The sequence below is a fragment of the Streptomyces sp. NPDC028289 genome, assembly GCF_055565975.1.
On the sequence record NZ_JBVHTI010000008.1, the window covers coordinates 227,001 to 282,895 of the forward strand.

General features: G+C 70.8%; 55 protein-coding genes and 4 pseudogenes (2 of these 59 cut by a window edge). 22 read left to right on the forward strand and 37 right to left on the reverse strand.

Going from position 1 to position 55,895, the window contains the following annotated elements:
• The 3 genes from ACZ4UV_RS37550 to ACZ4UV_RS37560 form a co-directional block, all read right to left on the reverse strand.
• Positions 1-9,170: the 5' portion of an amino acid adenylation domain-containing protein gene (locus tag ACZ4UV_RS37550; RefSeq protein WP_467844217.1), read on the reverse strand. It extends 2,935 nt beyond the left edge of the window; the window shows 9,170 of its 12,105 coding nt (coding positions 1-9,170); it begins with the start codon at positions 9,168-9,170; the stop codon falls past the left edge of the window.
• A gap of 10 nt (positions 9,171-9,180) precedes the next feature.
• Positions 9,181-9,366, reverse strand: a complete 186-nt coding sequence (locus tag ACZ4UV_RS37555) for an MbtH family protein (protein WP_350782525.1) — start codon at positions 9,364-9,366, stop codon at positions 9,181-9,183.
• A gap of 150 nt (positions 9,367-9,516) precedes the next feature.
• Entirely contained in the window at positions 9,517-9,777 is a 261-nt protein-coding gene (locus tag ACZ4UV_RS37560) for an acyl carrier protein (protein ID WP_350782523.1), read from the reverse strand.
• 487 nt (positions 9,778-10,264) lie between these two features.
• On the opposite strand from ACZ4UV_RS37560, the gene panD reads away from it, so the two are divergent.
• Complete coding sequence (panD, locus tag ACZ4UV_RS37565; RefSeq protein ID WP_451016139.1) at positions 10,265-10,684, forward strand: aspartate 1-decarboxylase; 420 nt, start codon at positions 10,265-10,267, stop codon at positions 10,682-10,684.
• A gap of 347 nt (positions 10,685-11,031) precedes the next feature.
• On the opposite strand, the gene mug is transcribed toward panD, so the two are convergent.
• Positions 11,032-11,520, reverse strand: a complete 489-nt coding sequence (gene mug / locus ACZ4UV_RS37570) for a G/U mismatch-specific DNA glycosylase (protein ID WP_390047199.1) — start codon at positions 11,518-11,520, stop codon at positions 11,032-11,034.
• 65 nt (positions 11,521-11,585) lie between these two features.
• A complete protein-coding gene (purB, locus tag ACZ4UV_RS37575; RefSeq protein ID WP_467844223.1) occupies positions 11,586-13,031 on the reverse strand; it encodes an adenylosuccinate lyase in 1,446 nt (481 codons plus the stop codon).
• A gap of 197 nt (positions 13,032-13,228) precedes the next feature.
• Between purB and ACZ4UV_RS37580 the strand changes: the two genes are divergently transcribed.
• The 6 genes from ACZ4UV_RS37580 to ACZ4UV_RS37605 all read left to right on the forward strand — a co-directional run bounded on the left by ACZ4UV_RS37580 (position 13,229) and on the right by ACZ4UV_RS37605 (position 17,101).
• Positions 13,229-13,426 (forward strand): hypothetical protein, encoded by a 198-nt coding sequence (locus ACZ4UV_RS37580; protein WP_467844226.1) that lies wholly within the window; start codon positions 13,229-13,231, stop codon positions 13,424-13,426.
• The gene (locus tag ACZ4UV_RS37585; RefSeq protein ID WP_467844229.1) at positions 13,423-14,115 is read left to right on the forward strand and encodes a hypothetical protein; all 693 of its coding nucleotides are present in this window, start codon (positions 13,423-13,425) and stop codon (positions 14,113-14,115) included. The genes ACZ4UV_RS37580 and ACZ4UV_RS37585 overlap by 4 nt, the downstream gene beginning before the upstream one ends.
• Positions 14,112-14,429, forward strand: coding sequence for a hypothetical protein (locus ACZ4UV_RS37590; protein WP_467844232.1), 318 nt, complete (start codon positions 14,112-14,114; stop codon positions 14,427-14,429). The genes ACZ4UV_RS37585 and ACZ4UV_RS37590 overlap by 4 nt, the downstream gene beginning before the upstream one ends.
• A gap of 88 nt (positions 14,430-14,517) precedes the next feature.
• The gene (locus tag ACZ4UV_RS37595) at positions 14,518-14,721 is read left to right on the forward strand and encodes a hypothetical protein (protein WP_467844235.1); all 204 of its coding nucleotides are present in this window, start codon (positions 14,518-14,520) and stop codon (positions 14,719-14,721) included.
• Positions 14,721-14,912: a DUF6257 family protein gene (locus ACZ4UV_RS37600; RefSeq protein ID WP_467844238.1), complete on the forward strand. Its 192-nt coding sequence runs from the start codon at positions 14,721-14,723 to the stop codon at positions 14,910-14,912. Before ACZ4UV_RS37595 ends, ACZ4UV_RS37600 begins: the two co-directional genes overlap by 1 nt.
• A gap of 86 nt (positions 14,913-14,998) precedes the next feature.
• On the forward strand, positions 14,999-17,101 hold the full coding sequence (locus ACZ4UV_RS37605; RefSeq protein ID WP_467844241.1) for an FtsK/SpoIIIE domain-containing protein: 2,103 nt from the start codon (positions 14,999-15,001) through the stop codon (positions 17,099-17,101).
• 211 nt (positions 17,102-17,312) lie between these two features.
• Here the strand turns inward: ACZ4UV_RS37605 and ACZ4UV_RS37610 are convergent, their stop codons facing one another.
• The 4 genes from ACZ4UV_RS37610 to ACZ4UV_RS37625 all read right to left on the reverse strand — a co-directional run bounded on the left by ACZ4UV_RS37610 (position 17,313) and on the right by ACZ4UV_RS37625 (position 19,035).
• Positions 17,313-17,459, reverse strand: a complete 147-nt coding sequence (locus ACZ4UV_RS37610) for a hypothetical protein (protein WP_467844244.1) — start codon at positions 17,457-17,459, stop codon at positions 17,313-17,315.
• Positions 17,460-17,592: 133 nt separating this feature from the next.
• The gene (locus ACZ4UV_RS37615; protein ID WP_467844246.1) at positions 17,593-18,081 is read right to left on the reverse strand and encodes a hypothetical protein; all 489 of its coding nucleotides are present in this window, start codon (positions 18,079-18,081) and stop codon (positions 17,593-17,595) included.
• Positions 18,082-18,218: 137 nt separating this feature from the next.
• Positions 18,219-18,410, reverse strand: coding sequence for a hypothetical protein (locus ACZ4UV_RS37620; RefSeq protein ID WP_467844249.1), 192 nt, complete (start codon positions 18,408-18,410; stop codon positions 18,219-18,221).
• A gap of 73 nt (positions 18,411-18,483) precedes the next feature.
• Positions 18,484-19,035: a PH domain-containing protein gene (locus tag ACZ4UV_RS37625; protein ID WP_390644440.1), complete on the reverse strand. Its 552-nt coding sequence runs from the start codon at positions 19,033-19,035 to the stop codon at positions 18,484-18,486.
• A 266-nt stretch (positions 19,036-19,301) separates the two neighbouring features.
• On the opposite strand from ACZ4UV_RS37625, the gene ACZ4UV_RS37630 reads away from it, so the two are divergent.
• Positions 19,302-19,556 carry a hypothetical protein gene (locus tag ACZ4UV_RS37630; RefSeq protein ID WP_467844253.1) on the forward strand — a complete coding sequence of 85 codons (255 nt, stop codon included), beginning with the start codon at positions 19,302-19,304 and terminating at the stop codon, positions 19,554-19,556.
• Positions 19,557-19,630: 74 nt separating this feature from the next.
• Here the strand turns inward: ACZ4UV_RS37630 and ACZ4UV_RS37635 are convergent, their stop codons facing one another.
• The 9 genes from ACZ4UV_RS37635 to ACZ4UV_RS37675 form a co-directional block, all read right to left on the reverse strand.
• A complete protein-coding gene (locus ACZ4UV_RS37635; RefSeq protein WP_467844256.1) occupies positions 19,631-20,227 on the reverse strand; it encodes a hypothetical protein in 597 nt (198 codons plus the stop codon).
• A 10-nt stretch (positions 20,228-20,237) separates the two neighbouring features.
• The gene (locus ACZ4UV_RS37640) at positions 20,238-20,495 is read right to left on the reverse strand and encodes a hypothetical protein (RefSeq protein ID WP_467844258.1); all 258 of its coding nucleotides are present in this window, start codon (positions 20,493-20,495) and stop codon (positions 20,238-20,240) included.
• Between the two features lie 193 nt (positions 20,496-20,688).
• The gene (locus ACZ4UV_RS37645; protein ID WP_467844261.1) at positions 20,689-21,555 is read right to left on the reverse strand and encodes a glycine-rich domain-containing protein; all 867 of its coding nucleotides are present in this window, start codon (positions 21,553-21,555) and stop codon (positions 20,689-20,691) included.
• Positions 21,556-21,558: 3 nt separating this feature from the next.
• Complete coding sequence (locus ACZ4UV_RS37650; protein ID WP_467844264.1) at positions 21,559-21,801, reverse strand: hypothetical protein; 243 nt, start codon at positions 21,799-21,801, stop codon at positions 21,559-21,561.
• Between the two features lie 309 nt (positions 21,802-22,110).
• On the reverse strand, positions 22,111-23,010 hold the full coding sequence (locus ACZ4UV_RS37655) for a DUF485 domain-containing protein (RefSeq protein WP_467844267.1): 900 nt from the start codon (positions 23,008-23,010) through the stop codon (positions 22,111-22,113).
• A 102-nt stretch (positions 23,011-23,112) separates the two neighbouring features.
• On the reverse strand, positions 23,113-23,580 hold the full coding sequence (locus ACZ4UV_RS37660) for a hypothetical protein (RefSeq protein WP_467844269.1): 468 nt from the start codon (positions 23,578-23,580) through the stop codon (positions 23,113-23,115).
• A gap of 28 nt (positions 23,581-23,608) precedes the next feature.
• Positions 23,609-24,463, reverse strand: a complete 855-nt coding sequence (locus ACZ4UV_RS37665) for a helix-turn-helix domain-containing protein (RefSeq protein WP_467844272.1) — start codon at positions 24,461-24,463, stop codon at positions 23,609-23,611.
• 24 nt (positions 24,464-24,487) lie between these two features.
• Complete coding sequence (locus ACZ4UV_RS37670; RefSeq protein ID WP_390637837.1) at positions 24,488-25,015, reverse strand: DUF6879 family protein; 528 nt, start codon at positions 25,013-25,015, stop codon at positions 24,488-24,490.
• A complete protein-coding gene (locus ACZ4UV_RS37675; protein WP_467844274.1) occupies positions 24,987-25,247 on the reverse strand; it encodes a hypothetical protein in 261 nt (86 codons plus the stop codon). The genes ACZ4UV_RS37670 and ACZ4UV_RS37675 overlap by 29 nt, the downstream gene beginning before the upstream one ends.
• Before the next feature lie 302 nt (positions 25,248-25,549).
• Here ACZ4UV_RS37675 and ACZ4UV_RS37680 point away from each other — a divergent pair, with 302 nt between their 5' ends.
• The 4 genes from ACZ4UV_RS37680 to ACZ4UV_RS37695 all read left to right on the forward strand — a co-directional run bounded on the left by ACZ4UV_RS37680 (position 25,550) and on the right by ACZ4UV_RS37695 (position 27,880).
• On the forward strand, positions 25,550-25,858 hold the full coding sequence (locus ACZ4UV_RS37680; protein ID WP_467844276.1) for a DUF6415 family natural product biosynthesis protein: 309 nt from the start codon (positions 25,550-25,552) through the stop codon (positions 25,856-25,858).
• Between the two features lie 111 nt (positions 25,859-25,969).
• The gene (locus ACZ4UV_RS37685) at positions 25,970-26,470 is read left to right on the forward strand and encodes a glycine-rich domain-containing protein (protein ID WP_467844279.1); all 501 of its coding nucleotides are present in this window, start codon (positions 25,970-25,972) and stop codon (positions 26,468-26,470) included.
• A 78-nt stretch (positions 26,471-26,548) separates the two neighbouring features.
• On the forward strand, positions 26,549-27,202 hold the full coding sequence (locus tag ACZ4UV_RS37690; protein ID WP_467844281.1) for a class I SAM-dependent methyltransferase: 654 nt from the start codon (positions 26,549-26,551) through the stop codon (positions 27,200-27,202).
• A gap of 267 nt (positions 27,203-27,469) precedes the next feature.
• Entirely contained in the window at positions 27,470-27,880 is a 411-nt protein-coding gene (locus tag ACZ4UV_RS37695; protein WP_467844283.1) for a helix-turn-helix domain-containing protein, read from the forward strand.
• A gap of 438 nt (positions 27,881-28,318) precedes the next feature.
• On the opposite strand, the gene ACZ4UV_RS37700 is transcribed toward ACZ4UV_RS37695, so the two are convergent.
• Positions 28,319-28,591, reverse strand: coding sequence for a hypothetical protein (locus ACZ4UV_RS37700; RefSeq protein ID WP_467844286.1), 273 nt, complete (start codon positions 28,589-28,591; stop codon positions 28,319-28,321).
• A gap of 293 nt (positions 28,592-28,884) precedes the next feature.
• Here ACZ4UV_RS37700 and ACZ4UV_RS37705 point away from each other — a divergent pair, with 293 nt between their 5' ends.
• From ACZ4UV_RS37705 to ACZ4UV_RS37715, 3 genes are all read left to right on the forward strand, one after another.
• Entirely contained in the window at positions 28,885-29,835 is a 951-nt protein-coding gene (locus ACZ4UV_RS37705; RefSeq protein ID WP_467844288.1) for a hypothetical protein, read from the forward strand.
• A gap of 73 nt (positions 29,836-29,908) precedes the next feature.
• The gene (locus ACZ4UV_RS37710; protein WP_467844291.1) at positions 29,909-30,850 is read left to right on the forward strand and encodes a hypothetical protein; all 942 of its coding nucleotides are present in this window, start codon (positions 29,909-29,911) and stop codon (positions 30,848-30,850) included.
• Between the two features lie 54 nt (positions 30,851-30,904).
• Positions 30,905-31,417 (forward strand): recombinase family protein, encoded by a 513-nt coding sequence (locus ACZ4UV_RS37715; protein WP_467844790.1) that lies wholly within the window; start codon positions 30,905-30,907, stop codon positions 31,415-31,417.
• Positions 31,418-31,494: 77 nt separating this feature from the next.
• Here the strand turns inward: ACZ4UV_RS37715 and ACZ4UV_RS37720 are convergent, their stop codons facing one another.
• The 5 genes from ACZ4UV_RS37720 to ACZ4UV_RS37740 all read right to left on the reverse strand — a co-directional run bounded on the left by ACZ4UV_RS37720 (position 31,495) and on the right by ACZ4UV_RS37740 (position 36,238).
• The gene (locus ACZ4UV_RS37720) at positions 31,495-31,995 is read right to left on the reverse strand and encodes a hypothetical protein (protein WP_467844294.1); all 501 of its coding nucleotides are present in this window, start codon (positions 31,993-31,995) and stop codon (positions 31,495-31,497) included.
• Positions 31,996-32,460: 465 nt separating this feature from the next.
• Entirely contained in the window at positions 32,461-35,091 is a 2,631-nt protein-coding gene (locus ACZ4UV_RS37725) for a bifunctional DNA primase/polymerase (protein ID WP_467844296.1), read from the reverse strand.
• A gap of 211 nt (positions 35,092-35,302) precedes the next feature.
• Positions 35,303-35,719, reverse strand: a complete 417-nt coding sequence (locus ACZ4UV_RS37730) for a hypothetical protein (protein ID WP_467844299.1) — start codon at positions 35,717-35,719, stop codon at positions 35,303-35,305.
• Between the two features lie 97 nt (positions 35,720-35,816).
• Positions 35,817-36,020, reverse strand: a complete 204-nt coding sequence (locus ACZ4UV_RS37735) for a DNA-binding protein (RefSeq protein WP_467844302.1) — start codon at positions 36,018-36,020, stop codon at positions 35,817-35,819.
• Positions 36,017-36,238: a MerR family transcriptional regulator gene (locus ACZ4UV_RS37740; protein WP_467844304.1), complete on the reverse strand. Its 222-nt coding sequence runs from the start codon at positions 36,236-36,238 to the stop codon at positions 36,017-36,019. The genes ACZ4UV_RS37735 and ACZ4UV_RS37740 overlap by 4 nt, the downstream gene beginning before the upstream one ends.
• 107 nt (positions 36,239-36,345) lie before the next feature.
• Here ACZ4UV_RS37740 and ACZ4UV_RS37745 point away from each other — a divergent pair, with 107 nt between their 5' ends.
• Both ACZ4UV_RS37745 and ACZ4UV_RS37750 read left to right on the forward strand, forming a co-directional pair.
• Positions 36,346-36,837: a helix-turn-helix domain-containing protein gene (locus ACZ4UV_RS37745; protein WP_390637850.1), complete on the forward strand. Its 492-nt coding sequence runs from the start codon at positions 36,346-36,348 to the stop codon at positions 36,835-36,837.
• The gene (locus ACZ4UV_RS37750; protein WP_390637851.1) at positions 36,830-38,020 is read left to right on the forward strand and encodes a site-specific integrase; all 1,191 of its coding nucleotides are present in this window, start codon (positions 36,830-36,832) and stop codon (positions 38,018-38,020) included. Before ACZ4UV_RS37745 ends, ACZ4UV_RS37750 begins: the two co-directional genes overlap by 8 nt.
• A 150-nt stretch (positions 38,021-38,170) precedes the next feature.
• Here ACZ4UV_RS37750 and ACZ4UV_RS37755 read toward each other — a convergent pair whose 3' ends face one another.
• The 6 genes and pseudogenes from ACZ4UV_RS37755 to ACZ4UV_RS37780 all read right to left on the reverse strand — a co-directional run.
• Positions 38,171-38,515, reverse strand: coding sequence for a DUF4326 domain-containing protein (locus tag ACZ4UV_RS37755; protein WP_451017572.1), 345 nt, complete (start codon positions 38,513-38,515; stop codon positions 38,171-38,173).
• A 10-nt stretch (positions 38,516-38,525) separates the two neighbouring features.
• The gene (locus tag ACZ4UV_RS37760) at positions 38,526-39,308 is read right to left on the reverse strand and encodes an SGNH/GDSL hydrolase family protein (protein WP_451017571.1); all 783 of its coding nucleotides are present in this window, start codon (positions 39,306-39,308) and stop codon (positions 38,526-38,528) included.
• Between the two features lie 79 nt (positions 39,309-39,387).
• On the reverse strand, positions 39,388-40,401 hold the full coding sequence (locus tag ACZ4UV_RS37765) for a hemolysin family protein (protein WP_390047191.1): 1,014 nt from the start codon (positions 40,399-40,401) through the stop codon (positions 39,388-39,390).
• Positions 40,398-41,732: a hemolysin family protein gene (locus tag ACZ4UV_RS37770; protein WP_467844310.1), complete on the reverse strand. Its 1,335-nt coding sequence runs from the start codon at positions 41,730-41,732 to the stop codon at positions 40,398-40,400. Before ACZ4UV_RS37770 ends, ACZ4UV_RS37765 begins: the two co-directional genes overlap by 4 nt.
• A gap of 328 nt (positions 41,733-42,060) precedes the next feature.
• Positions 42,061-42,507, reverse strand: a complete 447-nt coding sequence (locus ACZ4UV_RS37775; protein ID WP_451017568.1) for a GNAT family N-acetyltransferase — start codon at positions 42,505-42,507, stop codon at positions 42,061-42,063.
• Positions 42,508-42,605: 98 nt separating this feature from the next.
• Positions 42,606-43,049, reverse strand: a pseudogene (locus tag ACZ4UV_RS37780) (NAD(P)H-binding protein); the annotation flags it as partial.
• Positions 43,050-43,193: 144 nt separating this feature from the next.
• Between ACZ4UV_RS37780 and ACZ4UV_RS37785 the strand changes: the two are divergent.
• From ACZ4UV_RS37785 to ACZ4UV_RS37800, 4 genes are all read left to right on the forward strand, one after another.
• Entirely contained in the window at positions 43,194-43,676 is a 483-nt protein-coding gene (locus tag ACZ4UV_RS37785) for a MarR family winged helix-turn-helix transcriptional regulator (protein WP_451017574.1), read from the forward strand.
• A gap of 150 nt (positions 43,677-43,826) precedes the next feature.
• Entirely contained in the window at positions 43,827-45,977 is a 2,151-nt protein-coding gene (locus tag ACZ4UV_RS37790; protein WP_467844314.1) for an MMPL family transporter, read from the forward strand.
• A 133-nt stretch (positions 45,978-46,110) separates the two neighbouring features.
• Positions 46,111-46,713, forward strand: a complete 603-nt coding sequence (locus ACZ4UV_RS37795) for an RNA polymerase sigma factor (protein ID WP_451017566.1) — start codon at positions 46,111-46,113, stop codon at positions 46,711-46,713.
• 78 nt (positions 46,714-46,791) lie between these two features.
• A complete protein-coding gene (locus tag ACZ4UV_RS37800) occupies positions 46,792-47,799 on the forward strand; it encodes a MerR family transcriptional regulator (protein ID WP_467844318.1) in 1,008 nt (335 codons plus the stop codon).
• An 81-nt stretch (positions 47,800-47,880) separates the two neighbouring features.
• Here ACZ4UV_RS37800 and ACZ4UV_RS37805 read toward each other — a convergent pair whose 3' ends face one another.
• Both ACZ4UV_RS37805 and ACZ4UV_RS37810 read right to left on the reverse strand, forming a co-directional pair.
• Complete coding sequence (locus ACZ4UV_RS37805) at positions 47,881-49,389, reverse strand: cryptochrome/photolyase family protein (protein ID WP_467844321.1); 1,509 nt, start codon at positions 49,387-49,389, stop codon at positions 47,881-47,883.
• 98 nt (positions 49,390-49,487) lie between these two features.
• On the reverse strand, positions 49,488-50,861 hold the full coding sequence (locus tag ACZ4UV_RS37810) for a cryptochrome/photolyase family protein (RefSeq protein WP_451017563.1): 1,374 nt from the start codon (positions 50,859-50,861) through the stop codon (positions 49,488-49,490).
• A 218-nt stretch (positions 50,862-51,079) separates the two neighbouring features.
• Here ACZ4UV_RS37810 and ACZ4UV_RS37815 point away from each other — a divergent pair.
• Positions 51,080-51,270: pseudogene (locus tag ACZ4UV_RS37815) on the forward strand (amine oxidase); the annotation flags it as partial.
• A gap of 80 nt (positions 51,271-51,350) precedes the next feature.
• Here ACZ4UV_RS37815 and ACZ4UV_RS37820 read toward each other — a convergent pair.
• The 5 genes and pseudogenes from ACZ4UV_RS37820 to ACZ4UV_RS37840 form a co-directional block, all read right to left on the reverse strand.
• Positions 51,351-51,698: pseudogene (locus ACZ4UV_RS37820) on the reverse strand (DUF4383 domain-containing protein); the annotation flags it as partial.
• A 163-nt stretch (positions 51,699-51,861) separates the two neighbouring features.
• Positions 51,862-52,866, reverse strand: a complete 1,005-nt coding sequence (locus ACZ4UV_RS37825) for a DUF5914 domain-containing protein (protein ID WP_451017562.1) — start codon at positions 52,864-52,866, stop codon at positions 51,862-51,864.
• The gene (locus ACZ4UV_RS37830) at positions 52,863-53,894 is read right to left on the reverse strand and encodes a phytoene/squalene synthase family protein (RefSeq protein ID WP_467844792.1); all 1,032 of its coding nucleotides are present in this window, start codon (positions 53,892-53,894) and stop codon (positions 52,863-52,865) included. The genes ACZ4UV_RS37825 and ACZ4UV_RS37830 overlap by 4 nt, the downstream gene beginning before the upstream one ends.
• Positions 53,895-54,140: 246 nt before the next feature.
• Positions 54,141-55,679 (reverse strand): annotated as a pseudogene (gene crtI, locus ACZ4UV_RS37835) (phytoene desaturase family protein); the annotation flags it as partial.
• A protein-coding gene (locus tag ACZ4UV_RS37840) for a polyprenyl synthetase family protein (protein ID WP_467844326.1) crosses the window boundary here: on the reverse strand, positions 55,676-55,895 show its final stretch. The gene runs 1,193 nt beyond the window's last position; only the last 220 of its 1,413 coding nucleotides appear in the window; its start codon lies beyond the right edge, outside the window — the gene reads right to left on this strand; it ends in the stop codon at positions 55,676-55,678. The pseudogene crtI and the gene ACZ4UV_RS37840, both read right to left, overlap by 4 nt.

Sequence of the window (55,895 nt, forward strand, 5' to 3'; positions counted from 1 at the left end):
CCCAGGTCGCCGGTGCGGTAGAGCCGGGAGCCGGGCGGCCCGAAGGGGTCCGGCACGAACCGTTCGGCGGTCAGCCGGAACCGGCCGTGGTAGCCGCGGGCCAGCCCGGGGCCGCCGATGAAGAGTTCGCCGGTGGCGCCGGTCGGCAGGGGTTCCATCGCCGCGTCGAGGACGTGGACGGTGTTGTTGTCGATGGGCAGTCCCAGGGCCACCGCGCCCGTGTCGGGGACGGCGTCCTCGGCGGTGCACACACGGCAGGTCGAGTCGATGGACACCTCGGTGGCACCCCAGGTGTTGTCGAGGCTCACCCGCTCCCCGAACACCTCCAGGAACCGGCGCACCAGGGCGGGTCGCAGTGCCTCACCACTGGTGAGGACGGATCGCAGCCGGGACATCGACCGGGCCCGCTCCGGGGTGAGGATGTCCAGGAACACCTCCAGCACACTGGGCACGAACTGCACGTGCACCACGTCGTGCCGGGCGACGGACTCGGCGATCGCGTGGGCGTCACGGTGCGCCCCCGGCGGCAGCAGCACGACCTGGCCCCCGGTGATCAGCGGCCACAGGATCTCCACCGCCGCGTCGTCGAAACCGAGGGTGGTCTTGTGCAGGACGCCCTCGCCGGGCCGCAGCCCGTGCCGGCGCTGCATCCACGTCATGCGGTTGACCCAGCCCGCGTGGTGCGAGGCCACCGCCTTGGGCGCGCCGGTCGATCCCGAGGTGTAGTACAGCGAGCACAGATCGGCGGGCAGCGCGTCCGGCCGGGGACCGGAACCGGGTTCCTCCGGCCAGGCCGTGGGGTCGTCCAGCGCCAGGACGAGGGCGGCCGTGTCCTCGGGCAGTGCCGGGAGCAGCCGGGTCTGGGTGAGCACCACCCGGGCCCCGGAGTCGGCGAGCAGGTACGCCTGGCGCCGGGCGGGGTGGTCGGGGTCGACGGGCACGAAGGCGGCACCCGCCTTCAGGATGCCGAGCAGGCCCACCACGTGCTCGAAGGAGCGTTCGGTGCACAGGGCGACCAGGTCGCCGGGACGGACACCCTCCCGGTACAGCCGTGCGGCCACCCGGTCGGCCCGCGCCCCGAGTTCGGCGTAGGTCCAGGTGTCGGAGCCGAGCCTGACGGCGACGGCGTCCGGGGTGTCGGCGGTCTGCGCCGCGACCAGGGAGTGCAGGGTGCGGTCGTCCGGGAAGGGGACGGCGGTGTCGTTCCAGGTGTGGACGATCCGCTCGCGCTCCTCCGCCGACAGCATCGGGACCTCGGCGACCAGCGTCGGTCCCTCGGCGACGCCGGGGCCGTCCTGCTCGTCCGGGCCGGGGCTGTCTTCGGTGAGGCCGGTCAGCAGCTGCACGACCTGGGCGAGCAGCCGGTCGGCGGTGACCTCGTCGTAGTGGGACCTCTCGCAGCTCAGGCTGAGGGTCAGCCGGTCGGCGCGGGTGGCCTCCAGGACCAGCGGGTAGCCGGTGTCGCGGGCCTCGCCCTCGGCGACCGGGACGACGCCCTGCGGCAGACCGCCGGGGCCGGTGTCGGTGTAGACGAGCAGGCTGTCGAACAGCCGCCGTCCCGGCGCCACCTCGCTCGCCCGCTGCACGGCCGGCAGCGCGACATGGGCGCGCCCCGCGACCTCGGTGACCCGCTGCTGGACGTCGCGCAGCAGCTCGGTGAGGGGTGCCCCGGGGTCCACGTCGACGCGCAGCGGCAGGGTGTTCATCAGCAGACCCACCATCCGCTCGATCCCCTCCACGTCGCCGAAGCGGCCGGAGACGGTCGTGCCGAAGACGACGTCCCGCTCCCCGCTCGTCCGGCTCAGCAGCAGGGACCACGCGGTGTGGACCAGGGTGCCGACGGTGACGTGGTGGTGGCGGGCGGCCCGCTCCAGCTCGTCGCAGAGCGCCGCCGGCAGGGTGCGCCGGGCGTGCCACAGCCCCGTGGCGGCCCCGGTGGGACGGCTGCCGGGCAGGGGAGTGGGCCGGGTGAAACCCGCCAGGCGGGACCGCCAGTGGGCGCTCTCGCGCTCGGCCTCCTCGGGGGTGTCGTGCTCGGCGACCCGGCGCAGGTACTCCCGGTACGGCGGCGGGTCCGCGAGGACGGGCAGCCGGCCCGTCTCGTGACGGCTGCGGTAGACGGCGAACGCCTCGGAGAGCAGGGCGTGCAGGCTCCAGCCGTCGAAGACGACATGGTGGGTGGTCCACACGAAGCGGTGCCGGCCCTCGGCGACCCGGACCAGCAGCAAGCGGGAGGGCGGAGCGGCGCCGAGGTCGAAGACGGTCTTCTCCTCCGCCGCGATCAGCTCGGCGAGCCGCCCGGCACGCCGGTCCTCCGGGAGAGCGGTGAGGTCGGCGTAGCGGAAGCGCGGCGGCGCGGCGCCGCGGACGACCTGGACCGGGCGGGGCAGGTGGGCCCAGTGGAAGGTGGACCGCAGGATCGCGTGGCGGTCGACCAGATGGGCCCAGGCGTCCTCGAAGGCGGCCTGGTCGAAGTCGCCCTCGATGTCGACGGCGAACACACGCACGTAGTCGCCGGTCTCCGCCAGCGTGTCGAGGAACAGCCCGGTCTGCAGGGGCGACAGGGGCAGCACGTCCTCGGTGCCCTCCCTGCCCACGGTGTGCAGGAGCCCGTCCAGGGTCTCGGCGTCGAGCCCGGTGAACGCGAACGGCCGGGTCTCCGCGGGCGGCGTCGAAGCCGGTGCCTCGCCGCCGAGGGCCGCGAGTTCCGCCACCGTGGGGTGGGCGAAGATCTGCCGGGTGGTGACGGTGAGTCCAGCCTCCCGGGCGAGTGCCGAGACCGTGACCGCCTTGAGGGAGTTGCCGCCCAGTGCGAAGAAGTCGTCGTCCACCCCGATGTCGCCGGTGCCCAGCACCCGGGCCCAGATGTCGGCGAGGGCCCGTTCGACGGGTCCGCGGGGCGCGGTCCGCGCGGACGGGGCCTCCGGGGCCGCCTCCGGGGCGGGAAGCGCGGCACGGTCGATCTTGCCCGCCGGGCTGAGCGGCATCCTCTCCAGGACGACGAGCCGGTCGGGCACCATCGCCCGGGACACCTCGCCCCGCAGGAACGTCCGAACCTCGGCGGGGTCGGGCGCGTCGCCGGCGACATGGCCGACGAGGAACTCCTCGCCCGCCGCGTCCCGGTGGACGGTGACGGCGGCCAGCCGCACGTCCGGGTGGCGGGTCAACGCCTCCTCGATCTCGCCCAGTTCGATGCGGTGGCCGCGGATCTTGACCTGGTGGTCGTCCCGGCCCAGGAAGCGGATACGGCCGTCCGCCCGCCGCGCGGCCAGGTCACCGGTGCGGTACAGCCGGGTGCCGGGGGCGCCGAACGGGTCGGGCACGAACTGCCGCGCGGTCAGCCCGGCGCGCCCCAGATATCCGCGGGCCACGCCCGCGCCCCCGAGGTAGAGCTCGCCCGGCACGCCGATCGGCACCGGGCGCATGGCCTCGTCGAGGACGTGGGCGGAGGTGTTGGGCAGGGGGAGCCCGATGGTCACCTCGTCCTGGGCGGGGTCGACGTCGTCCCAGGTGGACCAGACGGTGGCCTCGGTCGGGCCGTAGACGTTGACCAGCCGGGGCAGGCCCGTACGCAGCTCGCCGGCCAGGGCGTGCGGCAGCGCCTCGCCGCCGACGAGGCCGACCTCGACGCCGTCCGCCGCGCCGAACCCGGCGGCCAGCAGCAGCCGCCACCCGGACGGGGTGGCCTGCACATGGCTGACCCGGTGCGTGTGGATCAGGGCCCGCTGGGCGGCGGCGTCCCAGCGTCCCTCCTCCGGGACCACCACGACCCGGCCGCCCGTGGTGAGCGGCACGAACATCTCCACGGTGGAGATGTCGAAGGACAGGGCGGTCAGTCCCAGCCACGTCTGCGGGCCGGTGGGCTCCAGCACGTGCGTCATGGCGGCCGTCAGGTGGGCCAGCGCCGCATGGGTGACCTCGACGCCCTTGGGACGGCCGGTGGAGCCGGAGGTGTACAGGACGTAGGCCACGTCGTCGCGGCCGGGACCGTCGCCGGTGCTCCCCGCCGCTTCCGCGGACGAGGGCTCCGGATGTGCCGGGTCGTCAGCGGTACCGACGCGGACGACGGTCACCCCGTCCGGGACGGACGGCGCGGGGGGTTCCTCGCTCGCGAGGAGGACCCGTACCCCGGAGTCCGACAGCACGAAGGCGGCCCGGGCGTCGGGGTACTCGGGGTCCAGCGGGACGTAGGCGCCGCCGGCCCGCCACACCGCGAGCACCGCGGCGATCATCGTCGCCGAGCGGTCCAGCCGCAGGCCCACCCGGTCACCCGGCCGTACCCCGGCGGCCCGCAGTCGCCGCGCCAGCCGCGTGGCCTCCTCGTCCAGGCGGGTGTACGTCCACTCCCGCGCGTCGTACACCACCGCCGCCGCGTGCGGCGTGCGCGTGCGCTGCTCCTCGATCATCGCGGGCACGGTCGTGGCGGCGGGGAACGCGTGCGTGGTGTCGTTCCAGCGGCGTACGACGGTGTCGTGGGCGGCGTCCGGAAGGATCGCCAACTCGCCGACCCGGGTGCCCGGTCGCTCCACGAAGGCGTCGAGCAGGCGGCCGAACGACGCCAGCAGACGCTCCGCGTCACCGGAGTCGACCCGGAGGTCGTCGTGGAGGAGCTGGAGGACGGCCCCCGCCGGGCCGGTACGGATGGTCAGCATCAGCGGATAGCCGCTGCTCTGGTGCACGGGGCCCATGCGCAGCGACAGCCCGCCCATATCGGCGCGCTCGGCCACCGCCAGGTTCTGCAGGACCAGGATGCTGTCGAACAGCTTCTTGTCGCCCGGCACGTCCGACCAGTCGTGGATGTCGGTCAGCGCGGTGTGCTCGACGTCGCGCAGCCCGGCCGACTGCCCGGCCAGGCGGCCCAGCCAGTCGTCGAGCCGGTCGTCGTCCTCCCAGCGCACGCGCACCGGAAGGGTGTTGGAGAGCAGCCCCACGATCTGCTCCACCTGCGGAAGGTCGACCGAACGCCCGGAGACGGTCAGTCCGAAGAGCACGTCACGGCTCCGGCTCCAGCGGCCCAACAGCAGGGCCCAGGCACCCTGGAACACGGTCCCGAGGGTGCACCCCCGCTCACGGGCGAGCCGCGACAGCGCCTCCGTCAGCTCCGGGGTCAGGGGGAGTTCGACCGTGCGGGCCGCTCCGGCGGGTGTGTCCGGGGACGCCGGTCGCACCACCGGGAGCGAGGTGGGCTCGACGAAACCGGCCAGGGCGTCGCGCCAGTACCGCTCGACGGCACGCGGGTCCTGTTCCGCCAGCCACTCCACGTAGGCGCGATGGGACACCGGTGCGGGCAGCTCGCGTGCGGGGCGCCCCGCCGTGCGGCGCGCGGTGGCGGTCGCGAAGACCTCGTTGAGAAGCGGACCGACGCTCCAGCCGTCGGCCAGGATGTGATGGTTGTGCCACACGAGGTGGTGGCGGTCGGGTCCGGTGCGGATGAGATGGAACCGCTGGGGCGGAACCCGGAACAGGTCGAAACCCGCGTCGCGTTCCTCGGCGAGCAGTGCCTCCAGGCGCCCCGGGATCTCGTCCGCCGGGAGCTGGGACCAGTCCAGGACGGTGAAGTCGGCCCGCACCTGGCGGTGCACGATCTGGAGCGGGCGCTCCAGGCCCTCCCAGCGGAAGGAGCAGCGCAGCGCGTCGTGCCGGTCCAGGACGTGCTGCCAGGCGGCGATCAGGCCGTCCTGGTCGAGGTCGCCCTCGATCTCCCAGCGGTACTGGGTGAAGTAGGAGTCCCCGCCGCCGTCGTGGAGGCTGTGGAACAGCATGCCCGCCTGGAGCGGGGTGCAGGGATAGATGTCCTGGACGTCCTCGGCGGAGAGCCCGGACAGGACCCGCTCCAGTCCCTCCCGGTCGAGACCGGCCAGCGGGAAGTCGCCCGGGTCCACGCCGCCGGCCGCCGCCCCGTCGTCCGACGCGACGGCGACGGCCGCCAGTTCGGACAGGGTCTGATGGGCGAAGACCTGGCGCGCGGTGAACACGTACCCCGCCTCCCGGGCCCGCGACACGAGGAACACGGCGGTCACCGAGTCGCCGCCCAGGGTGAAGAAGTTGTCCTGCGCCGCCACCGACGGGACGTCGAGCAGCCGGCTCCAGATGCCGGCCAGGACCCGCTCGGCCCCGGCGGCGGGCGGCCTGCGCTCCGCGGGAGCCTCGTTGCGCGGGGCGGGCAGACGACGGCGGTCGACCTTGCCGTTCGGCGACAGCGGCAGGCTCTCCAGCGGCACGAAGACGGCGGGCACCATCGCCACGGGCAGGGCGGCCGTGAGGTGGCGCTTCAGCGCGTCCTCCGTGACGTCCCCGACGACGTAACCGACGAGCCGGTCCCCGGCGGGACTGCGGTCCACCACGACCACGGCGTGCGCCACGTCCGGGTGCGCGGTCAACCGGGCCTCGATCTCGCCGAGTTCGATGCGGTGGCCGCGGATCTTGACCTGGTGGTCGTCGCGGCCGAAGAAGCGGATACGGCCGTCGGGGCGTCGCGCGCCCACGTCGCCCGAGCGGTACAGGCGCGCCCCGGGCGGTCCGAACGGGTCCGGCACGAAGGCGCCCGCCGTCAGCCCCGGCCGCGCGTGGTAACCGCGTCCGACCCCGGGCCCGCCCACGTACAGCTCACCCGGGACGCCGACGGGCACCGGGCGCATCGCGGCGTCGAGGACATGGACGGCGACCTGGTCGACGCCGGTGCCGACGGTGATGTCCGCGGCCGGGTCGGTGACGTCGTCGTACGTGGCCCACACCGTGGACTCGGTGGGCCCGTAGCAGTTGAGGACGCGTCCGGCCGCCAGGCGGAGTTCCGCGGCGAGCGCGGGCGGCAGCGACTCACCGCCGGTCATGGCGACCGCCAGCCGCGGCAGCCGCTGGGTCGAGGCGAGCAGGACCCGCCAGCCCGACGGGGTCGCCTGCACATGGGTGATCCCGTGCTCCCGGGCCGTGGCGACCGCGGCGTCACCGTCCTGCGCGGCCCCCTCCGGAGCCAGGACCACCCGGCCGCCGGTGGTGAGCGGCAGGAACATCTCGACCAGCGCGATGTCGAACCCGATGCCGGTCAGGCCGAGCCACACGTCGTCCGCGCCGGCATCGAGCCGACGCGCGGTGCCGCGGAGGAAGTTGACGAGCCCCCGGTGCTCGATCGCCACGGCCTTGGGGCGGCCGGTGGAGCCCGAGGTGTACATCAGATAGGCGAGGTCGTCGGCGCGCGGCGCGTCGTGGTCCCGCGGCGCGGGCACGGTGCCGGTGGCGAGGTCCTCGGAGCCGGGGCCGACGTGCAGCGACGGAACCGCGCCGAACAGCGCGCCCCGCCCCGGTTCGGTGACCACGAGCGTGGCCCCCGCGTCCTCCACCATGGTCCGCAGGCGTTCCTCGGGGTGATCCAGAGGCAGGGGCAGGAAGGCGCAGCCGGCCTTCCACACCCCGAGCAGCGTGGCCACCAGCCGCTCGGAGCGGGGCAGATGGATCCCCACCAGCGCGCCGGGTCCCGGCACGGCCGCGCGGAGCCGTGCAGCGGTACGGTCCGACAGCTCGTCCAGTTCCCGGTAGGTGAGGCGGGTTCCGCCCGCGGTGACCGCGGTGGCGTCGGGCGTGGCGGCGGCGACGGCCGCGAAGAGGTCCAGCACGGTGCCGTCGGGCGTCGCGGCTCCGGAGCCCAGGGAGTCCTCGACCACACGGGCGAGCTCATCGTCGGCGAGCAGCTCCACCTGGCCGACGGTGGTGTCGGGCGCGGCCACCGCGCGGCTCAGCACCTCGACCAGCGAGTCCAGCATCCGTTCCACCGTCGCCGGCTCGAACAGCGTGCTCTCACCCACCAGGTCGAGCCGGACCCCCTCGTCGAGGTTCGCCGCGACCAACGACAGGTCCACCTTCGCGGACGCCATGCCGATGCGCTCGCGCTCGACCGTGACACCGGGCAGGTCCCACACGTGCTCACGCGACTCGATGCACTGGTACATGACCTGCGACAGCGGATTGCGGGAGGCGTCCCGGGGATGCCCGGAGTCCGCGACCAACTGCTCGAAGGTGACGTCCTGGTGTTCCAGGGCCCCGAGAACCACCGCGTTCATGCGCCGCACCAGCGTGGCGAAGCCGGGGTCGTCGCTGACGTCCACGGCCAGCGGCAGGGTGTTCGCCATCATGCCGATGAGCGGTTCGGTGTCACCGACGACCCGGCCCGAGACCGGCGTCAGCACCGAGAAGCGGTCCTGTCCACCGCTCCAGCGGTGCAGATAGCCCGCGAAGACCGACAGCAGGGCGGTGAAGAGGGTGACGTTGTGCCGCCGGGCGAAGTCCCGCAGCGCCGCACTGACCTCGGGGGACAGCAGCCGGCGGGCGCCGTGCCCCCAGAACGACGGGGTGGGGGGACGCACATGGTCGGTGGGCAGTTCCAGGACCGGCGGCACCCCGTCCAGCGCCGCACGCCAGTAGGCGAGCTGCCGCTCCAGCAGGTCACCGGAGAGCCGCTCCGACTGCCAGTGCGCGTAGTCCCGGTACGACACCGGAAGCTCCGGCAACACCTTCGCGAGGTCGGTGACCCCCCGCGCGGACGCCGCGTACAGGGCGCCGAACTCGCGGCCCAGCACACCGCACGACCATTCGTCGGCGACGCAGTGGTGCATGTTCAGCACCAGGACGTGAGTGCTGTCGTCGCAGGTGACCAGGACGGCCCGGAAGACGGGGCCGCGTTCCAGGTCGAAGGGCCCCGCGATCTCCTCCTCGGCCACCCGCACGGCCGCCGCCGACCGCGCGACCGGGGGAAGATGCGACAGGTCGACCGTGCGCAGCGCGGCCGGGGCGGGCGGCAGCGGGACCTGACGGGGCGGGCTGTCGTCCCGGAACACCATGCGCAGCGTCTCGTGCCGCTCCACCAGGGCGTCAAGCGCCCGGCGGACCGCGTCGCGGTCCAGCGCCCCGGTCAGGCGCAGGACGCGGTGGACGCTGAAGGTGGAGTTGTCGGACAACAGGCGGTCCGCGACCCACAGGTTGTGCTGGACGGGCGCCAACGGGGCGCCCTCGGTGCCAGGACGGCGCGGTACGGCGCTCGGGGCACCCACGGGCGCCGCAGCGGTTCGAGACCTCCCGAGCAGCCGCTGCTTGAGCAACTCACGCTTCTCGGCGGTCAGTTCCCTCTTCATCGCAGCCGGCTCTTCCACCCCGGCGGCTTCTCCGGTCCACGTCGTCATGGCAGTTCGGTCACCGCGCCTGGCGGAGGCTGAGCGGCCGCATGTCGGTCCAGACCCGCTCGACGTGGTCGAGGCAGTCCTCCTTGGTGCCGGAGGTGCCCTCGTCGAACCACCCGTCGGGCAGGTCCCGTCCCTCGGGCCAGATCGAATACTGCTCCTCGCCGTTCACCACCACGCGATACGTCTGAGCCACCATGTCCTCACCTCTCGAAAAGTCATTGCGGACGTACGATCGGACGACCGGCATCGTCACGGGCCGGCCCGGAGCCCGCCGTACCGGATCGGCCGGGCGGGTCCGCGTTGCAGAACGGGCTGGTCGAGCCGGAGCGGCCGACCGCCCGGGGCGCTACGAAGCCAGGCGGCGCACCGCCACGAGGGCGAGCGCGTCGGCGTTCCGCTCCCGGAACAGGTCGCGGACCGTGATCCGCACACCCAGCCGCGAGCTGATGAGGGACACCGCGCGGGCGGCCGTCAGCGAGTCACCACCGATGTCCAGGAACCCACTGCCGGTGTCGGGCACCTCCGTCGCGCCCAGCACCTCCTGGAAGACCACGGCGATCTTCCCGGCGATCTCCTGGGCCTCCTGTGTCGTGATTTCCACCGTCACCCTCTGCTCCCTTCAAGGCCGAATCATTCGGGATTCCGTGATTCTGCGATGCGGTGATTCCGCGATTCCGCGGTATTGCGACCGAGGCCATTTCCGTGCCCTCGACGCTTCCTCACTGTGACCGCGATACGGACGCCGGCTCCAGCCCCGCCCCCGCTCATCAACCTGCACGGCATGAAAGTGAGTGGGCGACATACGGCACCCGAGGAGCCGGTGGGAGACACCCTGACCAGCGACAAAAGGGCGTGAGGGTGCTTGCTCGGCCAGGTGGAGATCTTCCCGGAGTTGTCACGGAAATCCGCCTCTACCGAAACTGAATTTCTGCTGGAATGCTCGTTCACCGCCGCCCAGGATCCTCTGGAACGGGCTCACGTCGGTCATGCACGGGCCGATTCCCACGGCCGGTATCGAATTTCTCGTGCGCTCGCCCGGCGAGCCGCGGGAAAGCCGCGACAGCAGAAGGCGCCCACCCCGAAAGGCGACAGCCATGTTCCGAACCATGCTCAAGTCGAAGATCCACCGGGCCACGATCACCCAGTGCGATCTGAACTACGTCGGATCCCTGACCCTCGACGCCGACCTCATGGACGCCGCCGACCTGCTCCCCGGCGAGCTGATCCACCTCGTGGACATCAACAACGGCAGCCGGTTCGAGACCTACGTGATCGAGGGCCCCCGGGGCAGCGGCATCATCGGCGTCAACGGCGCCGCGGCCCGCCTCGTCCAGAACGGCGACCTCGTGATCATCATCGCCTACGCGGCGGTACCGGCCGCCGACGCGGCGAAGGTCGAGCCCAGGGTCGTCTTCGTCAACGAGCGCAACGAGATCATCGACGAGGGCACGGCCCTCAGCACAGCCCCTGGCGGCCGCGGCCTGCTCGACGGCAGCGAGACGCACGCGGTCTGACCGAAGGCGGACTCGGGTGACGGATGGTGAAGAGGTACGACCCGTACCTCTTCACCATCCGTCACCGCACACGCCACCGGCGTCGTCGGCTCGGCCAGGGCGGCTCGGCCGGCGCGCTCGCCGTCGGCGTGGCTACCGGTAAGCCGACCGGCGCCCCGGTGAGTAACTTCGCGGCCTTGAGGCTAAGGGCTGTCCCGTAATCCCCGGCGGGCGCACGACGACAGCTACGGCACCTCGCAGCGTTGTCGGGCTCGCCCGAATACGCCCAGTATGAGGACGACCCTCCGCCTTGCGATGCACCGCATCTGACGCCGCGCGCTGATCCACCAGGGATTACGGGACAGCCCTTAGTCCTCCGCCGCCACCCGCAGCCGCCCGAACTCCTCCGCCATCGTCGCCGCCGTCCAGTGCGCGTTCAGCCCGCTGGGGTTCGGCAGCACCCACACGCGCGTGTCCCCGATCGTCCGCTCCTGCGGACCGACTTGGGCCCCGCGGTCGGCGAAGGCGGCCCGGTAGGCCGTGACGCCCACCACCGCCAGCCACCTCGGCCGGACCCGCGTCACCTTGGCCGTCAGCAGGCGCCCGCCCTCGGCGTACTCCTCGGCCGTCAGCTCGTCGGCCCGCGCGGTCGCCCGCGCCACCACGTTCGTGATGCCCAGCCCGTACGACAGCAACTCGCCCTGTTCCGCGGGCTTCAGCAGCCTCGGGGTGAAGCCGGACAGGTGCAGGACCGGCCAGAAGCGGTTGCCGGGTCGGGCGAAGTGGTGACCGGTGGCCGCCGTCATCAGGCCGGGGTTGATCCCGCAGAACAGGACGTGGAGGCCGTCCGCGAGCACGTCGGGGACGAGACGGTCGCGGGCGGCCTCCAGTTCCGCCGCGGTGAAGCGGGGGGAACGGCCGGTCAGAGGATCGCTCCGGGGGTGTATCCGGCGGCCTCGGGGTGCTGCTTGACGATCTCCTCGATCCGGCCGACGACGACACCGACCTGGGCGGCGGCCGCGCCCGTGAAGGACAGCTTGTCGGCCATCAGGGCGGCGAGCTGCCCACGGTCCAGCGGCAGCCGTTCGTCGGCGGTGAGCTTGTCGAGCAGGTCGTTGCGCTCGGCACCCTGCTCACGCATCGCGAGCGCGGTGGCGACGGCGTTCTCCTTGATCGCCTCGTGGGCGACCTCACGGCCGACACCCGCGCGCACCGCGCCCATCAGCACCTTGGTGGTGGCCAGGAAGGGGAGGTAGCGGTCCAGTTCCCGGGCGATGACGGCCGGGAAGGCGCCGAACTCGTCGAGGACCGTCAGGAACGTCTCCAGCAGACCGTCGAGCGCGAAGAAGGCGTCCGGCAGGGCCACCCGGCGCACCACCGAGCAGGACACGTCGCCCTCGTTCCACTGGTCGCCCGCCAGCTCGCCGGTCATCGAGGCGTAGCCCCGCAGGATGACCATGAGGCCGTTGACGCGCTCGCAGGACCGCGTGTTCATCTTGTGCGGCATCGCCGAGGACCCGACCTGGCCGGGCTTGAAGCCCTCGGTGACCAGCTCGTGCCCGGCCATCAGCCGGATCGTCTTGGCGAGGGAGGACGGGGCGGCGGCCAGCTGGACGAGCGCGGTCACGACCTCGTAGTCCAGCGAGCGCGGGTACACCTGGCCGACCGATGTGAACGCCTGCGAGAAGCCGAGGTGCCCCGCGATCCGGTCCTCCAGCTCGGCCAGCTTGGCCGCGTCGCCGCCCAGCAGGTCCAGCATGTCCTGGGCCGTGCCCACCGGGCCCTTGATGCCGCGCAGCGGGTAACGGCCGAGGAGCTCCTCGACGCGGCCGTACGCCACCAGCAGCTCGTCGGCGGCGGTCGCGAAACGCTTGCCGAGGGTGGTGGCCTGTGCGGCCACGTTGTGCGAGCGGCCGGCCATGACCAGCTCGGCGTACTCGCCGGCCAGCCTGCCCAGGCGGGCCAGGACGGCCGTCGTACGGTCCCGCATCAGCTCGAGCGAGAGCCGGATCTGGAGCTGCTCGACGTTCTCCGTCAGGTCCCGGGACGTCATGCCCTTGTGCACGTGCTCGTGCCCGGCGAGGGCGTTGAACTCCTCGATCCGCGCCTTCACGTCGTGCCGGGTGACCTTCTCGCGCTCGGCGATGGAGGCCAGGTCGACGGTGTCGAGAACCCGCTCGTAGTCGGCGATCGCGGCGTCCGGCACCTCGATCCCGAGGTCCTTCTGGGCCCGCAGCACGGCGAGCCAGAGCTGCCGCTCCAGCTTCACCTTCTGCTCGGGCGACCAGAGCGTGGCGAGCTCGGCGGAGGCGTAGCGTCCGGCGAGGACGTTCGGAATGCGGGGCTTGGCGGGCGCGGCTGAAGTCACGTGTACGGAGTTTACCCACCGTCCGCGGTGCTCCGTCACCGTCTACACAGGGTGAGAACGTCCAGGTCAGGGGCTCCGAGTCCGTCGACCCTCGCACAGTCCGTGAGACAAGCGTGAGACGGCGGCGGCCCCGGACTGGTGAACCCATCACCAGCCTGGGCCTTGATCCAGACCCTTCTGATCAAGGAGCCAGACCCATGGAAAACGTACCCACCCCGCGCCAGGAACTCGACGAGACCGCCCGCCGCCACGTCGCCATTGCCCGTCAGCTGCTCGTCGAGACGGATGGGCTCGACTACACCGAACTCAGCGCGCAGGACCTGTGTCGTCTCGTCGGCCGACTGGAGGTCGTCGTCGCCATGCTGATCCTCACCGTCGAAGGCGGCGACCAGTGACCGACCAGGATCACGACCTCACGCGCACGTGGCTGCGCAGACTGTCCCTCGCCGCCGGGATCGCCTTCACCGCCACCGCCGAATACGACCTCGCCCGTACCCTCGGCGCGCACCCGGTCATCGCCGCCATGCTGCCCGTCGCCATCGACGCGTACGTGGTCGCCGCCCTGCGATGGTTCCGCGCACTCGACGTCACCCTGTCGCTCGGGCTGATGTGCGCCGCGCAGGTCGCGGCACACGCCCTGGAGGCGGGCGTCATCACGGTCACCTTCCGTCTCGTGGTGGTCGTCTCGCTGCTCGTCCCCGTGGCGCTGTGGCGTACCCATGCCCTCGCCCGGAGCGAGTCCGAGGTGACCACGCCCGAAGCGCCGCGCAGGCCCGCGCAGGTGGTCACTCCGCCGTCCGCTCTGCCCGACCCGCTGCCGTTCGCCTGGGCCGACGTCACTGCCACTCAGACGACCAGCAAGGTGACCACTTCCCTCCCCGCCGCCACCCCCCGGAGGGTGGTCACCGAGGTGGTCACCCTCACCCCCGCTGAGCTGCGGAAAAGGGCACTCAAGCTGAACCGGGAAGTGGTCACCGCGACCGGACGGAAGGTGACCATCGATCGCCTGCGTTCGGAGTTCGACCTGTCTCGCCGTGAAGCGGCCGAACTGCGGCGCGAGATCGTCGAGGGGAAGCGGTCATGAACACCCCCGACTACACGCCGTCGCGTGACCGCCTCCGGCCGATCGGTATGACCAGCACCGGCCAGCCGATCTACCCGTGGCCGACCACCCCGGCGCCGGTACCTCTGCCCCCGATCAAGGCGTACCCGGTCGGTACGTACGTCGGGCTCGGCTGCCTCGGCGTCGTCGCCCTGGCGATCGTCGGCGCGGTCATCATCGCCATCCTCATCGGCCTGTCCATCGCCTTGGTGGTGCTGGCCATCGCCGTCGTCGCCCTGACCATCTGCGTCCTGGTGCTGCGCTCGATGTGGCGCGACCACCTCGCGGGCCGCTGACGTCCGGCCCTCCTGTCCTGCACGGCCTCCATGACCGTGCAGGTGCGGAGGGGCCGGACAGCCCGGCCCGCCACCCGAGAGGAACCACATGGCCGAGATCACCGACCGGATGCGCCGCCAGGCCGACGCCAACCGGGAGGCCGCCGTCTGGGCCCGCGCCCACGGCAACGAGCAGCGGGCCAAGCAGTTGGAGGACCGGGCTGACGAATTGGAGTCCGGCCGGGTCACCGACGTCACCGACAAGGTCAGCGCCCTCATCAGGGCCCTCGGCCCCTCCGGTCGCCGCCGCTGATGGCCGACGACGACCTGAGCTTCTCCGACTTCACGGTGGGCGAACAGCTCCGTATCGGCGCCCTCACGGCGCGGATGGCGAAGCGCGGCCTGGCCGACGACGGCACCGGCAACGTCGACATCAGCGATTTGCAGCGCCGCATCGAGCGGATCGAGGACGGCGCCCGCCGTCGTAAGAAGACCCGCATGTAGCTACACCCCGGGTCGGCCGTCACCTTGGCCGGACGTCGGCCGACCCGGGCCTCCCAACCCCCAGCAAGAGGCAGGGAGCCCTCAGCATGACCGAGAACGTGACCCAGCTCCACAAGACCCCGCCGCCCGGCATGTCCACGGACACCCTCACCGAGACGGTCATCGACGTCATCCACGACGCCGAGCCACAGCCTGTCGACCCGCCCAGCCCGGCTCCTGAACCTGGTAGCTGGCTCGCCGAACGGAAGGCCTACCTTGCCGACGCCCCGCCCGTCGTACCCGCCGCCTTCCGCCGCTGGGACACCTTCAAGGACGCCACCCGCTGGACCGTCTCCTACTACGCCCACGTCAGCGCCTTCCACACCGTCAGGGCGCCCGCCTACCTCGCCCGCCTGCTGCTGCGCTCCCCCCGCGGTGCTGGCCGGCTGATCGTCCGCTGGGGAAAGTGGGTCGCCGACACCGAAGCCCGGCCCGTCGAGGCCAAGGCCGCCGCCATGGCGGACATCGAGGCGTGGATGGCCCTGTCCCGGGAGCACTCCCGCCGGGTCCGGCCCAGGCGCATCGCCTCCCTGGCCGTCGCCGCCACCACCAGCATCACCACCCTGACCGCCGCGTTCCTGGTGCCCGGCTGGACCCTCACGGCAGCCGTCGCCGCCGCAGCACTCGCCGGGCTGAACGGGAAGAAGGGCGGCGACAAGCCCCTGGTCACCCGCTACGTCGCCAAGAACGTGATGCGCCGCCTCGACTCCACCGAGGTGTTCGACGCGCTCGCCGCGATCGGTATCGAGGGCAAGAAGGGCCGCAAGGGTGTGGAGTTCGTCTCCGAGGTCATGCGCGACGGCCCCGGCTGGCGCGCCGAGATCGACCTCCCGCCCGGCGTCGAGGCCACCGCCGTCCTGGAGAAGCGGGCCGCGCTCGCCGCCGCCATGCGCCGCCCCATCAGCACGGTGTGGCCCGAAGCCGACCGCACCGCCCACCCCGGCCGCCTCGTCCTGTGGGTTGCCCAGCGGGACCCGGCGAAGACGGGCCGCAAGCTGTGGCCGCTCATGAAGTCCGGCCAGGCTGACGTGTACGAGCCGCTGCCCTTTGGGTTCGACCCTCGCGGCAACCTCATCACCATCACCCTGATGTACTCCAACCTGCTGGTCGGAGGCATCCCCGGCTCCGGTAAGACCTCGTGCGCCTTGGCGATCGTCCTCGGCGTCGCCCTCGACCTCACCGCGGAACTCTGGATCTACGAGCTCAAGGGGTCCGGAGACCTCGACTCCGTCAAGCCCATCTGCCACTGCTACGTATCTGGCGACGAAGACGAAGACCTGGAGGCCGCGCTCAACGGGATGCGCTCGGGGATCGCCGAGTACCAGCGGCGCGCCGCGTTCATCCGCTCCCTGCCCGCTTCCGAGGTCCCCGAAGGCCGCAAGGTCACCCGCGCGCTCGCCGAGAAGTACCCCGAGCAGAACCTCGGACCGCGTGTCATCGTCATCGACGAGGTGCAGGAACTGTTCACCCACGCCGAGTACAAGGAGGAAGCCGCCGCCCTGGCCACCCGCCTCATCAAGAAGGCCCGCGCCTACGGGATCATCCTCATCCTGCTCACCCAGAACCCCGACGCACCGTCCCTGCCCACCTCGGTCTCTTCGTCGGTCGGCACCCGCCTGTGCCTGGCGGTCATGGACTGGCGGGCCAACAACAACGTCCTGGGCACCAGCGCCTATGAGCGGGGCCTGCGCGCCACAGACATCAGCGTCGACGAGCAGGGCACCGGCATCCTCGCCCGTGGCCGCGAAGGCATCACCGTGCGCGCCGCGTTCATCAAGCAGACCGAGGCCGAGGACATCGCCAAGCGCGCCCTCGCGCTGCGTACGGCGACCGGCACCCTGTCCGGGCAGTCCGTCGGCCAGCAGATCGAGACACTGGACGTCGAGACGGTCGTCGATCACCTGCGCGCCGTGTGGCCGGACGGAGTCGAGACGGTCCACTCCCACCGCCTCGTCGAAGCCCTCGCCCGCCTTCGGCACGACCTGTACGGACCGTGGACGGATCTGGACACCGTCGCCTCGTCTACCGCACTCAGCGCCGCCCTGAAGCCCTTCAAGATCTCCACCAAGCAGATCACCATCAGGGAGTGCTGCGGTGGCGCCAAGGGCCTCCGCTACACCGACCTCCCGGACACCGAGGACGTTGAGTAGGGCCCCTCCAGCCGGTTTCGGGGAGGGGTTGAGGTTTCACCCCGGCCCGAAGCTGGTTTCGCCCTCGATATCGGGCCTGAGCTGGGAAGTTTCGGGTTTCGTAGGCATCCCTATAGGGCGGAAACCCTGCCCTATGGCGGCCTCGCCGTACCTGCCCAGCCCGAAGTCACACGGCCCCCGCCTTGCCGAGGCGGGGGCCTTTCGCGACTGCCTACTTCTGCTCGGGACACTCCGTCGGCTGGCCCGGCACGGTGATGTGGCGAGGGGCGACGCTCTCGCCACTCGCGTTCGCAGCGCCGAGGCTTACGGGGAGGCCGCAGTCCTTGCAGAAGGTGACGCCGTCGGGCTCCTTGACCATGATCTCTGCCTTCCTAGTTAAGCTTGCTCTCGTCCCATAGGCCAGCACAGGGCGCCTGGACAGGAGACTGCCCCAACTTTTCTCAGCGTGTCGTGGGCGGGGCCCTCTCGATCCGGCCAGGTGCGCTGACGACTCACGTTTCAGCGGGCTGCGGCCCCATCTTGTGGGCGAGTCGGGCGGCCGTCTCCGGGGACACCAACTCCACCTTGCGACGGAAGGCGCCCTTGACGACGAAGAAGCCAGAGAACTTTCCTTGTGCTCCGATCTCCCGACACTCGTAGAGGCCGTTTCCGGCGAGCGCCCATCCATAAGGGGGGCCGCTGCGGTCGAGGAAGGTGCGCGCGTACACGTACTTCTTGTTCGTTCCTCGGATCTTGGCGACCCAACCGATCGGACTGTCGCTGAAAACTCGTTGCGGCGTGATCGACACCATGGGAAACACCGTGGCGGGGTCCGCGGTGGCGATGTTGACGGGAATGTCCAGGGCCGCTGCGGATGCGGCCTTTTGCTCAGGGGTGGCGTGGCGCGCGCAGACTTCCGGGTGCGGGCCGATGCCGTGCCAGACCATGAGCGGGTGGCGGCAGCGGGTTCCCTTCTTCGTCGTGACCGTGCACTGACTCATGCTGTCCTCTGATTCTCACGTCGTACCTGATCAGCGACTGTTTCAGCAGGACAGTACATGGTGCCTCGGGAGGCCAGCAGCCCCTGTCAGCGGGCCGTGCTGGTCTCGGTTGCGTCTGGCATTGCATCAGACGCTGGCTAGTTCCCGGTGATCTCGTTAATCCCCTTCACCACAGTGTCCAGGTGATCGTTGCCGATGGACATCTCCGCGGACATCAGGTCGAACGACGCTTGGTCCTCGCTGGCCGCACCCACCGTGCACGCTGACGCGGACTTGCCGGGGTGGTCGAGCGCGAGCTTCCAACGCTTGGCCAGCGTCTCGTCTGGCATCGGTTCGTCTCCCTCCGCCTGCGCAAAGCCCCGGAGCACCGCTAGCCCGAGGCTTCGACGCCGCAGCGCCGGTCTACAGGCTGTCGAGGATCTGCGCGCGGCGCTGCGCGTACTCCTGCTCGGAGACGAGCCCTTGGCCGCGCAGCTGGTCGAGCGTCGCCAGACGGCTCGCCACATCCTGGCCGGCCGCCGGGGCCGGGGATACTGCCGGGGCCGCGGCCGGTGCGCCGGGGGCTGTGCCCTGTGCGATGTGGCGGCGGAGATCGTCGGCCAGTGCCTTGCCCTGGTCCTTGGGCATGTTCTTGATGTCCGCCCGGTTGCCCGAGGTGTACACCGTGAGCGTGCCCATCATGATGCCGCCCTGCCACTGCACCGAGGACACCTTGCCGTACGGGAAGTCCTCGACCTTCTGCGACATGATCCCGTTCTTGTAGAAGATCAGCCGCAGGTTGGTCATCGCGACCAGACCGGCGCCCCCGCCGTACTGCCCGGTCGCGAGCATCTCGACCGTCTCGCCCTCCCACAGCACCTCGGGCAGCCTCTGGATCTCTCGCTTCGACCCCAAGGTGCTGCTCAGCTTCGCAGCAGCCGCATCGATGTCCGGCCGAACATTGAACGTCGCCATGACGTCCCCCCTCCTGAAATGAATGTCCGGATCGTATCGACGCGTCCATAGCTGCGCAGCACCATCGACGAAGCCTGTCAGCACATGCTGGCGGTGCAGGCGGATTCGGGAAGTCGCGGACCAACCAGCAGCCGACACAGGTCCTGTGGAACCGGGAAGCCGGTGCGGCACCGTCCCCTTCGCAGTCTCACTACTGCTTGCCGACCTCCGGCCACGGTCGTACATTCCCGCTCCACGCCGTCCAATCGCACGGAAAGGGAGCGGGGATGAGCGAATCGTTCGAGGAACTGGAAGACCGGTACAGGACCGCGCTGAACCGGATGAGCAAGGCCTATCAGGTGTTGCATGAGGCGATGGGGGACCCCAAGCCGCTTGCTCCTGGAGAAGAGCCTCCGGTCCTGACGAAGGCGCATCGTGACGCACAGACCGAGGCAATGAAGGCGTTTCAGGAGTACGTGCCGGTACGGGATCTGTACTGGGCCACTCGGTGGGGGCGAGAGGGGAACCCGCCGAAGTCCTGACTACACCGAGCCCGTCGGGCATCTCGATCGGTAGGTACAGGAGGAGCGGCCCCCGGACGGGCCGCTCTCCTGCATCAGGCGGCCTTGAGAGGGTCGAAGCCCGAGCGCAGCAGGGTGTGAACCCGGGCGTCCCGCACCCGCGCCTCGGGGTGCTTGGGGCCGAAGGCGTTCGCCATGACCTGGGTCACGGCGTACATCGTGAGAGTGTCCGCCGGGAGCGGCGTCCACGCGGTGCCACTGATCCGCAGTACGCCGGCACTCCCGTAGCCGGAGTCATAGAGGTCGACCACCTCGTCCCCGGCGGGCAGGCCCAACTCCTCCATACGGGCGTACACCGCGCCGATGGAGCCGTTGTGGCGACGCACTGCGGAGATCAGCCTAGACAGCGCCTCGGCGGCATCCTGGCACGCCCTACCCACCATCTCCGCAGAGTCGGCCAGTTCACCGCTCAGCTTCTTCAGCTCCGGTAGGTGCGAACGCTCGGCAGCCTTGCGGGCCTTGAGTGCTTCGGCCTGCGCCGCCTTGCGTTCCTTCAGCTCGGTGAGGCGTCCGACCTCCAGCCGGATGGCGTCGGCGGTCTCCTCGCGGTTGGCCATCTTCAAGCGGTCGCCCCGCTCCCGCATCCCGGCCACGCGGGCCTCGGCCTGCTCGATGTCCTGATTGGTGATCACGTGTGCTCCTTCAGGCGATGGACCGGCGAGAGAACTCCTGCCGGGCTGCCGGGTCGGCGTGCAGTTGCTCCGCCAGCCCAGGGGCTGCGAGAGCGAGCAGTGAGCCTGCCTCGGCGATGGCACGGCGGGCGACAGGGTCGCCGGCAAGTGCAGCGTCCTGGTGCTCCGTGAGGACACGGAGGTAGGCGCGGGAAGCCCCGAGAGCAAGAGCATGAGGCGACGTCTCGTACTGTGCGCGGAAGTCCGGGCTGACGCTCGACTCGTTCACGGTCATTCCTCCGTTCCCTCGGGCGGCGGATAGGCGTACCCAGCCGTAAGGGAGTCCGCTTCGCGTAGCAGCTCGCCAGACACCGGCGGAGCCCACACGGACTCGCCGTCCCACAGATACGCTCCGCCAACAATCGTCTTGTTGCCCGGGTCGTTCGGCACGACGACCCATCGTTCAACTGCCATGGCGCTCCTCAGAAGTACGAGATGACGATCGCGATACCGTCGCCGCCGGTGCCCCCGGCACCGGAGTTATTGCCGTTCAGCGACGCGCCTCCCCCACCACCGGCTGCTCCGTACGAAGCCCCGTTGGCGCCAGCCTGAGCTGCAGTCGCAACGGAGGCGGCGCGACCTCCGCCGCCTCCACCCGGGAGACCAGAGTTCACGGCTTGGTTGGTCGGGGTGGTGGGGTTCGTGGTATCGACGACACCCGCGTTGCCGTTCTGATTGGCCTGGTTACCGCCGCCGGTACCGCCGTTGCCCGGGACGTCGGCACTGGTGATGCCGCCACCAGATCCGCCGCCGGCAGCTCCCGCTACGCCAGGGTTACCGGTGTTGCCGACACCGCCGGTCGTCGAGGCGGCGCCGCCGGTGCCGCCCGCCGAGGTGGCCACACCTGCCGCGCCACCCGTACCCGTGGAGGTCGTACCGCCGGACCCCGCACCGGCCGTTCCGACACGGGCGAACGCACCGAACCTCGAGACACCGCCCGCGACTCCGGCGCTTCCGTTCGTGTCGTTGGCGGTGACCGCCGCGCCGCCGGTACCGCCCGCGCCGATGGTGACGCTGACCGAGGACGTCAAGACGCTGGCCGGGAACGTCTTGTGGAAGTAGTTACCGCCAGCACCTCCGCCTCCGCCGCACCGAACAGAGCCTGCAGCGCCACGACGACCGGACCCGCCACCACCACCCATCATCAGGACGGTGACCGCCACAGCGCCGGTCGGCCTGTTCCAGGTTCCGGAAGCCGTGAAGGTCTGGATATCCAGGATCCTGGCGACGAGGTTGCCGCCGACCGTGGCACCGGCGGGTAGGTAACCAGGCGCGTTGCAGAGGGGCATGGGTCACCACTCCGTCACACGGGCGTTGCCCGTTGCCGATGCCCACACACCGGTCACGATTCCGGAGTACACGGGCTGCGGGAATTCGTAGTACGCACCCGCTGCCAACTGAATTGTGTGGCTCGTACTGCTGGCGCCACCTCCGTACTTCAGGTAGAGCACAGCAGTCGAATCGTTATAGACCGTCCACCCCTTGGCTTGACCGGCTGCATTGATCAGCGTCACGCTGCTCGCCGACGCGGCCACGTTTGCCAGCGTCGCCGACTGAGGACCCATAGCCGTCACATTCGCCTCGCTTCCGACGGGCCTACGGAGGGGATGGCGAATGTCCGAGGCAAGATGCTTTCGCCACGGAAATTCTAGCATTGCCGACGCTTCAGACAATGGGGTGCGTAGAACTCAACGCCCCCAAGGGGTTGACAAAGTTACCTCGAAAAGTTTTGACACTACGGGCGCAGGGTCGCAAAAAGTCCATACACCTGAAGACGCAATAGCGATTCCGACATTTCAGACAAATTTCACACCGCTAGCTTCCCAACTGGAGCGCACGAGCTGTTAAGTCTGTGGAGTCCCGTTCATGGTGGCCTGTTGCTTCGGCGCACGCTTCTTCGGTGCGGGTTTCTCGGACTGCTTCTTCTGTGAAATAGCCCTGCCGCTCATGCGGGCACTGTTTCCGAGGATCTCCCCGATGACCTGCTTCCGGATCTCATCCTGGTGATCTTGTCCGAGCTGCCCGACAAGCCGTTCAGCAGCCAGGTAGTAGCTGTTAAGGACCGGCTGGTCGAAGTACCGGTTCAGCTGACCGATCGCTTCCTTGTACAGGGTGAGGTAGGTCTTGCTGAGGTAGCCGGACAGCAGTGTGCTGAACGCGGCGAGAGCACCGATGAACCAGCGGACCTGTTCCAGGGGTACCCAGGCCCCTCCGACAGCTGCGGCGACCAAAAGAACCATGCCGACGCCCATCGCAATGCGGGAAGACTTGAAGGACTTGTCCGCTTGCTCGGTGACGATGTCGTGGTAGGTCTTGATCTGGTCCTGGTTCAGCTCCATGAGTGTGGTCAGCTCGCTGGCGAGTCTCAGCTTCTCCATGGCTTTCGCGTGAAGTTCACGCTCGTCCGCCATGCGTTGATCGAACGTTTTATTCTGGTTCTTCATGTATGCGCGCTGCGTGATGAACCACGGGATTGCGAAGATACCAATTCCCAAAAGGACGCCGACCGCCACAGTGAGCGCGACTCCTGGATCCGTCTTCGACTGATCAATAAAAGAGGGTTTAAATACAGTCAGCAGGGTTCCGGCGAGAACGATGAAGCCGAGCCCTCCCGACGCTGTACGCTTCATTACCCTCATGATAAGGGCGTATTGCGCTGCTTCTGTTTCCTTTGCTCGGGCGAGCATTGCCCGGTCCAGGATTGCTTGCACTCGTTCCACTTTGCGTTCGGCGTCATCCGCCATGGGTCCCCTCCTGGATCAGGGATGGCAGCGTAACCCCCGTTACTGCTGGTGGCAGGCGTTCTTCAGGTTCCGAATCCGAACCGTGTCCCGGCAGATCGGCGGTCAGAGGCTGGAGACGATGTTGCCCGCCAGGCCGACCACGACACCCACCGCCAGAACGACCGGCCCCCGGTACGAGATCCACCAGCGTTCCTCGGCACCCGCGATGTAGTCCCTCAGCCCGGCGAGCTTGTCATCGATGGTCCGTTCCGTGGCCTTTAGCGCGCCCCTGAAATCCCCTGTCAGGTGGTCGGTGATCCGCTTCTCCAGCGCTTTTAACTCGTCAGGGAGGTTTCGCTGCTGTGCCTCCAGATCGTCGACGCGCTCCTCAAGTGTCTGGTTCGCCCGGCGCAAGGTGAGCGCGACGGACGCCTCGGTGGCGACACCCAGTGATGCGTATACGTTGCCGGGCCGGCGGAGGTAGTCCGACAGGCGTCGGCGGGCACCACGGATGTCGTGAACGGTCCATACGAGTCCGCCGAGTTCGAGAAGGGCGGCGACAACGTTGAGGGTCACTGCGGCGACGGTCACGCCGGGGAGGGTAGACCCGGCACTTCCGTCAGCGCAGTGCCTCGATTGCCTTCACGATCAGGCCTCGTGCCTCGGTGCCATACACGGCCATTCCGCGGAGTTCCTCGAACGCTCTGACATACAGGTCGATCTCGGAAGGCTGGTTGATCCGCATCCGGGCAGACACCAGCTCGACCGAGACGAGCTTGTCGTCGTACACGTGGAACGTCTCCCGAGGCCACTGGGAGCGCATGCGCACGGCCGACGGGATGATTCCGAGGGACACGGTAGGGATCGCACCAGCCGTGAGCAGGTAGCCGAGTTGCGCGGCCATGGAGTCGACGTCGGTCATCTGACAGCGCAAGACGGACTCTTCGACGACCAGGACGAAGCGGCGCCCGGGGTCGTGGATGATCCGCGAGCGTTCGATCCGAGCCCGCGCGGCCTGGGCACTGTCGTCGTCGGCGAGCTGACGGAACCGCGCCGACGCGGAGAGGATACCCGCCGCATAGCCCTCGGTCTGGAGGAGACCGGGAACCAGCGTGGACGAGTACACGCGGAAGAGGTCGGTGGTCCGGAAGAGCTTGCCGGTCTCTTCCTGTAGACGGGTCAGTCCACGTCGAGTCTGGTGGCGCCACTCCCTGTACAGCGACTCGGCGTTCACCGACTGCACGACGATGTCCTGCGCCTGGGACCTCGCACCGGTGGCCGCGCACCACTGCCGGATGTCGTTGGCCGTGGGCGCGGTGACGGCGTTCTCGATGCGGGACGTCTTGGAGTGATGCCAGCCGCACCGGTCCGCCAGCTCGGTGATGGTCAGCCCTGTCTCTTTGCGGAGACCGCGCAACCGCTCGGCGACGGCCTTCCGCGCGGCCTGGGCGGACGAGGACGGGGAGACGGGCATGAGCTGGCGTACCGGCGCTTTCTACTAGTTGATCTCGTACTGGTCGTGGGGGATGGCTCTCGCCCACACCTCATCGAATGCGGTGGCGCACAGCTTGGCGGCGGCCGGGTCGTCGGAGAGTTCCTGGCCAGCGGAGTGCCCGTCGCCGGTGAAGTGGTTCCACCGGACCAGGCGGCCGTCGAAGAGCCAGAAGTCGTTGCCGGGAAGGGCGATGTCGGATGCACGGCGGCGAGGCAGCCACCGCACCAACTCGCCGGCCGCGACGTTCGTGAAGGTCCCCGAGTACTCGAACCGGATGTACTCGCTGACGGGTTCGGACACGATCCGGGCCCGGCGCACGACGACACCGCGGCCGACGGTCTCCTGCATCAGGTCGAGCCACGGCCGCCACCACGAGACGCGGTCGGCCGGGTCATGGCGGAAGCCCTGCCGCCACGCCTCGAACTGGTCCCGCTCCTTGTCGACCGCGTAGCCGTCACGCATTTCGAGGTGGACCGCCGAGTGGGTGCAGCCTGCGATCAGTTCAGCGATCGGTGGAACGCTCGACGGCATCGCACGCCTCCCTGATCATCGGCACCATCCGGGCGGGGATCCTGATCACAGCCTCGTGCTCCGGGATACCCACGGCGTGGCCGGGGACCGTGAACGCGGCACATTCGGCTTCGAGTGCCGGGTCGGGCTTCCAGCCCTGGAATACGAGTTCCCGCTTGTCCTGGTCGACCCAGACGGTGGGGCTCTCATCGTCGCCGGTGTGCGGGTCGATCCCGATGAACTGTAGTGACACGACTGCCTCCCTCGACGTGATGTGCATTTTTCTGCAACACGATCACTCTCTCGGAGATCGCGGTCAAGAGAGCGAATTCGCCAAGGCTGCACTACATATCGAAGCTGCTGCACAGTTCTGCACACTGCTGGTTGCTGCTCTGCGCGAACTCCTAGCGTCGGGAGGTACGACGAAACCCCGGCGAGGCGGCGGAGCCTCCCGGGGCACGGCCAACGCTGCTGAGGAGCGCCGACATGAGGCAAGCTACAGCCCATCCGCTCACGGCCGAAGAGCAGGATCAGGCTCCACTGGATATCGCCACCATGCGATCCACTGCGGCCCGGATCCTCGCCTTCGACGCGAAACCCATCAGCGCCGAGGACCTGGAGACGCTGCGGATCGCGATGCGTGGGCAGATCGAACTGCTGATTCCCACCGTCGAGGCCCTGGCCGCCCGCTTCCCGAAGGGCGACATCCCGCGCGAGTGCGTGCTCGCCGGCGCGCGGGAGGCCAGCATGCGACTCCGCCTCGGCGTCGGCGGCAACCGTCCCGTGCGCATGTCCGTGGCGATGAAGCTTGCCCGGTCCGTGATGGCCCTGTGCGATCACTTCGAGAACCTCGGCGGCCGGTAACCCGCCCATCCCCTGAACTCCCGCGCCTGGCTCCCCAACCCTGGACGGGTCGAGCAGTCGGGGCGGGTTGCACCACACGGCACGGCAACGACACCCCAGAAGGGCAGGTCAATGACCGTCACACTCGAACAGCCCGCCGGGACTCTCACGCGGGACCCGCAGGAACTCCTCAACGCGGTCGCTCCGCACATCACCGAGCTGACTGTCAACGTGTTCGACTCCGGCATGAGCCTGTGGGACCGCGAGGTCGCCCTGCTCCTGCGCGATCACACCATGGTCCGCGACATGGCCGAACGGATCCTCGGCAACGCCGTCATGTACGTCATGGGCTCCATCGAGAACTCCGACGTCCACCTCGGCGTCGGCAAGCTCGTCGACATCGGCGTCCACCAGCTCATCCTCGACACACCCGTCTGGTGGGGCATCTGCCGCCTCTACAACGGCGGCCGGTTCAAGCACCACGCTCCGTTCATCGAGCGCCGCCGCGACGGCCTGTGCCTGCGCACGGGCGACTTCCTCCGCTCCCAGGGGTGGGCGATCGACGAGGAGCTGTGGGCCATCGACGGCACCGACTGCTCCCCGTGCGACGACAAGGTCCCCGACAGCCACTGACCCGGCTACAGTCGCCCCCGTCCTCACAGCACCCCGAGGGCGGGGGCTCCCGCCTCCCGACAAACCAGAGGATCACCTGTGCCCGTACCGCACGACATCGCCGCCGAGACCGAACTGTGGGACGCCTTCGCCGAGTCGGCGTTCAAGGACGACGCCGAGCCCTCGTTCTGCTGGACCCAGTACGCGGGCCACGGCCCCGGCCCGGAACTCCTGGGCGCCCCGGAGTCCGTCCTCGAGGTCGGCTGCGGCACCGGCCGCGCGCTGGCCAGCCTCGCGCAGCAGGGCGTCAAGGCGACCGGTGTCGACCTGTCGCCGCGGATGGTACAGCGCGCGGGCGAGAAGTGGTCGCCGCTCGGTGTCCGGATCGAGCAGGGCGAGGTCCTGGACTGGCTCGCCGCCGACGAGGGCCGGTACGACGCCGTGTACTCGATCTTCGGGGCGGCCTGGTTCACCGACCCGTCCGGCCTCTTCCCGCTCGTCCGCGAGCACCTGGTCCCGGGGGGCGTGTTCGTGTTCTCTCAGCCGCCGGCCATCCCGGGCGCCTACGGGCCGCAGGGCATGTACAAGGGCGGGTTCGCGGGGAAGGCCATGTTCACCTACCGGTACAGCTACAAGCCCGCGGTGTGGGAGCGGCATCTGCTCCGGGCGGGGTTCGCCACGGCCGAGGCGACGGTGGTGGAGGCTCCGAAGGCCGGGCATATCGGCACGCTCATCGTCCAGGCTCGCGCCTGAGTCCCGCTCCCGCTTGGCCCGAGCACCCCATGCAGTAGGGGCGGGCGGGCTCCAGGCCCCGGCCGTGACCGCGCACGCCGCCGCGGCGGACGACCGTACTAGGTCGGCGGAGTGCGCATTGGCTAGTCGGCCGGGATACGCAGATCTCCACGCCCAGCGCCGTCAGATGGACAGCATGTACCGCTACCCCGTGCTCCGGGCTACTGCTCATGCGGCGCTGTGACTGTGGCTGCCACCGGTCGACGATCAGCTGAGATTGTGACGCGTATGACGGACGAAAACACTGCACAAGGCCTAACCCTGGCCGACCTTCGTCGGCTGTCGGGACTGTCGCAACTAGAACTTGCCCGACGCATGGGCGTTTCGAAGGCACGCCCAGGCCAGATCGAGCGAGACTTCCCGAACGTGCGCTTCTCGGTGGTCGAGGCGTACGTTCGAGCCCTCGGCGGCCGGATCGAGTTCGCCGCTGTCGGGTCGACCGGCATCTGGGCGGACGAGATCGTCCAGCACCCAGAAGGACCCCGCGACCACGGCGACCGGACCACCGTACGCCTGTCGGAGCAGGACGAACTCACCGAGGACGACCGGGCGGAGCGGGACGCCTGGCGGGCCCGAGCGAGGCGGAGGGCACCCTTCGGAGGCGTCACTCACCATCACCCCGAACGGCTATCAGAGTGACACTCAGGAGCCCGGAAGAGACCTTCTCGGGCGACAGACGAGGCGCAGCGGGAACAAGGCGAGTTGCTCCCACCGGGGGCGTCTGGTGATGCGGTCGAGACCAGGGCCCTCGAAGCGGATCCGGAAGCACTTCGGAGAAGCGCCGGCCGTCTCGCCGGGGCCCGGCGGGATGCGGCGTACGGAGGCCGTCATGTTACGTCGCCTGGCCCAGGCCGAGGCACCGGCGCGGAGTGCGCGTTGGGTACTGAAGTCGCGACCCTCGACGATCTCGTGCTCTGCGCCATCCGCCCACTCGGCCCACCGCATGTCACCCCTGGCGAACATCGTGCCTTCCCTCCCGAAGCCGCTGGTCAACCCGAGTCTGGCAGGGTGGCTGGATCACGAAGTCGGATAAGACGTGATCATGTGGGACGCCGAAAGGTCACGAAGATTCAGAGATCACTCGCAGGGGTGAGGGCGGACCATCACGGCCCCGCCGCCGTCCCGCCAGATCTTCACCGAAGGCCGGACACCCACCCGGGCAGGGGTGTCGAGCTGCGCATTGCTCTCGACCCAGCGGAATCCGACGCGCACAAGACGGGGATCCCGACACGGGGCAACCGCCGTGACGACGGCGCGGGTGAAGGCGGCGACCGGTGAGCAGCGAGCCCACACCTCGTCGCCGGGCATCGGGATGTAGGCGGGGTAACTCGGGGCGGGACGGATCAGCATGACACCTCGCTCGGGATTAACGGGCATAAAGGACTATTGCACGTGTCAGGATAAGTGATCTTGAAGAATTGGATGTTGATCGGAACTCCGTCGCGAGCGGGGACGGTTCCGCATCAAACGTTCTCCTGGCCTCCACTCGCCCTCAAGAGGAGCAGTGAGTTCGACGGCTTCGCCGACCCGCTTAGCGAGGTCAAGCGGTCGTTTCCCCGGCTGTGACTCCTGCTGCGGCCACAGTGGACACGGATCCGACAATTCGATCGCACCTGTAGTACAGGGGCGGTTACCGTCCATCCATGGACGGTAACCTCTCATTCGAGAGCTTCTTCGAAGGTGCCAGCAAGGCGGCTCACAAAGCCATGGAAGCCCACGGACGTGGTGAGTACGACGACTTCGCCCTTCAGGGCGGCGTTGCCGTCGAGAAGCTCGCCAAGGCCGTGCTGGTGTCGAAGAACCCGGTGTACCTCTTGGACATGAACAAGGGGAGTGCCGACCTACTCCTCTACTTCGGTGGCCACCTCGACATGGATGCCGACAAGATCCGTACGGTGGGGGCAAGGGAGGCGATCCTGCGGCTTCGCAAGCTCGGAGTGCTACCTCCGGGTGAGAAGCTCGACAAACTGATCGAATTGCGCAATGGCACGGCTCACGCCAGCAGCGGCGACGGGGCCAAGTCGCTGATTCCACCGCTCGCCGAGAACGTCACCATTCTGCTGGCGGAGGTTAACGTTCCCATCGGCCGATTTTGGGGGCGCTGGGAGAGCACGGTAAGCGCGGCTGTTGATCGGCGAAAGAGCGAGATCGAACGAAACGTACAGGTCCGGATTGCGCAGGCAAAGCATCGCTACGACGATCGGTTCTCAGATCTACCTGATCACCTTCATCGACGCCTCGTGATCGAGCAGTTCAGTCTGGAGAACGTCTCGGTGATCGAGACGGAGACTGGTATCCACGTCGAAGGTGAGAATATCTGCCCCGCCTGCGATAGCGCAGCCGCCATACGAGCGGTGGGCCAGCGCGCCGAGGAGGCGTCGCCCCTCAGCGTGTTCGCCCTGCACTGCTCCATGTGTCACCTACGGCTCGTCACGCGAGACGAACTTGCAGCCGCCGGGATGGACATCGGAGCAGTTGACGCGCGACTTGCGGCTAGAACTGCACGCTTCATCGGCGAATCCGAGATCTCAGACGTCGCGTTCCGGCGGAAGGTGGCGCAATTCCTCCACTCCGACGTCGACGACTGGGAGTGACTCCAGGCCCTCTTCCCCTGGCCTCCCCATCAAACCGATCGCCCTGTAGTACAAGCGCCGCTACCGTCCTCTCATGAACGTCGAAGAGACCTTCACCGGCCTGATCTCGGGTGCGAAGAGGTTCGCGCACTCCGCCATGGATGCTCACGCGAACGATGACGAGGAGGTCTTCCTCCTCCATGCAGGCGTGAGCATCGAACGGTTGGCGAAGGCAGTACTGGCGAAGAAGAGCCCCTTCCTCCTGCTGGAGATGAAGGGGAACGATGACGCCCTCTTCCAGATCGCCGGCCTAGAACAGGCCAAGAAGATCCGCACCATCGGAGCAGCGCAAGCCATCACCCGCCTGAGGCGGCTTGGCGTCCTTCCCCAGGCCAAGGACTCCGACCTGGACGACCTGATCGAGCTGCGGAACGGCGTCGCCCACCTACTGGCAGCGCATGACGGGTCGTTCGACGCTCTGACCGTATTCGTCAAAACCACCAAGACGTTGCTGGCGGCTTGGGGCGACTACGGCGCTGCACGGTTTTGGGGACCCCACTACGGACTGGTCGAGCTGACGTTGAACGAGGCGGTGGAGAAGGCGGCCCTTCACTTCGGCCGACTTGTGGAACAGGCGCGCTATCGGCTCGCGGAACGCACCAAGGACCTTTTTCCTGCCGCCCGGGAGGCGTATGTGGAGGCACACTCGATGCGGACTGCCGACGCCAGGCCCGAATTCCGGTCAGTACGACTGCCACGCGAGTGTCCCGCCTGCCGCAGCTTTGGGGCGTTGCTCACCGGTCCTCCCGTCCTGATCAGGCAGGAAACGCCCGCAGAGGCTCTCCCGCTCCGGTTCGGTTGTCGCGTCTGCGGGCTCCGCCTGACGACACCCGAGGAGTTGACGTCAGCAGGCATGGACAGGCGCGTGCCGCTTGTCGACCTGAACGGCGAGAGGGTCCTCACCGAAGCCGAGGAAATTCTTTGGCACCAGCGCCCCGACGGTGATGATCACGAGGACTTGTTCGCCACCCGCTGATCCACCACAAAGCCCCTGCCACCGTGCCGGGGCTTCCGCATGCCCTGACCGCGCCTGTCCCAGCACGACGCCCTCAAGACCGCGGGCTGCGACGAGATCTTCATCGACAAGCTCAGCGGCAAGCTGGCATCCCGACCGGAACTCGACAAGGCCCTCCTGGTCCTCCGCGCGGGCGACCACCTCGTCATCACCAAGCTGGACCGTCTGGGTCGATCCCTGCGCAACCTGATGGACCTCTCGGACCAGCTCCAGGAGAAGGGCGTCGGTCTCGTTGTCCTCGATCAGGGCATCGACACGAGCACCCCGGCCGGTCGCCTCTTCTTCAACATCATCGGCGCCATCGCCGAGTTCGAGCACTCCCTGATGGTCGAGCGCACCAAGCAGGGCCTGGAGGCCGCTCGCGCCCGCGGACGCACCGGCGGCCAGAAGCCGAAACTCAAGGCCCGTCAGATCGCCTTGGCCCAGCAGATGTACGACGAGGTGGGCGCCGACGGGAAGCGTCTCCACACGGTCCAGCAGATCGCTGACGAGCTTGGCGTGAGCAGGCCGACCATTTACACCACCTAGCGAAGCAAGCCGTCTGACGGTCCCACAGAGGCGCGCGCCTAAGCCCCTCCTCCATCTCGGAGAAGGGGTTCGCCCGCTTATGGCGCGGGAGACTGCGGCCGGGGAATGGGATAGCCGCTCTCGATGCCCAAAGCTCGATGTACGGCGATGATGAAATCGCTGTGCGCTCGGGCCATGGCCTCCACCTGGTCTTCCGTGCGGCCGGCCCTCCACTCCCTGACTCGATCCCAGTATCCGAGAGCCACCATGACCACGGGATAGCGACCCGCGACCTGCACCTGGGTGAGGCACTTGTACATGTCCCTGGCCAGGTCATCGTCGTGAGGGTTCACCGCCACCTCGTGAGCGGCCTTGAGGAACTCGACATAGGTGTCCCGGCGGCTCTCCTCAAGACGGGCACGCCTCTGCTCGTCCAGGGTGGCCCGAACGGTCGCCAGCATCGCGTCGGCCTGACGGTCTCCGGCGTGCTTCGCGGCCTCGGCCTGTCGTATGCCGGCGCTCCTGGCGAACCAGCCTCCGACTGCGGCACCTGCCACCGCCGAGCCCGCCGCTATGAGTGCGACCCAGAGTTCATCCACGGGCGCATTCTGCCCCTCCAGGCTTCGCCACGGCGGGCGTTCCGACAGTCGGCCGCCTGCACCCCGGGGACCCCGCCCGGATACACCTCCCCGGTCGACGATGTCCGAAATGCCGGGAGGTGGTAGGTGGTACCTGGTGGCACCTCCGCTCGTATGGTGGGGGGAGAAGTGCCACTCACTCTCCGTGACGTTCATCGCCTTCAGTAAGCAGTACCCGACCTGCTCTTTTTGCTCTCCATTTAAGATAGATATAAGAATCCACTTTTGCGTAGGCAGAACACACGGGCCGACCCCGAGGTGGTACTACCACGTACCACCTCCCGACATATAGGACATATCAATGTCTGTTATGTCCGAAGGTGGCACCTCGAAGTACCACCAGACATAGTGGGTACCACCGCACCAAACCGGCACAAGAAAGGCCCCCAGCGAGTGCTGGGGGCCTTGAGGGTGGTACCTACCCGATCAGGTACCACCACCCGGCTGAGACGGACCGACGGACAGCTCACCGTTGTCGTCGATGCGCACCCAGTCGCGGACGACAGCGAGTTCGACACCCGGACGCAGGGTGTGCCGGACCCCGGATCCAAGCTTCTTGTTCAGCTCTCCGAGGGTCCGCGTTCCGTCCGAGACCTTCTCCCAGACCCACCTAGCGCGGATCTCGATCGAGCGGTCCGCGGCAGCCTTGGACGTGTGGATGGTGATGGCCTTGTTCAGGTCGGCCTCGTTCTTCTCCCTCAGCTTCTCCTCGGCCTCTCGGCGCGCCTCGGCGATGAGGTGGCTGCGAAGCTCGCAAGACGCGTCCCAGAGGATCTCCGCCAGCTCCCAGTCCTCCATGTTGATGGCGTCGCGGCCCTCCATGAGGGCCAGGAGAGCCGCCAGCTTGACCTTGGAGAGGTTGGCGTGGGCGTTGAGCTTGTCGGCGTCCACGCTTCCGTCACCGCGTCCACGGAGGACGATGTCCTGGCGGATCGTGCGCTTCAGCTCCAGCGGCATCTCGATGAGACGCTCGGCCTTCGGCCCCTGCGCAGCCTGGGCGAGCGTGAGAGTCATCTCCTGCGGGCAGTGCGGGAGTTCACCGGGCCAGTCGACCGGGTCCATCGGGATGTCCGGGTCGACGGCGTTGCACCAGACGAACCGCTGCGCGGTGCCCGTCTCGTCGTCCTGGATCACCTTCAGGGCGTTGGAGAACTGGAAGCCGACGACCATGCTGATGGTGTACGACCGCGGCGGGATGACGCGGTTGCGCTCGGCGGTGGCGTTGAGCTGGCCGAGAGGTCCGCCGGTCCACGCCGAGCGGATCGAGGGCCACAGGGACGATCCGTCGCGGCTGCCCAGGCGGATCAGCGTCTCGCCCTCGTCCACCTCGAAGAAGATGTTGTGGCGTACCTGCTTACGAACGGCCACCTGCTTGACGGTTCCGTCCTTGGCGGTCTTCCCGTCGGGGTCGTCCTCCTGGACGGTCCCCATGAGCCCCTCGGCCATGCCTTCGCCAGTACCGATCGGGACACCGTCGAGGACGTCGCGGTGCTCGGGGGCGTAGGTGAGGTCGCGCGACCCGGCGACCGAGGAAGACTTGTTCGTGCCGGACTTGGCGCAGATGCCGACGTAGATGTTGGGGCACACGGGCTGCTTGGCCCCCGTGTTGACTCGGATGCGGTGGTCGAGCATGGCGGATATGCGGGCCATGTAGGCGTAGAGGAAGACGTCGGAGGAGCAGCACTGGGAGTGCGCCGCCTGGCGGACGTGCCTCAGGACCGGGCGGCGGTCCCAGAACTCGGGCGGGATGCGGCCCGGGATGACGGTTACTACTTCTTCGGTGGGTGCTTCCTCCGCCGGAGAAGTAGCCTCGCCGTTCGTCTGGGCGATGATGCGAGCCTTGGCCGCCTCGGTGAGGACGCGCCGGGTACCGTTCTCGTCCGTGATGACCTTGTAGTCGGACGCGTGGACGGTCGACATCGAGGGCGTCACCCCTGCGTCTTCGGCAGGAGCACCCGCCTGAGCCGGGATGGAGGAGGCGACCGGAGCACCCGCCCTCCAGGCGTTCTTCTCGTCCCACTTCCTGCGGTAGGCGTCCGCGTCCGCGGTCCCGTTGGCGGCTGCCCACCCGGCCATGGAGGCGAACTCCCCCGGGACATGCCGGTCGTGGGTGTCCGAGACGAACATCGCGTCGAGGGTGTTGACGACGGGCGACGGGTCGATCAGCCCGGCGGCACCAGCCTTGAACGCCCAGGTCAGTGCGCTGAGGCAGCTGTCGTGCCGGGCCTTTCCAGCGGTGACGCCGCTCTGGTACGACGAGAGGATGGTGTTGGCGAGCTTGGGATCGAGGTCGCGCTCCGTCGCCATCTGTTCCAGGAGGTGCTGTACCTCGTAGGTGCCGAGCGGAGCAGCGCTCTCACCGCGTGCGACGCCCGGCTTGCTGCCGATCGTGACGACGTGGCACCAAGCCTCGGGCAGCTCCGGCAGCTCGTCCACGCGGGGGATAAACCCTTCGAGGGCGAGGCGTCGGTGTTCCCAGAAGTCCTGGCCGGTGTAGTCCTCGTCGGGCAGATACCAGCGGTAGACGGCGCCGCCGGCATCGGGGTTCGTGGACGGCCACGCGACGGTGTACCGGTGGTGGTGCTGGATCGCTTCGATACCGGGGCCGAGGACGCCGGGCAGCACGATCGGCATGCCGCCCATCTCGGCGGGGAAGTCGGGGTGGTCGATGGTGGGCAGCCGGTACAGCAGCTGGCCGACGCTGTCCGGGCGGGCCGTCGACATGACGGTCTTGGGCAGCGGCCCATACTTCTCGACGATCTGGCGAAGGGTGGTCTCGCCGTCCTTGACCTTGCCGCCCTTGAGGTAAGCGTCCACGTCGATGGCGACCGCGCCGTTCGGCATACGCAGAGCGATGTTGCTGAGCCGACGGCTGCTGCTCCACGCGGCTACGTGCTCAGTGGTGAGGGTCTCGTGGAACGCGGTCTTGCCGGTGAACCCTTTCGGCGGTGGGAACTTCTTCCCCGCCGGGAGGGGCAGCGGCTGCCAGCCGGCTTCCCAATACGCTCGTGCGGTCTGCCCGTACGCGCCGTCCGGCATATCGTCGGGGCCCGGCAACGTCGCTCCGGGCAGCGTCCCCTCCGCTTCGTGAGGGGTTGACGACGAGGTTGACTCGACGCCTGCGGCCTGTGCCATCCTGGGCACCGCGCCTTTCTCTTACGACGACCGCCCTGGTGTCCCGCAAAGATCCGGGGGCTGTCGTTGGTGGCGTTGAGCCCCCCGCGCTTCGCCGGTGCTCGTAACACCGGCGCGTGCACGGGGGGCAATTTCATGCCGAGGCGAGTTCGCGCCGCTGCGCGTGATGCCGCCGCATCCCCTCCGAGATCCGGGCGCGCGCCTCGTCCGGCCAGTGCTGGCCGATCCGGATGTTCAGCGGCAGGAGGTACCCGGCTTGCCGGTACGCGAGCTCCGCCGCACCCTCTGCGGTATGACGCTGGTCGTACGGCGCCGAGTAGATGAGCGAGACGCTCGGCGGGCCGTCGAGGCTGCTCAGCCACTCGGCGAGGCGGGGATTCCAGCGCCGTATGTCCGTATCGTGTCGGCGGACCCAGTGCCGGTACGCGCGGTTTTCTTCGTTGAGGGTGGTGACGCCCACGTATACGGGGCGCCCGGCGTCGTCAAGCAGCGCGTACACGCGGACCGTGGGGAACGGCGGCTCGGCATCGTCGAAGCTGCTGTCAAGCAAGGCGGAATTCTGTACCATTATTTGTGCCAGCTCCTTTCATCGGGCGGTGAATGGAGGCGAGAGGGCCCCGGGCGGGAGAGCCCGGGGCTTCGCCATTTCAGGGGGTTTCCAGGACGCGCACGAGGCTGGCGGTCACGACGACCACCCGGCGCCCGTGGGCCAGCGTCCGCACGGGTGCGTCGCCTCTCTTGACCCGCGCGTACAGCCACGAGCGCGAGCAGCCGAGTGCGGTCGCCGCCTGGGCCATGGACACCGTGGCGGGCCATTCACGGATCTCGGCGAGGGTCGGTGCGGTGTTCACGAGGCGTCCGCCAGGTAGCCGCACTGCGTCAGGAAGTCGCGGGTCCGTACGCGTACGGCGCGGCCGGTGCGGATGACGGGCCATTCGCCGCGTTCGGCTGCGGCGTAGCCGGTCCGGCGGGCAACGCCCGCGAGGTGGGCGGCGGCAGGTACGGAGATCGTGGGCGACTTCTTGGGGTCCGGAATCTGCACCAGGTTGACGTCAATCTGAGCGTGCAAACGCTCATTCTGATGTGTCATGGCACCATGATTACCGGTGCGCCTGCGATCCGCAAGTGCATCAAGTGCACCTTGTGTTCCGATCATTTTGATGCCAGACTGTGGCCATGGCGGAGAAGCAGAAGACGCTCATCGGTCCTGTCGGCGAGACGCTGATGCACAACATCAAGCGAATTCGCGAAGGTCAGCGGCTCACCTTCGTGAAGCTGTCCGAAGATCTCGCTGAGATCGGGCGTCCGATTCCTATTCTCGGCCTGCGGCGCATCGAACGCGGTGAGCGTCGCGTCGATGCGGAAGAACTGCTTGCCCTCGCATACGTGCTCGGCGTACAGCCGGTGGACCTACTTGTGGCGCCGGAGCTTGACGATGATGCCCCATACAGCATCGCTCCCGGAGTGCGCGCGACAGCGGGGGCGGCCCGTGACTGGATCGGCGGAGTGGGCTTCCTGCCGTCGACGGACGTGGCCGACATGGCACGCGCTTTGCAATGGATGCCGAAGTCACGGCAACCGCTGGTAGCTGCGCGTTGGCTTCAGCGGACGAACGCAGCCCTGCGCGATGAACAGGGCGAAGCACCTAGAAGGGAGAGTGATGGCTGACCCGATCAAGAAGATCGCGTTGCGCAACGGCGCTGTCCGGTACCGCTTCGTTATCGACGTCGGCCGCGATGAGAACGGCAAGCGCAAGCAGCTGACCTGCACATACGACACGGTAAAAGAAGCGCGCGACGAGTATGCGCGGATCAAGCACCAGCGGAACGCCGGCACGTTCATCGCGCCGATCAAGATGACCCTGGGGGAGTGGCTCGACGAGTGGCTGGAGCACAAGCGGCGCGACGTCGAGGAAACGACGATCCGTACGTACCGGCTTGCCCTGGTGCATGTCTACGACAAGCTCGGGCACATCCGTCTACAGGAGCTGACGGAGGACCACATTCAGGACTTCATCGACGGTCTCGTATCCAGCGGACGGCGCAAGGGTGGAGTGGCCGGCGGTCGGCTAGCAGTGTCGACTGTTGAGGGCGTTCTGACTCGCCTCCGCGAGGCTCTCGGGCGTGCCGTTGTTCGCAAGCTGATCCCGGTCAGCCCTGCCCAGTACGTGCGTGTCGCGCTTCAGGACAAGAAGGCCGACAAGCGGGAGCGCAGGCGGGAGAAGCCCTGGAACGTCGAGGAGGTGCAGCGGTTCATCCGGGGCATCGAGCGGGACCGGCTGTACGCGCCGATGCTGCTCAGCCTTATGGGTCTGCGGCCCGCCGAAGTTTGCGGCCTGCGGTGGTCGGACATCGACCTGAAGCTTGGCACGCTGGAGACGGCGAACACCCGGACGATGATCGGCAACGTTCAGGTGCTGGAGAAAGACACCAAGACGGAGGCCGGTGAACGCGTCCTGCCTCTGCCGTCCAAAGCGCTGGATGCCCTGAAGAAGTTCAAGGCGCGGCAGGCCCGCGAGAAGCTCGCCGCAGGCGAGGGGTACACCGACTCGGAGTACGCCGCGGTCGACGCCCTCGGCAGGCCGATGAACACCCGCCACCTGCGAGAAAAGGCGTATCGCCTCATGCGGGAGCTGGAGCTGCGCAGAGTGCGGTTGTACGACGCCCGCCACTCGTGCCTGACCTACCTGGCGGTGAACGGAGTCCCCGACGTCGTCCTCGCCGCGTGGGCCGGACACGCCAACGCGGCCTTCACCAAGGCCAAGTACGTTCACCCGAATGTTGACGATCTGCGCCCAGCTGCGACAGCCTGGGATGCATTCCACAGCACGGATGCAGAAAGCGTCGTGTGAGAGTTTGTGAGAAACGATCACTTGTTGATCGCTAGAAAGTGCCTTTGACCTGGGAATTACGCACTCGACGTAGAACAGTGTACGGATTCTACTGGCGATTCCTGCAGGCCAGCGTCGCGGGCTCGCTCGTGTGAACATACGAGAGCCGCGTCACCGCTCCGGGACGCCGGCCAGCTCCGCCAGCACGTCCGCGTGGCACGGCTCCGGCGCGCACCAGCAGGCCAGGGTCTTCCCGCGCAGTCCGGCCACCAGCTCCAGCAGCTCGGGCCGCTCCAGCAGGTACGCCCGGTACATCGCCATCACCTCGGCCCGGGTGCCGTCCCGCTTCTTCTTCGGGGTGTCGTACGCGAAGGGGTTGTACAGGGGATGCCGGGGCAGGTCCCAGCCGCCCATGGTCCAGCGGCGGCCCACGTAGACGACGTCCGCGGGGGCGCGTTCCAGCCGGGGGCCGAACTCGTGGATCCGGCCCCTGACATTGATCACCCGGGTGGGCACGGGAGCGGCCTCACGCCTCGTACGGCAGCAGTTCCGGCCGCTTCGGCGCGCGGCCGTCGCCCGAGGAGCGGCCGGTCAGCCGGCGGCCTATCCACGGCAGCAGGTGCTGCCTGGTGAAGCGGGCGTCCGCGACCCGGCGCGCGACCCAGCCGGGCGGCGCCGTGGCCGGGATCGGCGTGCGCCACTCGGTGTCCTCGGGGTCGTAGCCGAGGGTCTGCCAGACCGCCTCGGCGACCCTGCGGTGCCCCTCGGCCGTCAGGTGCAGCCGGTCCACGTCCCACATCCGGGGGTCGGCCAGCGAGGGCGCGCCGTACAGGTCGACGACCAGGGCACCGTGCCGCTCGGCCAGTGCGTCGACGACGCCGAACAGCTCCTCCATGCGCGGCCGGAACCGCTCCAGGACCGGGCCCTGGCGGCCGGGGCTGCGCATCAGCACCAGCTGGTCGCAGGCCGGCGCCAGCCGCTCCACCGCCTCGGTGAGCAGGTCCCGGACCCGGACCATGTCGCACTTGGGGCGCAGTGTGTCGTTGAGGCCGCCGACCAGGGTGATCACGTCGGGCCGCATCGCGACCGCCCTGTCCACCTGCTCCTCGACGATCTGCCCGATCAGCTTGCCGCGCACCGCGAGGTTGGCGTAGCGGAAGCCGGGGGTGCGGGCGGCCATCCGGGCGGCGAGGACGTCCGCCCAGCCCCGGTAGGAGCCGTCGGACCGCAGGTCCGACATGCCCTCGGTGAAGGAGTCGCCGATCGCGACCAGACTGGAGTGTGCGGGAAGCACCGGGTTCTTCTGCATGGCGACAGAAATGGTATCCCGGGGCGCATACCCGTCGGTCGGTCACTCCCTCCGACGAGGACTCCTGCTCCGGTGAGGCCTACGCGTGCTGCCCGAACAGCTCCCGCAGCACGTCCTCCATGGTCACCAGCCCGGCCATCCGTCCGTCGTCGCCGAGGACGCCCGCCAGGTGGGTGCGGGTGCCGCGCATCGCGGTGAGCACGTCGTCCAGCGGTGTGCTCTCCCGCACCCGCGCGATCGGCCGCATGTCCCGCAGCCGGAACGCCTCGTCGTGGGGCGACGCGTCCAGCGCGTCCTTGACGTGCAGATAGCCGACGATCCGCCGCCCCTCGTCCACCACCGGGAACCGGGAGAAGCCCGACTCCGCCGACAGCCGCTCCAGCTCCTCCGGGGTGACGCCCACGCGCGCGTAGACGACGCGTTCCAGCGGCACCACCACGTCCCGCACCGGCCTGCGGCCCAGCTCCAGGGCGTCGTGCAGCCGCTCCTGCGCCCGGTCGTCGATCAGGCCCGCCTCGCTGGCGTCCTTGACGATCTCGGCGAGCTCGGTGTCCGTGAAGGTCGCCGAGACCTCGTCCCTGGTCTCCACCCGGAGCAGCTTGAGCAGGCCGTTCGCGAAGGCGTTGATCGTGAAGATCACCGGGCGCAGCGCCCGGGACAGGGCGACCAGGGGAGGGCCGAGGAGCAGCGCGCTGCGCACCGGCTCGGCCAGCGCCACGTTCTTCGGCACCATCTCGCCCAGCAGCATGTGCAGGTAGGTCGCGAGGGACAGAGCGATCACGAAGGACACGACATGGCCCGCGCTCGTGGGCACGCCGACCGCGTGGAACACCGGCTCCAGGAGATGCGCGATCGCCGGCTCCGCGACCACGCCCAGCACCAGCGTGCACAGCGTGATGCCGAGCTGGGCGGCGGCCAGGAGTGCGGACACGTGCTCCAAGCCCCACAGCACGCTCCTGGCCCGCCGGTCGCCCGCCTCCGCGTGCGGCTCGATCTGGGAGCGGCGCACGGAGATCAGCGCGAACTCGGCGCCCACGAAGAAGGCGTTCACGACCAGCGTCGCGAAACCGATCAGCAGCTGTACGGCGGTCACCGCTGCCCCTCCTGCCCCGTCTCGTCGTCGAGCGGCGCGTGCAGCAGCACCCGGGCCGCCCGCCTCCCCGACGCGTCCACCACGTCGAGCCGCCACCCGGCGACCTCGACGCTGTCCCCGGTCTCCGGTATCCGGCCCAGCTCGGCCGCGACCAGCCCGGCCAGCGTCTCGTACGGCCCCTCGGGCACCCGGAGCCCCACGCGCGCGAGCTGGTCCATGCGGGCCGCGCCGTCCGCCGAGTAGAGCGCGCGGCCCGCCGTGTCGGCGCCTGCGGGGGCCAGGTCGGGCGTCTCGTGCGGGTCGTGCTCGTCGCGAACCTCGCCGACGACCTCCTCGACGATGTCCTCCAGGGTGGCGACCCCGGCCGTACCGCCGTACTCGTCGATGACGACGGCCATGGTGCGCCGGCCGCCGAGGCGGTCCAGGAGACGGTCGACGGTGAGGGACTCGGGGACCAGCAGCGGCTCGCGCATCATCTGGGCGACCCGGACCCGGGCCCGCTCCTCGGCGGGCATGGCCAGGACGTCCTTGATGTGGGCGGTGCCGACCACCGAGTCCAGGCTGTCCCGGTAGACCGGGAAGCGGGACAGGCCGGTCGCCCGGGTCGCGTTCGCCACGTCCTCGCAGGTCGCCCGGACCTCCAGGGCGACGACCTGGACGCGCGGGGTCATCACGTTCTCGGCGGTGAGATCGGCGAGGTTGAGCGTGCGCACGAACAGCTCGGCGGTGTCCGGCTCCAGCGCGCCCTGCTTGGCGGAGTGCCGGGCCAGCGCGGCCAGCTCCTGGGGCCCGCGGGCGGAGGCCAGCTCCTCGGCGGGCTCGATGCCCAGCCGCCGTACCAGGCGGTTCGCCGTGTTGTTCAGATGCGTGATGAACGGCCGGAAGGCCCCGCTGAACCAGCGCTGGGCGTTGCCCACCCGCTTGGCCACGGCCAGCGGCGAGGAGATCGCCCAGTTCTTGGGCACCAGCTCGCCGACGACCATCAGGAACACCGTGGACAGCGCGGTGCCGATCACCAGCGCGAGCGAGCTCGCCGCCGACGCCCCGATGCCGACCGCCTCCAGCGGGCCGGCCAGCAGCTTGGCGATCGAGGGTTCGGCGAGCATGCCGACCACCAGGTTGGTGACCGTGATGCCGAGCTGTGCCCCCGACAGCTGGAACGTCAGGTTCCGTACGGCCTTGAGGGCACCTGCCGCCCCGCGCTCTCCGCGCTGCACGGCACGCTCCAGCTCGCCGCGCTCGACCGTGGTCAGCGAGAACTCGGCCGCGACGAAGGCACCGCAGGCGAGCGACAGCAGGATCGCCACCAGCAGGAGGAGCACTTCGGTCATCGGGTCACCTCCGTCCCATGGTCGGACAGGGCGGTCGGGACCGCGCGGCATTGCCGACGGACAGGACTGGGAGGCTCGCCCATGGGGGGCGCTCACACACCTTTCAGGGAGTGACGGGACGATTCCCTCAATGGTAAAGGATCGGCAAAGCGTGTACTCGGTGCCCTCCTGCCGGTGGCCTCACCCGCCGCCACCTTCCCCGCGGCAGGTACCCCGCCGGGCATGGTGGCCGGTCTCGTGGCGCGTCGGCACCATCGCGTCTCCGCGCCGCCCGCCCTGCCGTGCGAACCGCTCCCCGGCAGGCCTTCGGCCGTCCGATCCCGGATGCTCACGAGCATGCTGCGCCGCCCCGGGCCCAGAGGGGCTTCACCCAGCGTCGCCAGTGGTCCTCGCGGAGGTAGCCACGCGCGGCCCATGTGTGATGGGCCCGTTCGTTGGCTTCCAGGACCATGGCGTCGACGCGTCGCCCGCCCAGGGCGGCGAAGCGTTCTTCCGCGGCCTGCAGCAGGGCGGTGGCGATGCCCTGCCTGCGGTGGCCAGGGTGGACGGCCAGTCGGTAGACGGAGCATCGCCATCCGTCGAAGCCGGCTATGACGGTTCCCGCGAGGAGGTCGCCGCGCATGGCGAGGAGCAGGGCTTCTGGGTCTCGTGCGACGAGCCCGGCCACTCCGTCGTGGTCGTCGCTGATGCTCGTTCCTTCTGCGGCGTCACGCCAGAACCCCAGCACGGTGTCGATGTCCGAGAGGGTGGCGTGGCGGATGTGGAGGTCGCTCATGGGGTGAGCCAAGCAGAGTGCCCGCTCGTCCGGCGAACGGGTTTGCCGGGGAAGGCGGGGAACCGTCGCGGCGGCGCACGCCCTGTCCGGGAGGGGGCCTCCGACCGGCAGCGCGGATCAGGCGACAGTTCGCGCTCGGGCACCCCGGCCGGGGTCAGCCCGCCCAGGCGGGCGATGCGGCGCCCGCCGGCGTGGGCGGCCCGTGCGCCGAAGACGCGGGCGCCGGCGCGGTCGGCGTCCTCGAAGCCGCGTCCGGTGCCGAGCGGGTGCACCAGGTGGCAGGCCACGGCGCCGCCCCGCATCGCGGCACCGACGGCGACCGGGCCGGTGACGTCCCCGCGGACCACCTGCACCTCCCCGGCCCCGGGGCGGTCGCGCAGTTCGCCGGGGGAGCGGGCCAGGCGGCGCTCCCGGTACCCGGAGGCGAGCGGTTCGGGCACGAGCCGTTCGCCGACGTAGCCGCTGGCCCCGGCCACCAGGCACAGGAGGCCGGTCCGCCGTCGTCGCCACGGCTTCTCCTTGCCCGGGTCTCGCCATGGCACCCGATACGCCCGCGACCCGGCCGTGACTCGCGATCACCCGGGTACGATGCGCCGGTGAACACGGTGACGAGCGGAGGGCACCCGCCGCGGCGGCGCGGCGGGGCCGCCGAGGAAGCGTCCCCTGCCGCCGGTGAACGGCGCACCGTGGCCGCCGGGCCCGGGGGTCTCCCCGCCTTCCCGGGCGACCTGTCCGCCTTCGCGGTGCAGCTGCGCCGCATGCACGGCGAGATCGGCCGGGTCGTCCAGCAGTACGCGGCCCGGCAGAACCTGCACGCCACCGACGTGCAGGCGCTGGCCGCCATCCTCGACGCTCCCGAGCCGATGACCCCCACCGGGCTGCGTGCCGTGCTCGGCCTCACCTCCGGCGCGGTCACCGCCTGCGTCGACCGGCTGGAGCGCGCCGGTCACGTCCGCCGGGTGCGCGAGGACGCCGACCGCCGCGTGGTCCACCTCCACTACGCCGACGACGCCCGCGCCGCCGCCCGTACCCACTTCCGTCCCCTCGCCGACGCCCTGCGCCGGGCCGGCGCGGACTTCGACGCAGACGAAATGACCGTGGCCCTGCGGTTCCTGACCGCGCTGAACGACGCCCTGGCCCAGGTGCCCGGGGAGCCCGCCGGCCGCTGAGGCGCCGTCCGCGCCCAGGGGCGGCGGCACCCGCATCCGAATCACCGGCGCGGCAAGAAGCTGCGACGGAGGAATCGCCTCCTGTGATTACTCAACCATTGAGATTGTTTATGGTCGAGTTTTCTCCCGCTGTTCGCCCCGAGGAGCCCCATGACGCCCCCGCACCGCCGGACCCGCAAACTCGCCCCGTGCGCCCTGATCGCCGTTTGGCTGGTGGTCGGGGCGCTCCTGGGGCCCTTCGCCGGACGCCTCGGTGAAGTCGCCACCAACGACCAGGCAGCCTTCCTGCCCCGCAGCGCCGAGTCCACCCGCGTCCTGCGCGAGCAGGCCGCCTTCCAGCAGCGCGAGTCCCTGCCGGTCATCGTGGTGTGGACCGCCGACGGCGGGGGCGCCGTGAGCGGGCAGCAGCGGTCGGCCACCGCGGCGATGGCCGCGCTCGCCGGCACGCCCGGGACGGCCGGATCGCCCTCCCCGGCCCTGCCCTCGAAGGACCGCGCCGCCCTCCAGGCCGTCGTGCCGCTGAGCCCCGATCTGGGCGACCGGCTGGCACCCACGCTGCAACGGGTGCGGGCGGCAGCCGAGACGGTGCCCGGCACCCGGGTGCAGCTGGGAGGACCGGCGGCCACCCAGGCCGACCTGGCGGACGCCTTCTCCGGCATCGACGGGGTGCTGCTCGCGGTCGCCCTGGCCGCCGTCCTGGTCATCCTGCTGCTGGTCTACCGGTCCCTGCTGCTGCCGCTCGTCGTCATCACCGGCGCGGTGTTCGCCCTCGGGCTGGCGTGCGCCGTCGTCTACGCCCTGGCCGACCACGGTCTGGTGCGCGTCGACGGGCAGGTGCAGGGCATCCTGTCCATCCTCGTCATCGGCGCCGCGACGGACTACGCGCTGCTGGTCACCGCCCGCTGCCGGGAGGAACTGGCCGCGGGGCGGGACCGTCGCACCGCCGCCCGCGCCGCCCTGCGCCGCTCCGCCCCGGCCGTCCTGGCCAGCGCCGGCACCGTCGCCCTCGGTCTGATCGCCCTGCTGCTGAGCGACCTCACCAACAACCGGGCCCTCGGGCCGGTCGGCGCCGTCGGGATCGCCTGCGCCGCCCTGAGCGCGCTCACCTTCCTGCCGGCCGTCCTGGCCGTCCTCGGCCGTCGCGCCTACTGGCCGGCCAGGCCCGCGGGCGGGACCGGCGCCACCGGACTGTGGCAGCGCGTCGCGCGCCTGGTCGACCGGGCGCCGCGGCGGGTGTGGGCCCTCGCCCTGACCGGACTGCTCGTCTGCTCCGGGGGCGCGCTCACCCTGGACTCGCGGGGCGTGCCGCTGGACGAGACGTTCGTCCGGCACGTGCCGTCCGTCACCGCCCAGCAGACCCTGGCCCGGCACTTCCCGGCCGGCGCGGGCACCCCAGTGGTGGTCCTCGCCGACGCCGCCTCCGCCGACCGCGTGGAGCGCACCCTGCGCGGCACCGCCGGCATCGCGGCGGTGACCGCGACCGGCGCCCAGGGTCGCCCGGCGGCCGGTCCGCGCGGGGTGGACGGCCGGGTCCGATTCGAGGCGACCGCGAACGCGGCTCCCGACACGCAGGCCGCCCGCGACACCGTGGCCCGGCTGCGCGCCGCGCTGCACGCGCTGCCCGGCGCGGACGCCCTCGTCGGCGGCTACACCGCGCAGCAGTACGACACCCTGCGCGCGGCCGAACGCGACCGCACCGTCATCGTCCCGGTGGTGCTCGCCGTCATCCTGGCCATCCTCGTGCTGCTGCTGCGCTCCCTCGCCGTGCCCGTCCTGCTGGTGCTGACGGTCGCCCTCAACTTCACCGCGACCCTCGGCGTGGCAGCGCTGGTCTTCCGTGACCTGTTCGGCTTCAGCGGCACCGATCCGTCCGTGCCGCTGTACGGGTTCGTCTTCCTGGTCGCCCTCGGCGTCGACTACAACATCTTCCTGATGTCCCGGGTCCGCGAGGAGACCCTGCGCCACGGCACCGTCGAAGGCGTCCGGCGCGGGCTCGTCACCACCGGCGGGGTCATCACCTCCGCCGGTGTGGTGCTCGCCGCCACCTTCGCGGCGCTCGGCGTGATTCCGCTCGCCTTCCTGGTGCAGATCGCCTTCATCGTCGCCTTCGGCGTGCTGCTGGACACCCTGGTGGTGCGTTCCCTGCTGGTCCCGGCGCTCGTGCGGGACGCCGGGGACCGCGTGTGGTGGCCCACCCGGCCCGGCGCCGGGGAGCCGGACGGACGCGGGGAGCGGGACGGCCGCTCAGCGGTACCGGAGCGGCGACCTCGAGCCGTCCTCCGGCGACAGGACGGCGCCTGACGGCCGCGGCACGGGCGGCTCGGTGGGCCGCCCGGACCGACTCGATGCAGACTCGATGCGAGTTGCCGTCGCTGGGGTGCCGGACGGACCGTGGCGACGAGGCAGGGAGCCATCCCGCACAAGGAGCAACCGCATGACCGCATTGGCTGTGACCGAAGCCCCACCCAGGCCCACGGCGGACCCGGACGACGATCTGGCCCTGCGTTTCGCGGCCGGGGACGAGGGCGGCCTGGAGGCGGTCTACCGTCGCTGGGCGCCCCTCGTCCTGTCCCTGGCGCGGCAGTCGCTGGGCGACGGCGCGGAGGCCGAGGACGTCACCCAGACGGTCTTCCTCGCCGCCTGGAGCGGCCGCCACGGCTACCGTCCGGGCCGTGGGCCGCTGCCCGCCTGGCTCGTGGGCATCGCCCGGCGCAAGATCGCCGACGCGCTGTCCGCCCGCACCCGGCGCACGGATGTCGTCACCGCGGCGGCGGCAGCGCACAGGTCGACCCGCTCGCCGGATCCGTCGTACACGCAGGACGCGGTCCTGAACCGGGTGGACGTCACCCGGGAGCTGCGCCGCCTTCCCGAGGCCCAGCGGCGGGTGCTGTGCCTGGCGTTCTACGGTGACCTGACGCAGACGCAGATCGCCCACGTCACCGGCTGGCCGCTGGGTACGGTCAAGAGTCACGCCCGGCGCGGTCTGCTGCGCCTGGGCCTGAGCCTGGACGCCGAGGCCACGGAGCGAGCACGCTGACCGGACGGTTCGCGCACCGGCGACCGAGTGGGCGGACCCTGCTCCGGTGCGCCGGAACCAGGCCGGGGAGAGAAACACATGACCAGAGTGAACGCCACTGAGCAGCCTCCGTCCGAGCCGCCCGCCGTACCGGGCGGCGCCGGTCTGACCACCGGTGTGCTGGCCCGCCGGCTAGGCGTGTCGCCCATGACCCTGCGCTCGTGGGACCGCCGCTACGGCATCGGACCGACCGCGCGCACCGAGGGCGGGCACCGTCGCTGGACGGCGGCGGACGTGGCCACGATCGAGGAAATGTGCCGGCTGACGGCGACCGGTATCCCGCCGGCCGACGCGGCCCGCGCCGCCCGTACGGTCGCCGCCGGCCCGCCCTCCACCGCCGCCGTTCCGACGCCACCGCCGCCCGTGGGGCGGTCGCGGGCGGCCGGCGCGCTGCCTCTCGGTGACGTGCGTCAGGAATGCCGCGGCCTGGCCCGCGCCGCCGTACGACTGGACGCTCCCGCGCTCGAAAAGCAGCTCACCGCCGCTGTCGAGCGCTACGGCGTCGTGGTCGCCTGGCAGGAGGTGATGGTTCCCACCCTGCACGCCGTAGGACGCCGCTGGGCGTCTTCCGAGGACCAGTACGTGGAAGTGGAGCACCTGCTCGCCTGGCACGTCTCCACCGTGCTGCGCCGCAGCGCGGCGCCCGCCGTTCCCGTGGTCCCGCCCGCGGCCGGCTGCGTCCTGCTGGCCTGCGCGCCGGGGGAACAGCACACCCTGCCCCTGGAGGCGCTGCACGCGGCGCTCGGTCGCGAGGGTCTGCCAGTACGCATGCTGGGAGCCGCGGTGCCCGTCGAGGCGCTGGACGCGGCGGTGCGCCGGCTCGGCCCGGTCGCGGTCGTGCTGTGGGCCCAGGAGAGCGCGCGGGCGGCTCCGGCCCTGGCCCGGCACATCGCCGGGCAGCGCTGGGGCATGAAGGGGACGCGGCGCGGTCCGGCGGTGCTGCTGGGCGGCCCGGGCTGGAGCCGGTCCCAGCCCGCCGGTGTGCTCATGCCGGCCGGACTGGCACAGGCGGTGGAGACGCTGCGCGCCTTGTGCACCGCGGGGTGAGCCCACGGACACGTCCCCGCTCACTCCACCGCGGGCTGCCGTGCCGTCCCGCGATGCCCGAGCCGTCGGGTGGCCGCCCCGTCACGGTGCCTCGCCCGCGCGCCGCCGCTCCTGCCGCAGCACCTCGTCGAGGTCGCCGAGCCGGTCCAGGCCCCGCACCGCGTGTCGCATGCGGGCGTTGCCGGACAGCGGCCGCCGGTGCCGGTGCAGGAAGTCCCAGTACCCGGCGGTGAAGGGGCAGGCGCGCGGACCGGTGCGCTCGGTGGGCCGGTAGGCGCAGCCGTCGCACAGGTCGCTCATGCGGTGGATGTAGGCGCCGCCCGACGTGTACGGCTTGGTGGTCATCCGGCCGCCGTCCGCGTACTGGGACATGCCCACCACGTTCGGCACCATCACCCAGTCGTAGCCGTCGACGAAGCAGCGGTGGAACCAGTCGGTCACCGCGGACGGGTCCCAGCCGCGCTGCAGGGCGTGGCTGCCCAGCACCATCAGCCGGGGGATGTGGTGCGTCCACCCGGTGTCGCGCACCTGGGCGAGCACGGTGGCCAGGCAGTTCGCGGTGAGCGCGTCCGCGTCCAGCTCCGTGAAGTACTCCGGCAGCCTCTCCGTGTGCCCGAGCGCGTTGCCGTGCCGGTAGTCCTCGCCGAAGTGCCAGTACAGGTGCCAGACGTACTCCCGCCAGCCCGCGACCTGGCGAACGAAGCCCTCCGCACTGTTCACTGGGACGGCGCCCTCCCGCCAGGCCCGCTCGGCTCGCTCCACGCACTCCGCCGGGTGCAGCAGCCCCAGGTTCAGCGAGGACGACAGCAGGCTGTGGCTCATCACCGGATCACCGGCGAGCATCGCGTCCTCGTACGGTCCGAATGACGCCAGCCGGTGTTCCGTGAAACGGCGCAGGGCCGACAGCGCCTCCCGCCGGGTGGCGGGGAAGCGGCGGGGTCCGTCCCGGCCGACGAACCGCACGCCGTCCTCGCGTTCCCACCGGTCGAGGTCCTCGCGCACCCCGGCGTCGATATCGTCCTCCCGCGGCCGGTACGGGCCCGGCACGTCGAGCTCGCGGTCCCCCTTCGGCGGGGGCTCGCGGTTGGCGTGGTCGTGGTTGAACCGGCCGCCGGCCGGTTGGCCGCCCTCCATCAGCAGGTCGTGCTTCCGGCGCACCCATCGGTAGAAGTCCTCCTGGAGCAGCCGCCGCCCACCGCGCCCCTCGGCCCAGCCGGCGAACTCCTCGCGCGCCACCAGGAAGCCCCGGGCGGGCAGCACCCGTACCCCGGGCAGGGAGCGCACCAGCCGGAGCGCCGCGTAGGAGGTGGGGTGGCAGACCGTGACCGGCGCGCCGCCCACGGCGCGGCGCAGGCCCTCACGGTAGGTCTCGGCCCGGACGTACGTCACCCGGCCGCCCAGTTCCGCCGCGCGGTGCCGCATCGCGGAGAGCACCAGGTGCGCCTTGGCCCGGTGGAAGTGGCGCCGCCGGAAGACCGACCTGGCTTCGATCATCACCACGGGCGCCCCGCGGTCGGGCCCGTTCGCGCCGGCCGGCGTGAGGAAGTGCGGGCCGAGCTGATCGCCGAAGATCCAGTGCGGTGGGGTCATGGGAAAGGCACCTTCCGTGCGAAACGGGGTGTGGTTCGCACGCGCGAGGGGGCACGTGCGGTGGCCGACGGCCCCGGCGGGCGTCCTCCGGCCGGCCCTCAGGCGCGCCCCCGGGCCCGCTTGAAGCGGTCCAGGCCCTCCGCCAGGGACACCACCGGCTCGGGGTAACCGGTGCTCGCGCGCTCCTGCGCCGGACGCTTCCACGGCTCGTGCACGTCGGCCGTCTTCACGTCCGCCAGTTCCGCCACCCAGCGCCGCACATAGGCTCCGTCCGGGTCGTACCGCTTGCCCTGGGTGACGGGGTTGAGCACCCGGTTGGGCCGGGTGTCGGTGCCGGTGCCGGCCATCCACTGCCAGTTCAGCTGGTTGTTCGCCATGTCGCCGTCGACCAGCAGGTCCAGGAAGTGCCGGGCCCCCGCCCGCCAGTCGACGTACAGCGTCTTGGTGAGGAAGCTCGCGGCCAGCAGCCGGCCCCGGTTGTGCATCCAGCCCTCGTGGCGCAGCTGGCGCATCGCCGCGTCGACGATCGGGTAGCCGGTGCGGCCCTCCCGCCACGCCTCCGCGTCCGCCTCCGCGTCCCTCCCGCCGCGCCAGCGGTCTCGGTGGGTGCGGTAGTCGCGTGCGGCCGCGTCGGGGCGCGCGGCCAGCACCTGGCGGTTGAAGTCGCGCCAGGCGACCTGCCGTACGAACGCCTCCGCGCCCGCGCCGCCGGCCCTGCGGGCCCCGTGCACCACCTCGACCGGTGACAGGGTGCCGAAGTGCAGGTGGGGGGAGAGCCGGGAGGTGGCGTCGCCCGCCAGGTCGTCGTGGCGTTCCTCGTACCCGGCCACGCCGGAGCGCAGCCACGCCATGAGCCTGCGCCGTCCCTCCGTCTCACCGCCCGCGCACAGCCCGGGCGACACCCCGGTCACGTCGCCGCGCTCCGGCAGCGGGGCGGAACCCACCTCCTCCGGCACGGTGACCGCGCCCGGCGCGTCCAGTGCGTCCCGCAGACCCTGCGCGGACCAGCGCCGGTAGTACGGCGTGAACACCGCGAAGTGGTCGGAGGAGGCCGGGGTCACCGCGCCCGGCGCCACGGCGGTGCCCACCGTGTCGTGCACGTACAGGCGTCGCCCGTCGGCCTCCAGCGCCCGGCGCAGCCGCCGTTCGCGTGTGTGTGCGAAGGCGCTCACGTCACCCGCCATGTGCACCTCGTCGGCGTCCGCCTCGGCGGCCACCCGGCACACCTCGGTGACCGTGTCGCCCTCGCGCAGCACCAGCCGGCCGCCCCGCTCCCGCAGCCGCGCGTCCAGGTCCCGCAGGCAGTCGGCGAGGAACGCGAGCCGGTTCGGCGCGGCGAAGCCCGCTCCGTCGACGGCCGGGTCACGCACGAACAGCGGTACCACCCTGCCTCCGCCGTGCAGGGCCGCGCGCAGCGGCGGGTGGTCCGACAGGCGCAGATCGCAGGTGAACACGACGACCGAGGTCTGCATGGGGGCTCACTTCCGCTTCCGGTGGGGGCACTCTCGGATGGTTTCGCCCCGTCGGCCGGTGCCGGATGCGCGGGCCGCCGGAAGTCCCCCGTTCGGGTGCCGGCGCATCCGCGGCGGCGGCCGGCGGGGAAGTACATCGGGAAAACGTCAGGTACCTGGCGAGATGCGGCCTCCTCACCTGAGGACGGGCCGTGCGGAATCCGGTGCCTCACCTCACGCTGGTCGCGCGCACCGTCGGGGACGCGCTGCCCGCCATGCCGGCGCCCTGGCCGTCGACCCGGCCCTGCCGCACCGGGCCCGGCCGGTACGTCTGCGGGGGTCACCGCGGCACGGGTTCCGTCCAGGCGCGCTGGCCCGTGGCGCGCGAGCGGCCCGGGAGGTGCTGGAGGACCTCCCGGGCCGAGGCTGAGCGCCAGGCGTCTCGCGGCCGCAGCGTACGGCCCTCTCCCGGCCGCGCGGGAACGCCACCTCGCGCCCGGGCGGGTGCGGTCAGGCCGGGGGCCGGGAGCAGAGCGGGTCGGTCCGGTCGGCGGACACGGACGTGACGAGAGCCGCCTGCTGGGCGCCGCGGCGTGCGGCCAGCGCCTTTCGGGCCGCCTCGCGCGGGTGCCGGCGGCGCCAGTACGGGTTGTCGTGCGCCAGACCGCCCGAGACACGGCCGTACATGGCGAAGGTCAGGATCAGCAGACCCATGCGAACGAGAACAGGACGTTGGACATCCCGAAGTCCAGGATGTTCGCGGGCCGGTCCAGGACGAACAGGTGGGCGAAGCCGCTGACCAGGATGACTGCCGACGCACATGTTGAGGGTCGAGGCGAGGTTCCCGTGCAGGAACGCCAGATCACGCCAGAACTGCCGGAACACCACGCGCCGCAGGCGGCGTGGGGGCACGGGAGTGAGGGCTTCGACGGCATGGGCCATCGCCGCGGTGTCCGGTGCGCCGAACGGGACTCACCCATGTCCGCCCTCCTCGTGAGGGGTTCGCCGCCCCCGTCGGCGCTCAGCCCGGGAAGCGGCCCGTCGACCGCAGCTGCCAGCGGCGCTCGGCGTAGGCCAGGTCGTCCCGCCACAGCCGCCCGGCCGCGGCGCGCACCAGGGGACGCAGCAGCGGCGCGGCCCGGCGGGCGGCCGCGAAGCCCGGACGGTGCGAGGCGGCGAGCACCGCCTCGACGACGGCGGTGCGCGGCCGGCCCGTCCCGTCCGCGCCGAGCGGCGTGGCATGCGTCTCCACGACGGAGCCCGCGCCCTCGCCCTCGGTGATGTGCATGACGACCGTGCGGGGCTCCGGCGCGGTGAAGACGGCGCGGACCGGCACCACCAGCCGGCCCGCCACCTTGAAGGATACGTCGACGGTCAGTGCGGCCCGGCCGTCGTCCACCGCGCCGGCCGGGCCGCCGGGTGCGTCCACCACGGTCAGGTCGACGAACGAGTAGGGGTGGAACCACGCACCGTGCCACGGATCGAGCCGGTTGGCCACCACGTCCTCGGGCTCGCAGACACCCACTGCGGTGTACACGGCCGTCAGGGCGCGCGCGGGTTCGGGCCGCCGCGGTACGACCGGTGCGTCCAGAGGTTCCTCGCCGCCCACCGCGTCCAGCCGTGTCCACACCAGCACCCCGTCGTCGTGCACCGGCAGCGGCGACCAGCCCGCGTACGGACCGCCGTCCAGGGCCAGTCCGTGCCAGTGGCACACCAGCGTGCCGCAGCGCACCGGACTGTCCCGCAGCGGTGCTCCCAGGTGCGGGCAGATCCCCGGTCCGCCGACGAGGCGCCCGTCGGGACCCCGCCACACCACGACCTCCTGCCCAGCCACCGTCCGCGCCAGCTTGCCGTCGCCCCGCAGGGCACGGGAGGCGCCGACCACGTACCAGTTCCCGGACGGGCGGGCCTGCGCCCGTTTCAGCGCCCCGGCGATCAGCCCGGGCCGCGCCTCCTGCCAGGTGGGCCGCTGACGCTCCCAGGACACGGCGTGCCGGCGCAGCGACAGCGGCAGGCGGCGGTTCACGCGACCTCCTCGGTGGAGCGGACGGCCGCCGTCGGCGAGGGCGCGGCCGCGGGCAGGGAGCGGGGAGCAGGGGGCGGCCGGTGTCCGGGAACCGTCCGTGCGCGCAGCCGGGCCGCCGCCACCCGGACCAGCCCGTCGGCGGCGACCACCGCCCTGCGCCGTCGCGGCACCACCGACCGCCGGTGCAGCACCGCGTAGCCGTCGCGGGCGACGGCGTCCAGGATGCCGCCGTACAGGATGGCCGCGGTGCGGATGCAGGGCCGCGCCACCGGATCGAGCAGTTCGACACCGGGCATCGCCGCCCGGTACACGCCGCGGGTCAGCGCCTCGAACTCCCTGAGCGCGGCGGTGATCCGGCCGTCCGGGCGGCCCGTCGCGCGGCTCCAGGCCAGCAGTTCCCGGTTCACGCCGTGACCGGCGAGCAGGTCGGCGGGCAGGTAGACGCGCCCACGGTCCAGGTCCTCGCCGACGTCCCGCAGGAAGTTGCTCAGCTGGAAGGCGACACCGAGCGCCGCGGCGTACGGCGCTGCCTCCTCCCGCGGCACCACCGTGCCCAGGACGGGCAGCATCTGCAGCCCGATCACCGCGGCCGAGCCGTGCATGTAGGCGCGCAGGTCGGCGTAGGTGGGGTAGGCCGTCACGACCAGGTCGGAGCGCATCGCGGTCATGAAGTCCCGGAAGTGGGTGTGGTCGATGGCGTAGCGGCGGGCGGTGTCGGCGAGCGCGCGCACCACCGGCTCGTCGCCGCCGCCCTGCCGCAGCCCCTCCTCCAGTTCCTCCTGGAGCCGGGCCAGCGCCCGCACCCGCACGTCGGGTCCGGCGCCGGGGTCGAGGGAGTCGACGATGTCGTCGGCCCAGCGGGCGAAGCCGTACAGGGCGTGCACGGCGGGCCGCCGCTCGACGGGCAGCAGCCGGGTGGCGAGGAAATAGGTCCTGCCGTGCCGGGCGTTGAGGGCACGGCAGTGGCGGTAGGCCGCGCGCAGCACCCCATCACCGATTCCCGCCGCGTCCAGCTCTCGGTCGGTCATCGTGTCCTGCCTTCGGTCGCGGGGGCCGTCGGGTCGGCCGGAGGGCTTTTCCGGCAGCGGAGACCGCCGTGCGGCGGCCGAGGAGTCGGCCGCGGATTCCGGCGAGGAGGCCGGGGAGTCCGGTGGGGAGGGCGGCGACTTCAGCGGTGCGGCGAGGCCGTCGCGAGGTGCCTTGGCCGCCGGGCGGCAGTCCGCGGACTGCCGCCCGGCGGCCCGGAACAGGGACGGGACCGGGGAGCCCGCGGGGGCCGGGGCGCCGGTCCGGCCGGTCGCGGAGGGGCGCGCGCGGGTGCTTCGGCGGCCGGGTACGCCCGTGACACGGGCCGCGGCCAGCTTCCCCGACAGCAGCACGGTCGGCACCCCCACGCCGGGCGTGGTCCCGCAGCCGGCCAGGACCGCGTTCTCGGTGCCGCGCACCAGGTTGCGCGGCCGGAACGGCCCGGTCTGCGGGAAGGTGTGGGCGGCCGAGAAGGGGGTACCGGCGGCGTGGCCCTGGGCGTGCCAGTCGGCCGGGGTGATCAGGCACTCCGCCTCGACGGCGGCTTCGATGCCGTCCAGTCCGCGCCGCTCCAGCTCCCGCAGCAGCGTGTCCCGGTAGCGCGGGCCGAGGTCGGACCAGGCCGCCGCGTCCGGGCCGATGTCCGTGTTGGGGCAGGGGGCGAGGATGTAGTGCAGGTGGTGGCCCGGCGGCGCGAGGCCGGGATCGGTGGTGGTGGGGCGGGTGACGAGCAGCGACGGATCGCTCATCAGCCGTCCGGCGCGGGTGAGTTCGTCGAACGTGGTGTGCCACGCCGCGCCGAACGAGATCGTGTGGTGGGCGAGGTGGGGCCAGGTGCGGTCCGTGCCGGCGTGCAGCACGACCGCGGAGGGGGAGTGGCGCAGTCCGAGCGGTCTGCGCGGCCGGCGGCCGAGCAGGCCGTAGGTGACCGGCAGGTCCGGAGTGAGGACGACCGCGTCGCACGGGATGCGGCCGGTGTCGCTGACGACGGCCGTGATGCGCTCGCCCGACCGCTCCAGGCGGGTCACCCGTTGCCCGAATCGCAGATCGGCGCCCGCCGCGGCGGCCGCCTCCGCCATCGCCCGCGGCAGGGCGTGCATGCCGCCCCGGGGGAAGTACACGCCGGCGACGGTGTCCATGTAGGCGATGACCGCGTAGGCGGCCAGCGCCCGCTCCGGAGGCACACCCGCGTACAGGGCCTGGAAGGAGAACACCCGGCGCAGCCGCTCGTCGCTCAGGAAACGGCCGATCCGGGCGTCCAGGCGGCCGAAGCCGCCCAGCGCCGCCAGCCGGGCGAGGTCGCCGTTGAGCAGGCCGAGCGGTGAGTCGAAGTTGGCGTCGATGAACCGGCGCATCTGGGCCCGGTACAGCCGCTGAAGCCAGTCGCGCAACCGCCGGTAGCCCGCCGCCTCCGCCGCTCCGGCGAACCGTTCCACCTCCGCGGCCATCGCGTCCGCGCCGGTGTGCACGTCGAGGCTGCTGCCGTCCGCGAAGGCGGCCCGGTAGGCCGGGTGCAGGGGGATCAGCTCGACCCGCTCGTACAGGCTGTCGCCGACGGCGGCGAACGCCTCGTCGGCCAGCTCCGGCATGGTCAGCACGGTGGGTCCGGTGTCGATCCGGTAGCCGGCCAGGTCGAGGCGCCCGGCCCGGCCGCCGGGCAGCTTCTCGCGCTCGACGACGGTGACCCGGCGTCCGGCACCCAGCAGGTGCAACGCCGCCGACAGCCCGGCGAGTCCGGCGCCGACGACCACCACGTGGTCCGTGGGACCGGGCAGGGTGCGGGTCACCGGCCACTCCCCGCACCGCCGCGGGCGCCGGACGTGTGCGGACCGTGCGCGGGCCGCAGAGGTACGACGGCATCCCCACGCGGCCGCGCTCCTCCCGGCCCACCTTCTCCTGGTCCGGCTCCTCGCGGCCGCGCCCCTCCCGGTCCGGCTCCTCCCGGCCGTGCCCCGGCCGCCGCGACCAGCAGATCGCGCAGCGGCTCGGCGCCTTCCGGGTCG

Coding starts and splice junctions, on each gene's coding strand:
- ACZ4UV_RS37555 (WP_350782525.1), bottom strand. CDS start 9,366: ATGGTGGCTCAGACGTATCGCGTGGTGGTGAACGGCGAGGAGCAGTAT.
- panD (WP_451016139.1), top strand. CDS start 10,265: ATGTTCCGAACCATGCTCAAGTCGAAGATCCACCGGGCCACGATCACC.
- ACZ4UV_RS37580 (WP_467844226.1), top strand. CDS start 13,229: ATGGAAAACGTACCCACCCCGCGCCAGGAACTCGACGAGACCGCCCGC.
- ACZ4UV_RS37590 (WP_467844232.1), top strand. CDS start 14,112: ATGAACACCCCCGACTACACGCCGTCGCGTGACCGCCTCCGGCCGATC.
- ACZ4UV_RS37595 (WP_467844235.1), top strand. CDS start 14,518: ATGGCCGAGATCACCGACCGGATGCGCCGCCAGGCCGACGCCAACCGG.
- ACZ4UV_RS37600 (WP_467844238.1), top strand. CDS start 14,721: ATGGCCGACGACGACCTGAGCTTCTCCGACTTCACGGTGGGCGAACAG.
- ACZ4UV_RS37605 (WP_467844241.1), top strand. CDS start 14,999: ATGACCGAGAACGTGACCCAGCTCCACAAGACCCCGCCGCCCGGCATG.
- ACZ4UV_RS37610 (WP_467844244.1), bottom strand. CDS start 17,459: ATGGTCAAGGAGCCCGACGGCGTCACCTTCTGCAAGGACTGCGGCCTC.
- ACZ4UV_RS37615 (WP_467844246.1), bottom strand. CDS start 18,081: ATGAGTCAGTGCACGGTCACGACGAAGAAGGGAACCCGCTGCCGCCAC.
- ACZ4UV_RS37620 (WP_467844249.1), bottom strand. CDS start 18,410: ATGCCAGACGAGACGCTGGCCAAGCGTTGGAAGCTCGCGCTCGACCAC.
- ACZ4UV_RS37625 (WP_390644440.1), bottom strand. CDS start 19,035: ATGGCGACGTTCAATGTTCGGCCGGACATCGATGCGGCTGCTGCGAAG.
- ACZ4UV_RS37630 (WP_467844253.1), top strand. CDS start 19,302: ATGAGCGAATCGTTCGAGGAACTGGAAGACCGGTACAGGACCGCGCTG.
- ACZ4UV_RS37645 (WP_467844261.1), bottom strand. CDS start 21,555: ATGCCCCTCTGCAACGCGCCTGGTTACCTACCCGCCGGTGCCACGGTC.
- ACZ4UV_RS37655 (WP_467844267.1), bottom strand. CDS start 23,010: ATGGCGGATGACGCCGAACGCAAAGTGGAACGAGTGCAAGCAATCCTG.
- ACZ4UV_RS37665 (WP_467844272.1), bottom strand. CDS start 24,463: ATGCCCGTCTCCCCGTCCTCGTCCGCCCAGGCCGCGCGGAAGGCCGTC.
- ACZ4UV_RS37670 (WP_390637837.1), bottom strand. CDS start 25,015: ATGCCGTCGAGCGTTCCACCGATCGCTGAACTGATCGCAGGCTGCACC.
- ACZ4UV_RS37680 (WP_467844276.1), top strand. CDS start 25,550: ATGCGATCCACTGCGGCCCGGATCCTCGCCTTCGACGCGAAACCCATC.
- ACZ4UV_RS37685 (WP_467844279.1), top strand. CDS start 25,970: ATGACCGTCACACTCGAACAGCCCGCCGGGACTCTCACGCGGGACCCG.
- ACZ4UV_RS37695 (WP_467844283.1), top strand. CDS start 27,470: ATGACGGACGAAAACACTGCACAAGGCCTAACCCTGGCCGACCTTCGT.
- ACZ4UV_RS37700 (WP_467844286.1), bottom strand. CDS start 28,591: ATGCTGATCCGTCCCGCCCCGAGTTACCCCGCCTACATCCCGATGCCC.
- ACZ4UV_RS37705 (WP_467844288.1), top strand. CDS start 28,885: ATGGACGGTAACCTCTCATTCGAGAGCTTCTTCGAAGGTGCCAGCAAG.
- ACZ4UV_RS37710 (WP_467844291.1), top strand. CDS start 29,909: ATGAACGTCGAAGAGACCTTCACCGGCCTGATCTCGGGTGCGAAGAGG.
- ACZ4UV_RS37745 (WP_390637850.1), top strand. CDS start 36,346: ATGGCGGAGAAGCAGAAGACGCTCATCGGTCCTGTCGGCGAGACGCTG.
- ACZ4UV_RS37750 (WP_390637851.1), top strand. CDS start 36,830: ATGGCTGACCCGATCAAGAAGATCGCGTTGCGCAACGGCGCTGTCCGG.
- ACZ4UV_RS37760 (WP_451017571.1), bottom strand. CDS start 39,308: ATGCAGAAGAACCCGGTGCTTCCCGCACACTCCAGTCTGGTCGCGATC.
- ACZ4UV_RS37770 (WP_467844310.1), bottom strand. CDS start 41,732: ATGACCGAAGTGCTCCTCCTGCTGGTGGCGATCCTGCTGTCGCTCGCC.
- ACZ4UV_RS37775 (WP_451017568.1), bottom strand. CDS start 42,507: ATGAGCGACCTCCACATCCGCCACGCCACCCTCTCGGACATCGACACC.
- ACZ4UV_RS37790 (WP_467844314.1), top strand. CDS start 43,827: ATGACGCCCCCGCACCGCCGGACCCGCAAACTCGCCCCGTGCGCCCTG.
- ACZ4UV_RS37795 (WP_451017566.1), top strand. CDS start 46,111: ATGACCGCATTGGCTGTGACCGAAGCCCCACCCAGGCCCACGGCGGAC.
- ACZ4UV_RS37800 (WP_467844318.1), top strand. CDS start 46,792: ATGACCAGAGTGAACGCCACTGAGCAGCCTCCGTCCGAGCCGCCCGCC.
- ACZ4UV_RS37805 (WP_467844321.1), bottom strand. CDS start 49,389: ATGACCCCACCGCACTGGATCTTCGGCGATCAGCTCGGCCCGCACTTC.
- ACZ4UV_RS37810 (WP_451017563.1), bottom strand. CDS start 50,861: ATGCAGACCTCGGTCGTCGTGTTCACCTGCGATCTGCGCCTGTCGGAC.
- ACZ4UV_RS37830 (WP_467844792.1), bottom strand. CDS start 53,894: ATGACCGACCGAGAGCTGGACGCGGCGGGAATCGGTGATGGGGTGCTG.